This window comes from Rhizobium sp. L9 (genome assembly GCF_002531885.1).
Taxonomy (GTDB): Bacteria; Pseudomonadota; Alphaproteobacteria; order Rhizobiales; family Rhizobiaceae; genus Rhizobium.
Genome location: NZ_NWSZ01000028.1, coordinates 55680 through 96968, shown reverse-complemented (window position 1 = coordinate 96968; position 41289 = coordinate 55680). Strand labels below are relative to the sequence as shown.

At 61.6% G+C, this 41289-nt stretch carries 39 protein-coding genes (1 of these 39 cut by a window edge); 31 read left to right on the top strand and 8 right to left on the bottom strand.

Annotation, left to right across the window (positions count from 1 at the left end):
- Positions 1 to 237 precede the first annotated feature (237 nt).
- The 3 genes from kdgD to CO660_RS25870 form a co-directional block, all read right to left on the bottom strand.
- Complete coding sequence (gene kdgD, locus CO660_RS25880; protein ID WP_097601152.1) at positions 238 to 1164, bottom strand: 5-dehydro-4-deoxyglucarate dehydratase; 927 nt, start codon at positions 1162 to 1164, stop codon at positions 238 to 240.
- Positions 1165 to 1200: 36 nt separating this feature from the next.
- Entirely contained in the window at positions 1201 to 2175 is a 975-nt protein-coding gene (locus CO660_RS25875) for a mannonate dehydratase (RefSeq protein WP_085778121.1), read from the bottom strand.
- Positions 2176 to 2239: 64 nt separating this feature from the next.
- A complete protein-coding gene (locus CO660_RS25870; protein WP_097601151.1) occupies positions 2240 to 2950 on the bottom strand; it encodes a FadR/GntR family transcriptional regulator in 711 nt (236 codons plus the stop codon).
- Between the two features lie 132 nt (positions 2951 to 3082).
- Between CO660_RS25870 and CO660_RS25865 the strand changes: the two genes are divergently transcribed.
- Genes CO660_RS25865 through CO660_RS25845 form a run of 5 tightly spaced genes read left to right on the top strand, consistent with a single transcriptional unit; the run spans position 3083 to position 8213 of the window.
- Positions 3083 to 4678 carry an ABC transporter substrate-binding protein gene (locus CO660_RS25865; protein WP_097601150.1) on the top strand — a complete coding sequence of 532 codons (1596 nt, stop codon included), beginning with the start codon at positions 3083 to 3085 and terminating at the stop codon, positions 4676 to 4678.
- 20 nt (positions 4679 to 4698) lie between these two features.
- Positions 4699 to 5727 (top strand): ABC transporter permease, encoded by a 1029-nt coding sequence (locus CO660_RS25860; protein WP_097601149.1) that lies wholly within the window; start codon positions 4699 to 4701, stop codon positions 5725 to 5727.
- Between the two features lie 11 nt (positions 5728 to 5738).
- A complete protein-coding gene (locus CO660_RS25855) occupies positions 5739 to 6641 on the top strand; it encodes an ABC transporter permease (RefSeq protein ID WP_097601156.1) in 903 nt (300 codons plus the stop codon).
- Complete coding sequence (locus CO660_RS25850; protein ID WP_097601148.1) at positions 6628 to 7473, top strand: ABC transporter ATP-binding protein; 846 nt, start codon at positions 6628 to 6630, stop codon at positions 7471 to 7473. The genes CO660_RS25855 and CO660_RS25850 overlap by 14 nt, the downstream gene beginning before the upstream one ends.
- Positions 7470 to 8213, top strand: a complete 744-nt coding sequence (locus CO660_RS25845; protein ID WP_097601147.1) for an ABC transporter ATP-binding protein — start codon at positions 7470 to 7472, stop codon at positions 8211 to 8213. The genes CO660_RS25850 and CO660_RS25845 overlap by 4 nt, the downstream gene beginning before the upstream one ends.
- An 83-nt stretch (positions 8214 to 8296) precedes the next feature.
- Here CO660_RS25845 and CO660_RS25840 read toward each other — a convergent pair whose 3' ends face one another.
- Both CO660_RS25840 and CO660_RS25835 read right to left on the bottom strand, forming a co-directional pair.
- Positions 8297 to 8767 (bottom strand): NADPH-dependent FMN reductase, encoded by a 471-nt coding sequence (locus tag CO660_RS25840; protein ID WP_097601146.1) that lies wholly within the window; start codon positions 8765 to 8767, stop codon positions 8297 to 8299.
- Between the two features lie 13 nt (positions 8768 to 8780).
- On the bottom strand, positions 8781 to 9845 hold the full coding sequence (locus CO660_RS25835; RefSeq protein ID WP_097601145.1) for a LacI family DNA-binding transcriptional regulator: 1065 nt from the start codon (positions 9843 to 9845) through the stop codon (positions 8781 to 8783).
- A gap of 183 nt (positions 9846 to 10028) precedes the next feature.
- Between CO660_RS25835 and CO660_RS25830 the strand changes: the two genes are divergently transcribed.
- From CO660_RS25830 to CO660_RS25805, 6 genes are all read left to right on the top strand, one after another.
- Complete coding sequence (locus CO660_RS25830; protein ID WP_097601144.1) at positions 10029 to 12548, top strand: hypothetical protein; 2520 nt, start codon at positions 10029 to 10031, stop codon at positions 12546 to 12548.
- Positions 12549 to 12615: 67 nt separating this feature from the next.
- Entirely contained in the window at positions 12616 to 13875 is a 1260-nt protein-coding gene (locus tag CO660_RS25825) for an ABC transporter substrate-binding protein (RefSeq protein WP_097601155.1), read from the top strand.
- An 11-nt stretch (positions 13876 to 13886) separates the two neighbouring features.
- The gene (locus tag CO660_RS25820) at positions 13887 to 14924 is read left to right on the top strand and encodes a sugar ABC transporter permease (protein ID WP_097601143.1); all 1038 of its coding nucleotides are present in this window, start codon (positions 13887 to 13889) and stop codon (positions 14922 to 14924) included.
- Positions 14921 to 15970 carry a carbohydrate ABC transporter permease gene (locus CO660_RS25815; protein ID WP_097601142.1) on the top strand — a complete coding sequence of 350 codons (1050 nt, stop codon included), beginning with the start codon at positions 14921 to 14923 and terminating at the stop codon, positions 15968 to 15970. The genes CO660_RS25820 and CO660_RS25815 overlap by 4 nt, the downstream gene beginning before the upstream one ends.
- Positions 15971 to 15988: 18 nt before the next feature.
- Entirely contained in the window at positions 15989 to 17068 is a 1080-nt protein-coding gene (ugpC, locus tag CO660_RS25810) for a sn-glycerol-3-phosphate ABC transporter ATP-binding protein UgpC (protein WP_097601141.1), read from the top strand.
- A 129-nt stretch (positions 17069 to 17197) separates the two neighbouring features.
- Positions 17198 to 17782, top strand: a complete 585-nt coding sequence (locus tag CO660_RS25805; RefSeq protein WP_097601140.1) for a hypothetical protein — start codon at positions 17198 to 17200, stop codon at positions 17780 to 17782.
- A 63-nt stretch (positions 17783 to 17845) separates the two neighbouring features.
- Here CO660_RS25805 and CO660_RS25800 read toward each other — a convergent pair whose 3' ends face one another.
- Complete coding sequence (locus tag CO660_RS25800; RefSeq protein WP_004673791.1) at positions 17846 to 18028, bottom strand: hypothetical protein; 183 nt, start codon at positions 18026 to 18028, stop codon at positions 17846 to 17848.
- A gap of 376 nt (positions 18029 to 18404) precedes the next feature.
- Between CO660_RS25800 and CO660_RS25790 the strand changes: the two genes are divergently transcribed.
- The 6 genes from CO660_RS25790 (at position 18405) to CO660_RS25765 (ending at position 23166) form a co-directional block, all read left to right on the top strand.
- Entirely contained in the window at positions 18405 to 18614 is a 210-nt protein-coding gene (locus CO660_RS25790) for a hypothetical protein (RefSeq protein ID WP_085778133.1), read from the top strand.
- A 9-nt stretch (positions 18615 to 18623) separates the two neighbouring features.
- Entirely contained in the window at positions 18624 to 18998 is a 375-nt protein-coding gene (locus CO660_RS25785; RefSeq protein ID WP_085778134.1) for a GFA family protein, read from the top strand.
- Between the two features lie 211 nt (positions 18999 to 19209).
- On the top strand, positions 19210 to 20502 hold the full coding sequence (locus CO660_RS25780) for an efflux RND transporter periplasmic adaptor subunit (RefSeq protein ID WP_097601138.1): 1293 nt from the start codon (positions 19210 to 19212) through the stop codon (positions 20500 to 20502).
- 11 nt (positions 20503 to 20513) lie between these two features.
- Positions 20514 to 21230, top strand: coding sequence for an ABC transporter ATP-binding protein (locus CO660_RS25775; protein ID WP_097601137.1), 717 nt, complete (start codon positions 20514 to 20516; stop codon positions 21228 to 21230).
- On the top strand, positions 21220 to 22422 hold the full coding sequence (locus CO660_RS25770) for an ABC transporter permease (protein ID WP_097601136.1): 1203 nt from the start codon (positions 21220 to 21222) through the stop codon (positions 22420 to 22422). Before CO660_RS25775 ends, CO660_RS25770 begins: the two co-directional genes overlap by 11 nt.
- Before the next feature lie 129 nt (positions 22423 to 22551).
- Entirely contained in the window at positions 22552 to 23166 is a 615-nt protein-coding gene (locus CO660_RS25765; RefSeq protein ID WP_097601135.1) for a GntR family transcriptional regulator, read from the top strand.
- A 49-nt stretch (positions 23167 to 23215) separates the two neighbouring features.
- Here CO660_RS25765 and CO660_RS25760 read toward each other — a convergent pair whose 3' ends face one another.
- Positions 23216 to 24028 (bottom strand): ferredoxin--NADP reductase, encoded by an 813-nt coding sequence (locus CO660_RS25760; protein WP_064806129.1) that lies wholly within the window; start codon positions 24026 to 24028, stop codon positions 23216 to 23218.
- 344 nt (positions 24029 to 24372) lie between these two features.
- Between CO660_RS25760 and pcsA the strand changes: the two genes are divergently transcribed.
- From pcsA to CO660_RS25690, 14 genes are all read left to right on the top strand, one after another.
- Positions 24373 to 25101, top strand: a complete 729-nt coding sequence (gene pcsA, locus CO660_RS25755; protein WP_097601134.1) for a phosphatidylcholine synthase — start codon at positions 24373 to 24375, stop codon at positions 25099 to 25101.
- Positions 25102 to 25113: 12 nt separating this feature from the next.
- A complete protein-coding gene (locus tag CO660_RS25750) occupies positions 25114 to 26094 on the top strand; it encodes a quinone oxidoreductase (protein ID WP_097601133.1) in 981 nt (326 codons plus the stop codon).
- A 39-nt stretch (positions 26095 to 26133) separates the two neighbouring features.
- Positions 26134 to 27702: an ABC transporter ATP-binding protein gene (locus CO660_RS25745; protein WP_097601132.1), complete on the top strand. Its 1569-nt coding sequence runs from the start codon at positions 26134 to 26136 to the stop codon at positions 27700 to 27702.
- On the top strand, positions 27692 to 28777 hold the full coding sequence (locus CO660_RS25740; RefSeq protein ID WP_097601131.1) for an ABC transporter permease: 1086 nt from the start codon (positions 27692 to 27694) through the stop codon (positions 28775 to 28777). The genes CO660_RS25745 and CO660_RS25740 overlap by 11 nt, the downstream gene beginning before the upstream one ends.
- Positions 28774 to 29694, top strand: a complete 921-nt coding sequence (locus CO660_RS25735; protein ID WP_097601130.1) for an ABC transporter permease — start codon at positions 28774 to 28776, stop codon at positions 29692 to 29694. The genes CO660_RS25740 and CO660_RS25735 overlap by 4 nt, the downstream gene beginning before the upstream one ends.
- Positions 29695 to 29741: 47 nt before the next feature.
- Complete coding sequence (locus tag CO660_RS25730) at positions 29742 to 30818, top strand: BMP family ABC transporter substrate-binding protein (protein ID WP_097601129.1); 1077 nt, start codon at positions 29742 to 29744, stop codon at positions 30816 to 30818.
- Positions 30819 to 30961: 143 nt separating this feature from the next.
- Entirely contained in the window at positions 30962 to 31924 is a 963-nt protein-coding gene (gene ytfQ, locus CO660_RS25725; protein ID WP_097601128.1) for a galactofuranose ABC transporter, galactofuranose-binding protein YtfQ, read from the top strand.
- 119 nt (positions 31925 to 32043) lie between these two features.
- A complete protein-coding gene (gene ytfR, locus CO660_RS25720) occupies positions 32044 to 33567 on the top strand; it encodes a galactofuranose ABC transporter, ATP-binding protein YtfR (RefSeq protein WP_085778146.1) in 1524 nt (507 codons plus the stop codon).
- A complete protein-coding gene (locus CO660_RS25715; protein WP_085778147.1) occupies positions 33564 to 34568 on the top strand; it encodes an ABC transporter permease in 1005 nt (334 codons plus the stop codon). The genes ytfR and CO660_RS25715 overlap by 4 nt, the downstream gene beginning before the upstream one ends.
- A 5-nt stretch (positions 34569 to 34573) precedes the next feature.
- Complete coding sequence (yjfF, locus tag CO660_RS25710; RefSeq protein ID WP_085778148.1) at positions 34574 to 35542, top strand: galactofuranose ABC transporter, permease protein YjfF; 969 nt, start codon at positions 34574 to 34576, stop codon at positions 35540 to 35542.
- 14 nt (positions 35543 to 35556) lie between these two features.
- Positions 35557 to 36333 (top strand): FadR/GntR family transcriptional regulator, encoded by a 777-nt coding sequence (locus CO660_RS25705; RefSeq protein ID WP_097601127.1) that lies wholly within the window; start codon positions 35557 to 35559, stop codon positions 36331 to 36333.
- Positions 36334 to 36416: 83 nt separating this feature from the next.
- Positions 36417 to 37778, top strand: a complete 1362-nt coding sequence (gene glmU, locus CO660_RS25700) for a bifunctional UDP-N-acetylglucosamine diphosphorylase/glucosamine-1-phosphate N-acetyltransferase GlmU (RefSeq protein WP_097601126.1) — start codon at positions 36417 to 36419, stop codon at positions 37776 to 37778.
- Positions 37779 to 37887: 109 nt separating this feature from the next.
- Positions 37888 to 39714: a glutamine--fructose-6-phosphate transaminase (isomerizing) gene (glmS, locus tag CO660_RS25695; protein ID WP_097601125.1), complete on the top strand. Its 1827-nt coding sequence runs from the start codon at positions 37888 to 37890 to the stop codon at positions 39712 to 39714.
- Between the two features lie 134 nt (positions 39715 to 39848).
- Positions 39849 to 40556, top strand: coding sequence for a DUF502 domain-containing protein (locus tag CO660_RS25690; protein ID WP_085778152.1), 708 nt, complete (start codon positions 39849 to 39851; stop codon positions 40554 to 40556).
- A gap of 66 nt (positions 40557 to 40622) precedes the next feature.
- Here CO660_RS25690 and recG read toward each other — a convergent pair whose 3' ends face one another.
- Positions 40623 to 41289: the end of an ATP-dependent DNA helicase RecG gene (gene recG / locus CO660_RS25685; RefSeq protein ID WP_097601124.1), read on the bottom strand. The gene runs 1439 nt beyond the window's last position; 667 of the gene's 2106 nt are visible here — the last part of the coding sequence; its start codon lies beyond the right edge, outside the window; the stop codon is at positions 40623 to 40625.

Here is a 41289-nt window from a genome sequence, read left to right as displayed (position 1 = left end):
TCTCGCCAACACAATCCTCTTTCGCAAGACCGAATGGACGCCACAACACCGGAAAAATTGAACATGGTTGCTCCCCGCACGCGGGGAGAAGGGACAAGCCGTGACCTCTCCGTTCCACGCCACGTCTCGTGTGGCACGTCCCTCGCCCCGCGAGCGGGGAGAGGGTTAGGGTGAGGGGCAGCTATTCCCACGAACCGACAGCCGCCGAGCCACCCCGGCGGCCTATTTCGCGATGTATTATTCCGCCGCGATCCGTTCGACGCCGTTGGCCTCGACGATCTTCTCCAGCATCGCTAGTTCTTCCGGGGTGAGATCCGTCAGCGGCGGGCGAACCGGGCCGGGGTTTTGGCCGAGAACGCGGAGCCCGGCCTTGATGATCGAGACGGCATAGCCCTTCTTGCGGTTGCGCAGGGCGACGAAGGGGAAGAAGAAGCTCTTCAGGATCTCGTTGACGGTCGCCTGATCGCCGATGCGCAGGGCGCCGTAGAAGCGCTGGGCGAGCGCAGGCACGAAGTTGAAGACGGCGGAGGAATAGGTCGTCACGCCGGCGGCGAAATAGGCCTGGGCATAGACCTCGTGGGTCGGCATGCCGCCGACATAGACCAGACGATCGCCAAGCCGTGTGGTGATCTCGGTAACCTTGTCGACGTCGCCGACGCCGTCCTTGAAGCCGATCAGGTTCGGGCATTCCTCCGTCAGGCGGGCGATGCTATCGGCGGTCAGGATGGCATTGTCGCGGTTATAGACGATGACGCCGATGCCGACCGATTGGCAGACCGCCTTGACATGGGCGATCAGACCGGCCTGCTCGGCAAACATCAGATAGGGCGGCAGAAGCAGCAATCCGTCCGCGCCGGCCTTCTCGGCCGCCTGTGCGATCTCGATGGCGAGCGACGTACCGTACCCGGTTCCCGAGATGATCGGCGTATTGCCGGCCGAGGCCTTGGCGGCTTTGACGACCTCAGGGATCTCGCTCGGGTTAAGGGAGAAGAATTCGCCGGTGCCGCCGGCGGCGAAGAGGGCTGCGGCGTCGTAGCCGGCGAGCCATTCGACATGACGGCGGTATTTCGCTTCGTCGAACTTGAGTTCATCGTTGAAATGCGTCACCGGAAACGACAACAGGCCACTGCCGACGGCCTTCTTCAATTCAATCGGGTTCATCATGACGTCCTATTCCTTAGGTGTTGAAAATCGATTGTGTCAGGCGCTCTCGAGCACTTGCAGAAGTGCCGCGATGTAGCCGTAACAAAAGGCAAACGCGGTGGCGGACGGGTCCTTGCCGCTGACGGTCGGCACATGGTCTGGCATCAGCATGTATTTGTAGCCGACTTCCTTGTAGATCCTCGCCGAGCGGACCATGTCCATATCGCCCTCGTCGGGGAAGGTCTCCATGAAGGACAGCTTGCCGCCGCGAATATTGCGGAAATGGACGTTGAAGATCTTGTTGCGCTCTCCGAACCAGCGAATGATGTCGTCGATCTCCTCGCGCGGATTTTCGAGCATCTCGCCGACCGAGCCCTGGCAGAAATTGAGGCCGTGATAGGGGTTTTCGCGCATCTGCACAAATTTCTTCAGCCCTTCCACCGTGCCGAGCACGCGTGTGACGCCGCGATAGCCGGGCGGTGTATAGGGATCGTGCGGATGGCAGGCGAGCCGGACGCGATTGCTCTCGGCGACCGGCACGACGCGTTCGAGGAAATAATCGATCCGTTCCCAGTTTTCGTCTTCGGAGAGCACGCCTGCAAGGCCGGGCGCAGCCTGCTGGTCGGTCTTCTCCCAGCGGAAGCTCGCATTCATCGACCCGCCGCGTCCCGGTTCATCCGGCGTGCGGGGAATGCCGATCAGGTTGAGATTGTATTTGACCGCCGGAATGCCGGCCGCCGCGACATCCTCGATCATCTGGCAGACCGCATCGATCTGCCGGTCGCGCTCAGGCCCGGCAAGCAGGATGTCGGGATAGGAAGCCTTCTCGATCGGCTGCGAGGGCAGGGGCAGCTGGATCATGTCGAGGATCAGACCGAAGCTCTCGACCTTGTCGCGATGGCGTTCGATATCGGCAAGCGTCCAGCTGCTCGGCTGTCCCGGCGGATCGGCGCTGATATGCTTCACCCCCAATTGCGCGAAGATCCGATAATCGTCATCGTCGCGCGCCGCCACCTGTGTTCCAAGATACATCAGAGATCTCTCCAAAATCAACAATGTCATATGACATAATATGAATTTTCGAGAGTGTCGAGCCCTATTGCTGTTCGGCGAGCATCCGATAACGCCGTTGGCTCGCCATCAGATGCGCGCGCATCGCCTGGCGCGCGCGGTCGGGATCCTGATCGGCGATGGCCGACAGGATTTCCACATGCTCGGCGTAGACCTTCTGCAGATACTCGCGGTCATTGGCCTCCGGCAGCGTCGGAAACTGACCGCGGGGGATGGCGCGTGGGCCGAAATGACGCAGCACGTCGACATAGAATCGATTGTTGGTGGCGGCGGCGATCGCCATGTGAAAGGCATAATCGGCCTCGACCGTCTGCTGTCCGCTTTCGATCAGTTGCGCCATTTTTCGGTTGGCCTCGCGGATCGCCGCTTCCTGCTCGGCCGTGCGGCGATAGGCGGCGATCGCGGCCGCTTCACCCTCGGTGGCCATGCGAAACTCCAGCAATTCCAAGGTTTCCGGAATGCTCTTGATTTCCACCGGCGTCAGCGCCATGACCGTATGGACTTTCGGATCGGCGACGAACACGCCCTTGCCCTGGATCGGCCGGACGAAACCCGCAGCCCTCAAATCCGCGATAGCCTCGCGCACGACGGTGCGGCTGACGCCGAAGGTCGATTCGAGCTGTGGCTCGGTCGGCAGCTGGTCGCCGACGCGCAATTTCCCTGTCTCGATTTGCGCTCGCAGCTGATCGATAACCTGCTGCGCCAGTCTTTGCCGGCCCCGGCCAAGTGTCGTCATTCTCGTTTCCCCAGTTCCTTTGCCTGACGTCTTCCGCACGGGTCTTGCAATTCAAATCGGACTTCGATAAATCATAATACGACATACGGACGACATAATATGTCCTTTATAGTAATCCAGGGAGGAGTTACAATGAAGCATTTTTCGAAAGGCCTGTTCGTCGGCGCCGTCATCAGCGCGCTGACTATCGCCGCACCACTCTCGCATGCCGCAACGCCTAGGGATCAGCTGGTGATCGGGACATCGCTGGCACAGGTTCTGTCGCTCGATCCGCATCAGGCGACCGAAGGCAAGGCGGTCGAGATCATGTCGAACCTCTACGACCGGCTGGTGAACAGCACGCCGGATGGCAAGATCGTGCCGCAGCTGGCTGAAAGCTGGAAGGTGGACGACAAGGGCATCACCTTCACGCTGCGCCAGGCCAATTTCGCCTCCGGCAATCCGGTGACGGCGAAGGACGTCGTCTATTCAATTGGGCGGCTTCTGAAGCTCGACCAGGCTGCCGCCGCGAACCTCAAACGCGTCGGCTACGACAAGACCAATGTCGACAAGCTCGTCACGGCAGTCGACGACAAGACGGTGCGCATCGATTTTTCCGGCCAGGTGACCGCCGAAATGCTGCTCTACCGGCTGACGACCTCGACCACCAGCGTCGTCGACAGCGTAGAAGTCGAGAAGCACGTCGTCGACAATGATTATGGCAATGCCTGGATGCGGACGCATTCGGCTGGTTCCGGCCCATTCACCCTGAACCGCTGGTCTCCGAACGAACTTGTCATTCTCGACGCCAACAAGGATTATGTCACCGGCGCTCCGAAGATGAAGCGCGTCATCGTCCGCCATGTTCCGGAAAGCCAGGTCGAGCGGCTGATGCTCGAACGCGGTGACATCGATATCGCCAGCGCCATGACCGCCGCCGACCTCGCGACCTTCAAGGACAAGCAGGGCTTTACCATCCAGCGCATTCCGACAGGCGGCTTTTACGTGCTGTCGATGAATGCCGGCAACCAGTACCTGTCCAACCCGAAGGTGCGCGAGGCCATTGCCTATGGCATCGACTATAAGGGCATCGAGAAGACGATCATGGGTCCCTACGGGCGGGCGAGAAACGTTCCGGTCCCGGAGAATTTCGAATCTGCGATCCCGAACCCCGATTGGCATCTCGACGTCGAAAAGTCCAAGCAGTTGTTGGCCGAAGCAGGGTTCAAGGACGGCTTCTCGCTGACGCTGAAGACGATAGCGCAGACGCCGCGCATCGACCTTGCCACCGCCATCCAGGCATCGCTTGCCCAGGTCGGCATCAAGATCGACATCCAGCAGGGCAACGGCTCGGAAATCATCGCCGCCCACCGCGCCAGGGATTTCGATCTGCTGATCCCGCAGACCAGCGCCTATATGCCGAACGTGCTCGGCTCGATGGAACAGTTCTCCTCCAATCCCGACAATTCGAAGGAAGCCAACAATGCCGGCAATTTCGTTTGGCGCTCGGCCTGGGACATCCCGGAGCTCACGGCGCTGACGGCCAAGGCATCGATGGAGCCGGACGCCAAGAAGCGCGGCGAGCTCTATGTCGAGATGCAGAAGATGTTCGTGGAACAGAAGCCGGCGGTCCTGCCGATGTTCGAACGCTTCGAGCCGATCGTCCTGTCGAGCAAGGTGCAAGGATATGTGGGGCATCCGACCCAGCTGACGCGTCTCGAGAACGTCACGAAGTCTGAAGCCCAGTAATACTCCTGAGGCAGCCGATCATGAAGGAACTTTCTGTAGCCGAATTTGGCCGACGCCTGGCGCATTTGCTCGTCAGCCTGTTCATCCTCCTCTGTGTGACCTTCGTGATCGGCCGCGTCCTGCCTGCGGATCCCGTCGGCGCGATCGTCGGCGAACTCGCTGATCCCGCCGCCTATGCGGCGATGCGGACGCGGATGGGGCTCGATCTGCCGATCTATCAGCAGTTCTTCCTCTATCTGAACGGGCTCGCCCATGGTGATTTCGGCACGGCCGTGCTGACCGGCAATCCCGTCTCTTCGGACCTCGCCCAGGCCTTTCCGGCGACATTGGAACTGGCCACGCTTGCCGTGATCATCTCGACCTTCGTCGGTGTCCCGCTCGGCCTGGTCGCGGCGCTGTTTCGCGACAGTGTGATCGACAAGGTAGCGCGCGTGGTCGCCCTCGTCGGTCATTCGATCCCGGTCTTCTGGTTCGGCATCGTCGGCCTCGTCATCTTCTATGCCGGCCTGAACTGGGTCGGCGGGCCGGGCAGGGTCGATGTCTTCTACGAGGGGTTGGTCACCCCGCAGACAGGGCTGCTGCTGGTCGATAGCCTCCTTCAGGGTGAGACGGAAATCTTCTGGAATGCGCTCGGCCATATCATTCTGCCTGCCATCATCCTCGCCTACGCCGCGATGGCCTACATCACCCGCATGACCCGCAGCTTCACGCTCGAGCAGTTGAGCCAGGATTACGTCATTGCGGCCCGCGCCAAGGGTGTGAGCCCCTTCGGCACGATCTGGCGCCACGTCCTGCCGAACATCGCCGTCCAGCTGATAACCATCCTGGCTATTTCCTACGGCGGATTGCTCGAGGGCGCCGTCGTGACCGAAATCGTCTTTTCCTGGCCGGGCATCGGCCAATACATGACGAATGCGCTGATGATCGGCGACATGAACGCCATCGTGGCCGGCACCATCATTGTGGGATTCATTTTCATGCTGTTGAACTTTCTCGCCGACGTCGCCTACGCCATATTTGATCCGCGCATGCGGGAGGCGGCGCGATGAGCCCCAGCCCGATGAGCAATGTTATCGGCAGCGAGATCCGGATTCGTCCTCCAAGCGTTCCGAGCCGCATGGCGGCGTCGTTTGCGCGGGCCGGCCGCAAACTGGCCGCCGAGCCGCTTGGCCTTGCCGGTTTCGTCATCCTCGGCCTGCTTTGCCTGATAGCGATCTTCGCGCCGCTATTGGCGCCTTACGATCCGGTCATCCAATCGCTCGGTGACGCCCTGCAGCCGCCGAGCCTGGCGCATCCGGCCGGCACGGACGAGTTCGGTCGCGACATTCTGAGCCGCCTGATCTTCGGCACGCGGATCACCATCCAGACGGTGTTGTCGGTATCCCTGATCGTTGGGCCGATCGGACTGCTGATCGGCGTCGTCGCCGGATTCTTCGGCGGCAATACCGATGCGTTCCTGATGCGCACCACCGATATCGTGCTGTCCTTCCCCTCGCTGATTCTGGCGCTCGCCTTTGCCGCCGCGCTGGGCGCTGGCCTGGGTACGGCGATCATCGCCATCTCGCTCACCGCCTGGCCGCCGATCGCAAGGCTTGCTCGCGCCGAGGCGCTTGTTGTCAGAAATGCCGATTACGTGGTCGCCGCCCGCCTTTACGGCGCTTCGCCGATGCGCATCCTGCTTCTCTATATCGCGCCCATGTGCATTCCATCGGTGATCGTTCGCCTGACGCTCAACATGGCGGGCATCATTCTGACGGCGGCGTCGCTCGGCTTTCTCGGTCTTGGCGCCCAGCCGCCGGCGCCGGAATGGGGCGCAATGATTTCCAACGGCCGCAAGTTCATGCTCGATTACTGGTGGGTCGCGGTCATGCCCGGTATCGCCATCCTGCTGACGAGCCTTGCCTTCAACATCGCCGGAGATGCTCTGCGCGACATTCTGGATCCCCGCCATGCAAGATCGTGACCTCCAGCCGGTTCTTTCCGTCAAGGCGCTGAATGTCCGGTTCGGCCGAGGCGCCGTGCCCGCCGTCTCAAATGTCAGTTTCGACGTCGGCCGCGAACGAGTCGGGATCGTCGGAGAATCCGGTTCTGGCAAATCGACGACAGGGCGGGCGATCATGCGTCTTTTGCCGCCTGCGGCGATCGTTTCTGCCGAGCGAATGGATCTCGCCGGCAGTCCGCTGTTGGGAAAAAGCGAGCGCCAGATGGGCGCGCTGCGCGGCAAGGATATCGCGCTGATCATGCAGGATCCGCGCTATTCATTGAATCCGGTGCTGTCGATCGGCAAGCAGATCGCCGAGGCCGCCCGCCTTCATCTCGGCCTCAGCGGCAAGCCGGCGCAGGATGCGGCTCGCGCCATGCTCGAGCGGGTGCGCATCACCGATCCCGACCGGGTCATGGCGCTTTATCCCCACCAGATCTCGGGCGGCATGGGCCAGCGTGTGATGATCGCCATGATGCTGCTGGCGCGGCCGAAGCTCGTGATCGCCGACGAGCCGACCTCGGCTCTCGATGTCAGGGTGCGAAAGGACGTGCTGCTGCTGCTCGATGAGCTGGTGCGCGAAAACAATTCGGGCCTGCTGCTGATCAGTCACGACATCCGCATGGTCGCGGCGTTCTGCGAGCGCATCATAGTCATGTATGCCGGAAGGATCGTCGAAACGCTGACCAGCCTTGAAGAGGCCCGTCATCCCTATACGCGCGGGCTGATAGCAGCGCTGCCCGATCCGAAGAATCCGGTTCGCCGGCTTGCCGTTCTCGACCGGGCGAAACTCGATCTGGAGGCGGCGCAATGATCAATGTCCGCGACCTCGATGTTGTCTTCACGTCGGGCAAATCAAGCAACCATGTCGTCAAGGGCATTAGTTTTCAGGTGGGCCATGGCGAGACGCTCGGTATTGTCGGCGAATCCGGCTGCGGCAAATCGACGGTGCTGCGCTGCCTCGCCGGCATGGAGGCCGGTTGGACCGGTCAGATCGAGCTGCGCGGCAGGCCGATCGGCAAGAAGCGCTCCCGCGAGGAACTGACCTCAGCCCAGATGGTGTTTCAGGATCCTTACGGATCCTTGCATCCGCGCCACCGCATCGGCACCGCGCTCGCCGAGCCGCTGCGCGCCATGCGCCATGCCGACATCTGGACGAAGGTCGAGAGGGCGTTGATCCAGGTGGGCCTGCCGGCAAGCTTCGCCAATCGGTTTCCGCACGAACTTTCCGGCGGCCAGCGGCAGCGAGTGGCGATCGCCCGGGCGCTGATCCTGTCGCCGCCTATCCTGCTCCTCGACGAGCCGACATCGGCGCTCGACGTCTCCGTCCAGGCCGAAATCCTCAACCTGCTTGCCGACCAGCGCGAGGAGAAGGGACTGACCTATCTGCTCGTCAGTCACGACCTCGCAGTGATCGCCCATATGTGCGACCGGGTGATGATCATGAAGAACGGCGGTTTCGTCGACGAACTCACAAAGGCGGATCTGCAGGCCGGCACGACGCATGATGCGTATGCGCAGGAGCTTTTCGAGGCGAGTTTCATGGAGACTTGATGGGGTCGTTGCGCAGGCGAGCCTCAGGCTGGAGCGCAATAGCGTGCGAAGGCCTCGAGGAAAAGACGCATCTCCTCCTGATGCTAGGGCGCGGAAAGATGCTCGGCAATTTCTTGCGGGGAAAGCTTCATCAGATGGAAGCGAAGGAAGAGCTGCCCGTTGAAGCGCTCGCTCAGCGTAGCGAGAACGGTGCGAAGCTGCTGCAGCATCTCATCGCCGCGATGCGACGCGTGCGCAAGCACGATCGGTTTGCCGATCACTTCGTTGCGGGAGACGAGCCAGTCGATGGCGTTCTTCAGCCCGCCGGGGACTGACCTGATATATTCTGGACTCGCCAGGATCAGTCCATCCGCCTCCGCGATGGCATTTGCAAGAGCCGCCACTTCGGAAGGAGGCTCGGGAAGCTCGAGATCGGGCGAGAAGACCGGGAGCTCGCCAACACGATCATAGACCGAGAGCGTATGCGCCGGCCCGGCAGCCGATCGGAGAGCATATAGCATGGCCGTATTGGTCGAGGCTCTGCGCGCGCTTCCGGATATCGCCAGGAATTTCATGACCGGCCTATCCTCATGCGCTTGGCTTGATGTGATCCGCGGCAGCCGGATGGCGGACGGCTGCGACGCTGCCTCTTTCGACGACATGGCAGGCAAGCTCGACACGGCGGCGCGGCAGGGCAAGGCCGAGCATCATGTCGCGCAAGAGGTCGAGCGCGGTGGCGCCGAGTTCACGCATCGGGATGTGCACTGTCGACAGCGGCGGATTGAGAAAGGCCGATTGCGGCAGGTCGTCTATGCCCATGACGGAGACATCCTGCGGCACGGCATAACCCATCGCCTGCAATCCGCGCACGGCGCCGTTGGCGAGACTGTCGCCCGCCGTCAGAACGGCGGTGAAGCAAAGGCCCTTGTCGCCGACGAGACGGGTGATCGCCTCGGCGCCGAGTTCCGGCAACCAGTCGTCAACCTCGAGCACCAGGTCGGCATCGGCTGTCAGCCCATGATGCTGCAGCGCGTCGCGCCAGCCCTCCAGGCGCCGCTCGATCGTCCGCCGTCCCGGCCGCAGCATGAACAGGATGTGTTGATGCCCGGCCTCGATCAACCGCTCGGCGGCAATGAAGGCGGCCGATCGGTTGCAGGGCGTCACACTCGAAAGCCGCATATAGGGATCGTCGCTGTTGACGAGTACGACGGGCTTCCCGAGATCGGCGGCGGCCGCCAGCATATCCTCCTCGTCGACGGTCAGAATCAGCATGCCGCCGAAACTTGCATCATTGCGCATCTCGGCGATGACGCGGGTTTCATCGGCCTTGTCGGCGACCGGGCGCATCGCCATTTCGATGCCGAGGGCGGACGCGCGCGCGTTCAATCCCTCCAGCACGTGTAGCGTGAACTGATTGCGGACATAATCGATCATCGCCGCGCCGGAGGCGACGAGCATGACCTTCTTGCCGGCGACACTCGCCGGCAGCGCATAACTGACAGCGCTCGCCGTTTGCAGCACCAGCTTGCGGATCTCGGGCCTGACGCCCTTTTCTCCGGCGAGCGCGCGCGACACCGTGCTGATCGAGACGCCGCAGCGTGCGGCGATGTCGTCTAGGCGTGTGCGCCTGCCTTTTTTCTGCTCCGCAGCCATCACATCTCCCCGGTCTCTCTTGAAGTATGCAAAAATCTTTCAGATTGCGCAAACGGAATGGCTATGCACAATTAACGTGTCAGCGACAGGCGGCAGAGCAGGGAGGCTTTGAAGATGCGGTTTGACGGCAAGTCCATGCGTCGGCGTTTTGCCCGGTGCGTCAAGGTTCAAGCGGGCTGAAGCATGGCCGCCGAAGAATCCTATCTCCGCCGCAAGACCGCGAAAAAAAGCCCGATCGTCTACTGGCAGCTCGGCTCGCTCTCGCAGGCGCGCTACGACGTCGCCGACCGGCCGATGCAAGGCAACATGGATCCGTTTTTCTTCGTCACCAAGACGAAGAATTTCATTCCGCATGAATATCCTTGCCGCACCGAATTCAAGGCATGTTTCGCCGGGCGGCGGCCGCAGCTGGCTGCCGAATTCGAGGCCGTCCGCTGGTGGCTTCCCTTTTCATCGCCGCGCGTCGATCTCTCCGGCTTCTGGTTTCGTCCGACGCGCATCGGCTGCTGGGCGCGCACCTTCCTCGATACGCAGTCGGCGGGACCGGCCACGCTGCGCCTGTCGACCTGCGGCGGCGCCATCCTCTTCGTCAACGGTCGCGAGCAGGGTTTTATGGCGCCTTACCAGCGCAATCTGGAAGCTCAGCAGACATTTGAAGTGGAGTTGACGGCTGGGCTCAACGAGGTCCGCATCTATTTCGACGATCTCGCCGAACGCGACACCCGCTTCTATTTCCAGCTGGATTATCTCGATGGGCCGGAGGTCGAAACATCAGTGCCTGTTCCCATCGCCGCCGGTGACGCGGACGGGCTGGAGGCAATCCTCGAAGGCATGCGCTTCGACCGCACCGCCTATCTCGGCGAGGACGTGACCATCCTGTTTCCCGCGCCGCTGCCGGTGGCGCTGAGCTGTCATGTCGAGATCGAAGGCGACTTCATGTCGGTCGAGCGCTTCGATCATGATTTCGCGCTGCAAGCGGGGGCGATGAAGCTAGAACTCGGCACCTCGGCCGATATGCCCGCCGATTTCCGCCATTTCCGCATCACGTTCAAAACAGGCAAACTTTCGCTCGGCCGCACGCTCGGCGTCGAGATCTGCCATCCCCAGCGCCAGGGGCTGGCGCCCGCCGCGCTCGAGGATCGCGTCGCCGAGGCACTTGCCGAGGTCGCCGCCCATTCCGAGCCGGATACGGTCTGCGCCTTCGCGCGCCTTGCTTTGGGGCAGGGCGGCGAGGAGACCGAGGCGATGATCTCGGCGATGCTGCCTGTTATCGAGGATTGTCATGACTGCGCCGATTTCGTTCTGGTGCCGCTGCTCTTTGCCTATACGCGCTGGAGCGATCTGCTGTCGCAGGATCTGCGGCAGAGGATCGAGCGTGCCGTTCTCAATTACCGCTACTGGATGGACGAGCCCGGCAACGACGTGCAATGGTATTTTTCGGAGAACCACGCGCTGCTCTTCCACACCGCCGCCTATCTCGGCGGCAAGCTGTTCCCCGATGCCGTCTTCATCCGTTCCGGCCGCACCGGCGCGGAGCAGATGAGGGTCGGCGAAGAGCGCGTCCGCGCCTGGCTCGATCATTTCGAGCGCTGGGAAATGGCTGAGTGGAATTCCGTTCCCTATTTCCCGATCGACCTCAAAGGGCTGACGGCGCTTGCTGCCTGCGCCCCGGATGAAGCGATCCGCGCCCGGGCGAGCGCCAGCATCGTCCGCCTGATGGAAATTGTCGCCCGTTCGGCCCATCATGGCATGCTGACCGGCAGCCAGGGCCGCTCCTACGAACACACGCTGCGCCCGGGCCGCTCGGTCGAGCTGTCGGCCATTGCTCGGCTGCTCTGGGGCCGCGGCTGGTACGGCCGTCGCGTCCACGCACTGCCGCAGCTGGCCGTCTGCATCCGCGATCACGGCCTGCGTTTTCCCGATGAGCTCGCGGCGATCGCGGCGCACCAGTCCGACGACGCGCAGGAATGGACCTTTTCCCAGGGCGAGAACCGCTTCGCCGCCCTCTATCACTACAAGACGCGCGACACCGCACTCGGCACCATCGCCCATTACCGCCCCGGCGCCTGGGGCTATCAGGAGACCGTGTTGCATTTGCGTTTGGGCGAGCGGCCGGAAGCGCAGATCTGGATCAACCATCCCGGCGAAACCATCCAGTTCGGCTACGGTCGGCCCAGTTTCTGGGGCGGCTGCGGAACGCTGCCGCGCGTCCATCAATATCGTGACCTCGCCATTCTCGATTTCGAAATCCACGACGGCCAGCCGGACTTCACCCATGCCTGGTTCCCGCTCGAAGCCTTCGACGACACCTTTGTCAGCGGCAGGCTGGCGCTTGCCCGTTCCGGCAACGGTCTGGCGATGCTGATCGGCAACGGCGTGCTCGAACCGGTGAAACACGGCCCGACGACGGATGTCGAGCTGCGCCTGGCCGGCCGCGCCGGCCGCTGGATCGTCCGCCTTTCCGATCTCGGGCGCGAAGACGGCCTCGACGGCATGCGGGCGCGCTTCGCCACGCTTACAGCCCGCCGCGAAAACGAGGGTGCACTGATCATCGTCGATCCGGATTATGGTCAGGTTGCCTTCGAAGAGGACGGCACCGTGCGGGCCGAAGGCCGTATTCTCAAGCCGTCAGACTGGTCAGTGCGGGGAGACGCGGTACATCTGGAGATAGCGGGCAGGCAGCAGCGGCGCGCTGCTTCGTAAATGACATGTCCGGACAGGTGGAGGACCTGGCCGGATGCAGAAGTTCATCGGTCAAGAGGAGGAGACTATGACCAGAATGAAATCGATCGGCGCGGCCTTTGCTGCGGTTCTCTTGAGTTCCGTTGCCGCCCATGCCGGCGATGTGCGCATCATGTGGTATTCCGACGGCGGCGAAGGCGAGGTGATCAAGGATCTGCTGGCGCGCTTCTCCAAGGCCAATCCCGATGTCAACGTCATCCTCGATGAAGTCTCCTATGACGTCGTTAAGGAACAGCTGCCGGTGCAGCTGGAAGCCGGGAAGGGGCCCGATATCGCCCGCGTCACCAACCTGAAGGCGCAGGCGCAGCACTGGCTCGATCTCCGCCCGCTCCTCGCCGATGCGAAATATTGGGAAGAGAATTTCGGCGCCCAGGCTGACTGGATGCGCCCCGACGGTTCGAACGCCATCACCGGCTTCATGACGCAGCTGACGCTCACCGGCGGCTTTGTCAACAAGACGCTGTTCGAGCAGGCCGGCGTCGAAATTCCCGGCCCGAAGGCCACCTGGGACGACTGGGCTGCGGCGGCTAAAAAGGTCGCTGATAGTCAGAAGGTCTTCGCCATGGCGATTGACCGCTCCGGTCACCGCGTCTCCGGCCCGAACATCTCCTACGGCGCCAACTATATCGCCGCCGACGGCAAGCCGGCGCCCATTGATCAGGGCGCCAAGGAATTCCTCAGCCGCTTCGTCAAATGGAATGAGGACGGCACCGTCAACAAGGACGTGTGGGTCAGTGCTGCCGGCAGCACCTATCGCGCTGCCGCCGACGACTTCATCAATGGCGGTCTCGCCTATTATTATTCCGGCAGCTGGCAGCTTTCCGGCTTCGCGCAGAAGATCGGCGACAGTTTCGATTGGGTCATGGCCGGAAGCCCCTGCGGCACGGTGGCCTGCAGCGGCATGCAGGGCGGCGCCGGTCTGGTCGCGGTCAAATACACAAAGAACCCGAAGGACGTCGCCAAGGTGATGGACTACCTAGCAAGCGCCGACGTGCAGAAGGAATTCGCCGAGCGCAGCCTGTTCATCCCGGCGCATAAGGGCGTGGCCGCCGGCCAGGTGGACTTCAAGACCGACAATCCGCATGTGAAGGCGGCGCTGAAGGCCTTCGTTGAATCGGCCGGCCAGACGGCCCCGGCTGCGCTGAAGCTGCCGGGCTGGAAGTGGTCGGACGCCTATTACAGCGCCATCGTTGCCCGCATCAGCCAGGTGATCGCCGGCGAAATGAAGCTCGACGATGCCTATGCCCGTATCGACGAGGACATCAAGGCCAAGGTTGGCGGCAACTGACGGAAGAGCGGATGGCGGAGAAGACGGTTTCTTCCGAACCACCGGCGAAAGCCGGTCTGCGGCAGGCGCTCCTTGCGCCTGTCGGGCTCGCCATGGGGATGATCGATATCCCGATGCGCGCCTGGCAGAAGCTGACGGGGCTGAACGGCATGGCGGGCGTCTTCCTGGCGCCTAACATGCTGATCTTTTCCGTCTTCGTGCTCCTGCCGCTGGTCATCAACTTCATCTATTCCACGACGGGCGGCGGCGCCATTTTCCTGCCGAACAGGACCTATGTCGGCGCTGAGCAGTACCGCATCCTCTTCGATTGCCGCTCCTATCTCGACCCCTCGACTTGTGCTGCCGACACCTTCTGGGCGGCCGTGCGCAACACCGCCGTCTTCGTCGTCTTCCAGGTGTCGGCAATGCTGGTCGCGGCACTCGCAACGGCGTTGATCCTCAACCGCGAACTTTCCAATCGCGGCTTCTGGCGCGCCGTCTTCTTCTTTCCGGTGCTGCTGTCGCCCGTGGTCGTCGGCCTGATCTGGAAGTGGATCCTTCAGCGCGAGGGCCTGTTGAACTATGCGCTGAGTCCTTTAGGCTTCGAATCCTTCTCCTGGCTCAGCGATCGTTTCTGGGCCTTCTTCTTCGCCGTCTTTGTTTCGGTCTGGGCACATATGGGCTTTTATGCGCTGATCCTGCTCGCCGGCCTGCAGGCAATCCCGAGGGATCTCTATGAGGCGGCGGCAATGGACAAAGCGAGCCCCACCCGCATCTTCCGGCGCATCACCCTGCCGCTGCTGATGCCGAACCTCATCGTCGTTCTGGTCCTGGCGCTGATCCGCGCCGTGCAGATCTTCGACGAGGTTTTCGTGCTCACCGGCGGCGGGCCGGGCACCAGCACCATGTACATCACCCAGTTCATTTACGAGACCGGCTTTGCGAGTTCGCTGCGCAATCCGGGGCTCGCCTCGGCCGCCTCGATCCTGATGGGCATCGTGCTCGTCATCCTGACGCTGGTTCAGCTCGCCGCAAGCAGCCGCAACGAGAAGAAGGGCAAACGTCTATGAGCGCCGTCACCACCTTCCTGCTTCGCCGCCGCGGCCGCGGGTGGCACTGGACCGACGTCGTCACCTGGATCTGGCTGATTTCAGGCGTCATCCTGATGTTCGGCCCGGCCATCTGGCTGGTCTTCTCCTCGTTCAAGACGCCAGCTGCCCTTGCCGAGTTCCCGCCGTCCGTCCTGCCCTATGTCACCGAGCAGGCCGTTGTGCCGGGCTATGACAAGCCTTTGCCGCTCTATAATGTGACGATGCCGGATGGCAGCACTCATGTGCTCGCCGAAGTCCGCCGCATCGGCATCATGGGCCAGATGATCGATCCGAAACAGCCGGGCGAAATCGTCAAGGTCAACATCAAGGACCGTACGCCGGTGCGTGAGGTCGAATTCGCGACCAACAACTACACCGAGCCTTTCCAGCGCTTCGACTTCTTCCTGTTCCTGCGCAACTCGGTCTTCGTAACGGTGGTGGCGACGGCCATCACCCTGTTGGTCAATTCGATGGCCGCCTTTGCGCTGTCGAAATACCAGTTTCCCGGCCGCACCGCCGTCATGCTGATGATCCTGGCAACGCTGATGGTGCCGCTCTCGGTGATCGTCGTGCCGCTCTATTCCGTCATCGGCAGCTTGAACCTCTTCGACAGCCTCTGGGGCGTCATCCTGCCGACCGTCGCTACGCCGACGGGCGTCTTCCTGCTCCGCCAATACATGCTGACGATCCCGGATGAACTGATCGATGCGGCACGCATGGACAAGGCCAGCGAATGGCAGATCTACTGGCGCATCATCCTGCCGCTGTCGGCGCCGGCGCTGGCGGTGCTGGCGATCTTCTCGGTGGTCTGGCGCTGGAACGACTTCCTCTGGCCGCTGATCGTGCTGTCGCGCAAGGAACTCTACACGCTGCAGGTCGGCCTCAACGTCTATGCCGGCGAGCTCAATGTGCAATGGCACTATATCCTCGCCATGACCGTCGTCTCGATGATCCCGGTTGTGCTGATCTTCGTCTTCCTGCAGCGCTTTATCACGACTGGTATCGCCGGCTCGGGGCTGAAATAATATGAAACAGGAGAGTGCATGAGCGGACTCGAGCTCAGGAACATCGTCAAGAATTTCGGCGCCGTCGAGGTCATCCGCGATGTCTCGCTTGAGGTCAATGACGGCGAGTTCGTCGCTTTCGTCGGCCCGTCCGGGTGTGGAAAATCGACGTTGCTGCGCCTGATCGCCGGACTCGACAAGCCCACAGGCGGCAGTATCGCCATCGACGGCAAGGACGTCACTGCGATCGGTGCGGCCGACCGCGGCCTTGCCATGGTCTTCCAGTCCTATGCTCTTTATCCGCATATGAGCGTGCGCGAAAACCTTGCCTTCGGCTTGGAGAACACCAAGGTGGCGAAGGCCGAGATCGAAGCCCGCATCGCTGATGCCGCCCGCATGCTGGAGATCGAGCCGTTTCTGCAGCGGCGTCCGGGCCAGCTCTCCGGCGGCCAGCGTCAGCGCGTCGCGATCGGCCGCGCCATCGTCCGCCGGCCGGATGCCTTCCTGCTCGATGAGCCACTCTCCAATCTTGACGCCGAGCTCCGGGTGAGCATGCGCGCCGAACTCGCCGCGCTCCACGCTCGCCTGAAGGCGACGATGATCTACGTCACCCATGATCAGGTCGAGGCGATGACGCTCGCAAACCGCATCGTCGTGCTGAGAGCCGGCAGGATCGAGCAGGTGGGAACACCCCTGGAACTCTACAACAAACCCGCCAACCGCTTCGTCGCCGGCTTCATCGGCGCGCCGCACATGAATTTCCTGGAAGCCTCGATCGTCGGTCACGAGGGTGCTTTCGTGCAAGTCGAAACCGTTGGCGGCCACCGTCTTTCCGTCATTGCCAAAGAGGTGCGTCCGGCAGGCGAGAGGGTCAGCATCGGCATACGGCCACAACACATCAGTCTCGCCGATGCAGCCGCCGCAGGCAGGCTGGACACGCGGATCACCCTTGTCGAGGAACTGGGATCTGAAACCGTCGTCCATACCGAAGCCGCCGGCAAGAAGCTGATCGCCGTCTTTGCTGGCCAGCAGCAGATGAAATCCGGCGACAGCCTGCCGCTCCATCTCGATCCCGAAGTTCTGCACCTCTTCGGTGAGGACGGCCGGCGTCTGTCTTGAGATCCAAGGATCGTCCGAGCGGCGCGGATGTGCATTCGCTATAAGATTCCAATCATCCTTGACGATGGAACCGTTTTGATAGCAATTCGACTTTAAGTTTCATTTTTCTTACCTTTTGCCGGATCGCTAATGACTACACTGAAAAGCGCCAATGGGAAGGAGGGCGAGGCGGACAAAGAAATGCGCCGCCAGCTGTGGGAACTTCTCTCTGCGATGTTGGTCACATTTCTTATTGCAGTATTGGTGTATGGCTTCTCTTGGGTGCATGCTGAAGGGGCGTGCTATCTGGCATCTAACAGCATATATATGGGAATCTGGCCACCGAATCTTCGGGATGCCAATGTCCTCTTAGAGGCAAGCTACCCGGTACCAGATAGCTGCATACTGCTTTCCACGCGCTCCATGATCAGCGCTATCATGTTGATCTATCTTTTCTACCTATTTGTCAGTCAGACATGGGTTAAGGATGCCAGCTATATCCCCAAGCTTATTCCAATATCTGTCTTTTTAACCTTGGGGTATCTTTACATAGCCACAAAGGCAATCTCCACCGAACCGGCCAGCCTATATTCCACTAGTACACACTCCGGTGTTGTCGTGAATCTTATTAAAAGTTACATCGAGATATGCGGACTATATCTTGGTTTTGCGTTATTCGTTCAACGGATGTTTGCATTGCTTCGTCTTAAACACAACGCGGGTAGGGCGGGGTGACCGCATCCGAAAAAGCCCGCGCCGGAATGGAGGGCGCGGGCCGAGTTTCATGTCATGACAGCTTTAGTGGCTGTTCTTGTGGCTTTGTTGACCAGCCTTTACATGCTGCTCATGGCTGCCGCCGCGGGTTCCGCTGGACTGCGCGTCGCGGCCGCCTGAAGAGGCGCTGCGGGTATTGGAGTCATTCTTGTGACTCTGCTGCCCAGCCTTGACGTGCTGTTCATGGGTTCCACCTTGGTTTGCCATTTGGTTTCTCCTTGGTTTTGAACTGAGGCCACGTCGACCTCGTGTTGACAACCTCGCTCCGACGCATGCGTTCCGCATTTTAACATTTCGTGATCTCGCCGGAAAATGAGGATGAGGAAGCGGACCGGGCGGGTAGGGAACTCGCCTGCCAGTTCGTTGGCCATCGGGAGAAAGCGGAAAAATCCTGATGTTCTCCAGCGCGCCGCCGCCGCGTGGCGCGGCCCGCAGCCTCGCTTCGAAAACCGTCTCTCGGCAAAAAGGTTCCAGGAAAATCAGCCGCATCCGCTTCGGTTGATGGCCCTGCCGAGGCCGCTCGAGTCTTTTCAAATAGATGGGCCGCTCTAACTTACAGGGAAGCTGATGAAAGGAGAAAACCATGACCGACGCACCGAAAACGGCGACCCCGGCGCGAAGAGTGTTGCGTGGCCGCCCCTACAGCATGAGCGAATTTGCCAGAAAATACCGGTTGGACGACAAGGAGGCCAAGCGCCTCTATGACAAATTTGGCCCCTCAGCCACGGAACTCGATCTGCTGATGGCGGCAAAGCGCCGTCCGCCGGGCCTCCCCACCAAACTCGACTCTTGACGGTCGTCAATGAGGATCAGAACGGGAAGCTGCCTTTGCGGAGCGGTCGCCTACCGAGTGGAAGGCGAGCCGCTTCGCGTCGGCCTCTGCCACTGCGCTGATTGCCGCAAATCGAGTGGTTCCGCCTTCGTGTTCTTTGCGCTTTGGCCCCGACCGGCATTTTCCCATAGCGGCGAGATTGCCACATTCGCCGGCCGCAGCTTTTGCCCCGCCTGCGGCAGCAGGCTCTTCTGCCTTCAGGAGGCCACGGTGGAAATCCGCCTCGGCTCTCTCGACGGTCCGCCGACGGATCTTGAGCCGAACCATGAAGTGTGGATCAAGCGGCGCGAAGCCTGGCTGCATCCGCTGCCGGGTGCCGGGCAATTTACCGAGGATCCCGATTAACGGTGGGCAATTTCTGCCTGTCGGGAGTGCGAAACGCTGGGGATTTTGGCGCTATAGGCTCCGCGGTACTGAAACTTGAGTTTTCTTACCAATATTTCATTTCACCTGTCCGCAATTCCGTGCCAGTTCGGCGGCAACGCTAATTCCCGGTTCATCTGCGGTTTGACTATTTCATTGCAGCCGATGCGGCCACTGACTGATCGAGGATGACATGAACAAAATCGTAAGCGGCGAAGAAACCGGAGCAAAGGCCGGCGGGACGCCCGACCTCGCTGCGGTACTTGCCGCGTCGGCAAGGCAGAACAAGCGGGGCCGCTGGCGCGGGCGTTTGCTGGTTCTGCTGATCATCCTCGTTGCCGCCGCAGCTGCCGCCTATTTCTATGTCGGCCGGGGGCAAAGCGAGGTGAGCTACACGACGCAGCCGGCAAAGCGCGGCGACCTGACGGTGCTTGTCACCGCCACCGGTTCGGTGCAGCCGACCGAGCAAGTTGACATCTCGAGCGAACTTTCCGGCACCGTCCGTGACGTCAACGTCGACTATAACAGCACGATCAAGGCGGGCGACGTGCTGGCGCTGCTCGATACCAACAAGCTCGAGGCGGACGTGAAGAGCTCGCGCGCCAAAGTCAATTCGGCCAAGGCGAACGTCGCCAAGGCCAATGCCGATCTCGAATCGGCGAGCACCTCGCTCGAGCGGCTGAAGAGCCTGGTCAGGAGCAATGTCTCCACACAGCAGAGCCTCGACGACGCCACCTACAAATATGATTCCGCCGTCGCTGCGAAACAGATCAACGAAGCCGAGGTGCTGGCCGCGGAGGCCGATCTGCAGCTTGCCGAGGTCAATCTCGCCAAGGCAAAAATCGTCTCGCCGATCGACGGCGTGATCCTCACCCGTTCCGTCAATCCGGGCGCCACCGTCGCCGCCTCGCTTTCGGCGCCCATTCTCTTCACCATCGCCGGCGATCTGAAGAAGATGGAGCTGCAGGTCGATGTCGACGAGGCCGACGTCGGCAAGATCGCCGTCGGCCAGAAGGCGAAGTTTACCGTCGACGCCTATCCCGACCGGTCGTTCCCTGCCGAGATCGAGCAGATCCGCTTCGCCTCCGAAGTGGTCAACAATGTGGTGACCTATAAGGCGGTCCTCTCGGTCGATAATGCCGATCTGCTGCTCCGCCCCGGGATGACGGCGACCGCCGATATCACCGTCGAGGCCGTCAAGGACACGCTGATGGTGCCGAATGCGGCGCTGCGTTATGCCCCGCCGCAGGCGGAACGGCGCGGGCGCGGTATTCTCGCAATTTTCGGGCCACCACGCCGGCGCGGCGGCGATTCCGGCCAGGCGCTGACGGGGGCGCAGCGCCGCGTCTGGGTGCTGCGCAATGGCCGCGCCGCGCCCGTCGTCATCCAGGCCGGGTCGTCCGATGGCCAGTTTACCCAGGTGGTATCGGGCGAACTCAAGGAAGATGACGCCCTGGTGACCGACGCCACGGTGCGGACGAACTAGGCGGAGAGACGATGACAATGCCGCCGCTCATCGAGTTCAGGAAGGTCTCGAAAATCTACGGCGAGGGTGAGGCGGCGATCCGCGCGCTCGACCATGTAGATCTTGCGATCGATGCCCATGAATTCGTCGCGATCATGGGGCCGTCAGGCTCCGGAAAGTCGACGGCGATGAACATTCTCGGCTGTCTCGACGTGCCGACATCGGGCGATTACGTCTTCCAGGGCATCCCGACCAGCGGCTTCGACCGCAGCCAGCTGACGCTGTTGCGCCGCCACATGTTGGGCTTCGTCTTCCAGGGCTTCAACCTTCTGTCGCGCACCTCGGCGGCCGAGAATGTCGAACTGCCGCTGATCTATCGCGGCATGGCGGTGCGCGAGCGGCGCGAACGGGCGCGCGAGGCGCTTGCGCTGGTCGGCCTGTCCGGCCGCGAACATCACAACACGCAGGAGCTGTCAGGCGGCCAGCAACAGCGCGTCGCCATCGCCCGCGCCATCGTCACCGAGCCGGCGCTGCTGCTCGCCGACGAGCCGACCGGCAATCTCGATACGAAGACCAGCGTCGAAATCATGGATCTGATGACGCGATTGAATCGCGAGCAGGGCATCACCATCGTCATGGTCACACACGAGCCCGATATCGCCGCCTACGCCGGGCGGCTGCTGCGCTTCGTCGACGGCAAGCTGGAGACGGAGCTGGAGCATCGGAGGAGGGCGGATCATGTTCTTTGAGACGCTGAAGCTCGCGCTGCGCGCCATCAGCCGCAACATGCTGCGCTCGTTTCTCACCGTGCTCGGCGTCGTCATCGGCGTTGCCGCGGTCATCGCGCTGGTGACGATCGGCAACGGCACGACCGCGCAGGTCTCGACTGAACTGTCGCGGCTCGGCACCAACATGCTGTTCGTCCGTCCCGGCCAGTTCGGCCCCGGCCGGGCGAGTTCCGAGGCCAAACGTTTCAGCGTCAAGGATGTCGCCGCCATCCGCGACCAAATCGGCGGCTTGAGAGCGGTGGCGCCGCTCAACCAGTCGACGGCAACGGTGATTTTTGGCGGCCAAAACCATTCGACCAGCGTCTCCGGCACCACCAACGATTATTTCGTCGCGCAGGACTGGAACCTGGCGCTCGGCCGCAATTTCACGCCCGCCGAGGAGCGCGGCCAGTCCCGCTGCATTATCGGCGAGACGGTCCGCTCGCAGCTCTTCGGCGCCGCCGATCCGCTCGGCCAGCAGATCCGCGTCGGCAAGGTTTCGTGCCCGGTCATCGGGGTGCTCGCCAAGCGCGGTCAGTCCGGCATGGGCACCGATCAGGACGACGTGGTCATCATGCCGGTCAAGGTGTTCCAGCGGCGCATCAGCGGCAACAGCAACGTGCCGCAGATCATCATCTCGGCGCGCGACGGCGTCTCCACGGCCAAGGTGCAGGCCGATGTCGAAAATCTGCTGCGCGAGCGCCGCAAAATCATTCCCGGCCGGCAGGACGATTTCAACGTCAACGACATGACGCAGATCGCCGAGGCGATGACCGGCACGACGACGCTCCTGACCGGCCTGCTCGGCGCCGTCGCCGCGATCAGCCTGCTCGTCGGCGGCATCGGCATCATGAACATCATGCTGGTCTCCGTCACCGAACGAACTCGGGAAATCGGCATTCGCCTGGCGATCGGCGCCCTCGAAAACCAGGTGCTCACTCAGTTCCTGGTCGAGGCGGTGGCGCTCTCGCTCTTCGGCGGCATCACCGGCATCGTGCTCGGCCTGAGCCTCGGTCTGGTGGCGGTCACCCTCCTGAAAGTCCCCTTCGTCTTCAGCCCGATGATGGTCGCCGTCGCCTTCCTCTTCTCCGCCGCGATCGGCATGATCTTCGGCTATTTCCCGGCGAGACGGGCAGCGCAGCTCAATCCGATCGAGGCGTTGCGGCACGAGTGAAGGGCCGACGCGCGGTTCGGTCATAAGGACCTGCGAATTGGGATTTTACTTCTTGTCTGGCATCCCCTTGTCTTCGAATCTTCGCCGTGCCAGGATGTGATATATCAGGTGGGCTACGGAATTATCGGCATGCTGACGTCACAAAGCCACCTTGCCTATCTCGCGCTCGAGCATCTGATCGTCACGCTGGTGCTGAAACCCGGTGCGCTCGTCACCGAAAAGCAGCTGATCGATATGGCGGGCCACGGACGCACGCCGGTGCGCGAGGCGATTCAGAAACTCGCCTGGCAGGGGCTGATCCTGGTGAAGCCACGTGTCGGATTGCAGGTTGCCGAGATCGCGCCGGAGGATCATGGCAATGTCATGCAGGTGCGCCGCGAGCTGGAGCCTATTGCTGCGGCATTGGTCGCCGAACATGCGGGCGGCGAACAGCGCGATCGCCTCGGCGACTGCGCTCGCGCCATGGAGGAATGCGCCGCCACGGGCGATCTCGCCGGCTTCTTCGCCGCCGACAAGGCTTTCGACGAGATCCTCGAGGATGCCTGTCCCAATCGCTTCATAACGGCCGCGCTCGGCCCGGTGCAGACCCATTCGCGTCGCCTCTGGTATTCCACCGCAAGCCCTGAGGGAATGAACCGCGCCATCGCGCTGCATGTCGGCGTCATTCGGGCCATTCAGCGGGGCAGACCGGATGAGGCGCATGCGGCAATGGCGGCACTGATCGACTATCTCGCCCGCAAATAAAAACGGCCCCGTTTCCGGAGCCGCTTCAAATCTGCTTATCGCAAAAAGGTCACCCGACGAAGGCCCGTTCGATGACGAATTCGGCGGGCTTGCTGTTGGCGCCCTCATTGAGGCCGGCCTTCTCCAGCAGTTCCTTGGTATCCTTCAGCATGGCCGAGGAGCCGCAGATCATGCCGCGGTCGATTGCCGGATCGAGCGGCGGCACGCCGAGATCGGTAAACAGCTTGCCCGAAGAGATCAGGTCGGTGATGCGGCCGCGATATTCGAAATCCTCGCGCGTAACAGTCGCATAATGACGGAGCTTGTCGCCAACCACTTCCTTCAGCAGTTCGTCATTCTGGATCTCATGCACGAGGTCGAAACCGTATTTCAGCTCGGCGACATCGCGCGTCGTATGGGTGAGGATCACTTCCTCGAACTTTTCATAGGTCTCGGGATCGCGGATCAGGCTGGCGAAAGGCGCAACGCCGGTTCCCGTCGAAAACATGTAGAGGCGGCGGCCAGGCGTCAGCGCATCGAGCACCAGCGTGCCCGTCGGCTTCTTGCGCATCAGCACCTGGTCGCCGGGTTTGATCGCCTGCAGATGCGAGGTGAGCGGACCGTCCGGCACCTTGATGGAGAAGAATTCAAGTTCTTCGGCCCAGGCGGGGCTGGCGATCGAATAGGCGCGGAAGACCGGCTTGCCCTCGACCATCAGGCCGATCATCGCGAATTCGCCGGAACGGAAACGGAAGCCCTGCGGCCGAGTCATCGTGAAGCGGAAGAGCCGGTCGGTGTAATGCGTCACGCTGAGCACCGTCTCGGCATAGACGCCGGCGGGGATGGACGATGCGAAGTCTTCGGTCTTTGCAGGCGCGTTCATTGCGGTAGAGGATCCCGTTTCGTCGGATGAACTTATCGGATGCGAGGCAGATATTACATATCCGGCCGGAATTAAAGGCATTCCATTCCACGCAGCGCTCATGAAAGGAAATATGCGTGTCCGTGTCAGGATTCAATGGTTGGCGGGGAATGTCATATTTCCCGCTGGCGAAGCCGGCCAAAGGATGCATATTAGAGCGGCGCGCCGCAATTGGATGCTGATTTCGGCAAAAGCGGTGCGACAACAAAGACCTACGCCGTCGAGCCCGATTCAGGAACAGGGTCAGGTGATGATGGCGATAAAACACGCTTGCCAGGGCGAGCGCGACAGGCGGTCGGGGGGTTATGAAGATTTTCAATTACAAGCGTGTTCCTTACGCGGAAATGCGCGCCTTTTCCGTTCATATCCTGACGGCTTCCGGCTCCTTCCTCGCCTTCCTCGGCGTGGTCGCCGCCGCCGAGCACCGCTTCATCGACATGTTCTGGTGGCTGGGTCTGGCTCTACTGGTCGATGGCATCGATGGGCCGATTGCCCGCAAGGTGCGTGTCAAGGAGGTGCTGCCGAACTGGTCGGGCGATACGCTCGACAATATTATCGATTACGTTACCTATGTGCTCCTGCCGGCCTTCGCGCTCTACCAGAGCGGCATGATCGGCGAGCCCTGGTCCTTCGCCGCCGCCGGCATGATCGTCGTCTCCAGTGCCATCTATTACGCAGACATGGGCATGAAGACCGACGAGTATTTCTTCTCCGGCTTTCCCGTCGTCTGGAACATGATCGTCTTCACCCTGTTCGTCATCGATGCCAGCGCGACGACGGCGCTCGTCGTCGTCACCATATCGGTGGTGCTGACCTTCCTGCCGATCAATTTCCTCCATCCGGTCAGAGTGAAAAGACTGCGCCCGCTCAATCTCGGCGTCTTCCTGCTATGGTCGGCGCTCGGCGTCTATTCGCTGCTGATGCATTTCGAAACGCCGCAATGGGCGCTCGTTCTCTTCATTGTGACCGGGCTCTATCTTTACGTCATCGGCGCGGTGCTGCAATTCTTCCCCGCCCTTGGACGCGAAGCTTGAAGGACAGCCAAGATGACGAAAACGCAGGCGGTTTCATTTTCGAAGACGGGCGGACCTGATGTCTTCGACTTTGTCGAAGTCGATCTTCCCCAGCCCGCGGCCGGGGAGGTGCAGATCCGGCAGGCGGCGATCGGCCTCAACTTCATCGATGTCTACTTCCGCAACGGCTCCTATAAGGTACCGCACCTTCCCTTTGTCACCGGCAAGGAGGGCGCCGGCACCGTCACGGCAGTGGGCCCCGATGTTACCGATTTCAGACCGGGCGACCGGGTCGCCTATGCCAGCGCCGACGGCGCCTATAGCGCCGAGCGCAATATTGAGGCACGCCATCTGGTGCATGTGCCTGACGGCATCGAGCTCGAAACGGCAGCGGCGATGATGCTGAAGGGCATGACCGCCGAATATCTCCTGAACCGCACCTTCAAGGTCGGCCCTCAGACCGCCCTTCTGTTCCATGCCGCAGCCGGCGGAGTCGGTCTGATCGCGGGCCAGTGGGCGAAGGCGCTCGGCGCCACGGTCATCGGCACGGCTGGATCCAAGGAGAAGGTCGAGCTGGCACTCGCGCACGGCTACGACCATGTGATCAACTACAAGAGCGAGGATTTCGTAGGCCGCGTCCGCGAGATAACAGGCGGCAAGGGTGTCGATGTCGTCTATGATTCGATCGGCCGCGATACATTTCCACAGTCGCTCGATTGCCTGAAACCGCGCGGCCTTTTTGCGTCCTTCGGCCAATCTTCCGGGCCGATCGAGAATTTCACCCTCGCCATGCTGGCCCAGAAAGGGTCGCTCTTTGCGACGCGCCCGACGCTCTTCACCTATATCGCCACGCGTCAGGAATTGGACGATAGTGCAAAGGCGCTATTTGATGTTGTGCAAAGCAACAAAGTGCGTATCAATGTCAACCAAACCTATCCGCTGCGTGAGGTTGGGCAGGCTCACGCGGATCTGGAAGCAAGAAAAACGACAGGAACGACGCTGCTGATTCCATGAGATCCGAACGGACCGGTTGGCAGAAGAAATGAGGGGAACGTGTCTGCATTGAATGTGCCGGATCCCGGTGCGTTGTTATCCGTCCAGAAGCTGACGAAGTTCTTCGGTGGCTTTGCCGCCTGCAATGACATCGATCTCGACATAGCGCCGGGCGAAATTCATGCGCTTCTCGGCGAAAATGGCGCAGGCAAGTCCACCTTGGTCAAGATGCTGTTCGGTGTTCTCGAGCCGACGCACGGGCAGATCCTTTGGGAAGGCAGTCCCGTCGTCATCGCCTCGCCGGGAGAAGCCCGCAAGCACGGCATCGGCATGGTCTTCCAGCATTTCTCGTTGTTCGAGGCCCTCACGGTGGCCGAAAACATCGCGCTGTCGCTCGATGACGCCATCCCGATCGACCGTATCGCCGAGGAGGCGAGGGCGCTGTCGGTCACCTACGGCCTGCCGCTCGATCCACATGCCCATGTCGCCGATCTCTCGGTCGGAGAGCGCCAGCGCATCGAGATCGTCCGGGCGCTGCTGCAGAACCCGAAGCTCATCATTCTCGACGAACCGACCTCGGTGCTGACGCCGCAGGAGGCCGACAGGCTGTTCGAGACGCTGTTCAAGCTGCGCGCCGAAGGCCGTTCGGTTCTCTATATCAGCCACCGTCTGGAGGAGGTGCAGCGCATCTGCGATCGCGCCACAGTGCTGCGCCATGGCCGGGTGACCGGCGCCTGCGATCCCAGGCAGGAAACGCCGGCCTCGCTCGCCCGCATGATGGTCGGCAGCGAGGTGGCGACGGTCACCCATCCCGAGCGCAGCGACAGGGGCGAGGTGCAGCTTGCCGTTTCGAACCTGTCGGTTTCCCCGCGCACGCCCTTTGCCATGCCGCTGCGCGACGTCTCCATGACGGTGCGTGCGGGCGAAATCCTTGCAATTGCCGGGGTCGCTGGCAACGGCCAGAGCGAGTTGTTCGACGCGCTGTCGGGCGAGTATCCGGTTGCCTCAGCCGAAGCGATCATCATCCGCAAGAAGCCGGTGGGCACTCAGGGCATTACCGCGCGTCGCCTGCTTGGCGCCGGTTTCGTGCCGGAGGAGCGGCACGGGCACGCTGCCGTTTCCGCCATGAAGCTGTCCGACAATCTGGTGCTGGCCCGCAGTCAGTCGGATCGCAAAGCCTTTCTGGGCGTGCTCGGCATCATCAGGCAGGGCGCGGTAAAATCTGCGGCGCGGCGCATTTCCGAAGCGATGGATGTCCGCAAGAGTGGTGACGATCCCGCCGCCGGCTCGCTCTCCGGCGGCAATCTGCAGAAATTCATCGTCGGCCGTGAGCTCGACCGCCAGCCGGCCGTCCTCGTCGTCAACCAGCCGACCTGGGGCGTCGATGCGGGGGCGGCAAGCCGCATCCGCCAGGCGCTCGTCGATCTTGCAAAAGCCGGCTCCGCCGTTGTCGTCATCAGCCAGGACCTCGACGAAATCTTCGAAGTGGCAACCGATATCGCCGTCATCTCCGAGGGGCGCCTTTCCCGGCCCTATCCGGCCGGCGAACTGACCCGCGAAAAGATCGGCCTGCTGATGGGCGGCCTGCATGAAGGCAGTTCGGCCGCGGAGACTGCCCATGCGCATTGAACTGGAAAAACGTCCCGACGTCTCGAAGCTCTTCGCTTTCGTCTCGCCGCTCCTGGCGCTTGCCCTGACGCTCGCCTTCGGCGCCATGATGTTCGCCATACTCGGCAAGGATCCGGTCGAGGCGCTGGACGCCTTTTTCGTCGAGCCGCTGCTCGAGGTCTGGTCGCTGCACGAGCTGGCGATCAAGGCAGCACCGCTGATCCTGATCGCCGTCGGCCTTGCCGTCAGTTACCGCTCGAACAATTGGAACATCGGCGCCGAAGGGCAGTTCACCATCGGCGCCATCACCGGGTCCTATCTGCCGATCGTCTTCTACGACTGGCATTCGCCTCTCATCCTGCCGTTGATGCTGCTGCTCGGCGCGCTCGGCGGCGCGCTTTTTGCCGCCATTCCGGCGCTGTTGAAGGCGCATTTCAACACGAATGAGATCCTGACGTCGCTGATGCTGGTCTATGTCGCCCAGCTTTTCCTCGACTGGCTGGTCCGGGGCGCCTGGCGCGATCCGAAGGGATTCAACTTTCCTGTTTCGCGCGATTTTGCGCCGGAGGCGGTGCTGCCGGCGATCTGGGAAGAATCGGGCCGCGCTCATTGGGCCTTCATCTTCGCCATCATCGCGGCGATCGGCGTCTGGTTCATGCTGCGCTTTACGCTGAAAGGTTTCGAGGTCGTCGTCCTCGGCCAATCGGAAAGGGCAGGGCGTTTCGCCGGCTTCTCCGCGAAGAAGATGATCTGGTTCAGTTTTCTCTTCTCAGGCGCGCTTGCCGGCCTTGCCGGCATCAGCGAGGTTTCCGGTTCGATCGGCCATCTTCAGCCGGCGATCTCACCGGGCTATGGCTTCACCGCCATTATCGTCGCCTTCCTCGGCCGCCTCAACCCGCTTGGCATTGTCGCATCGGGTCTAGTGCTGGCGCTGACCTATCTCGGCGGCGAGGCCGCACAGCTTTCGATCGGCATTTCCGACAAGGTCACCCGTGTTTTCCAGGGGCTGCTGCTCTTTTTCGTGCTCTCCTGCGATACGCTGATCTATTACAAAATCCGCATTATCTGGTCGCGGATCAGGGGCGGGGCGGCATGAGCATATTCGAAGCCATTCTGCTGACTGTTATCACCGCCTCGACGCCGCTCGTCATTGCGGCCCTCGGCGAACTCGTGACGGAGCGCGCCGGCGTTCTCAATCTCGGCGTCGAAGGCATGATGATCATCGGCGCCGTCGGCGCCTTTGCCGCCGCCCAGCTTAGCGGATCGGCCTATGTCGGCATTGTCGGCGGCATCGTCAGCGGCGGGCTGTTTTCACTGCTCTTCGCCTTCCTGACGCTGACGCTCGTTACGAATCAGGTGGCGACAGGTCTTGCCCTGACGATCCTCGGCCTTGGTGCTTCCGGCATGTTCGGCGAAGCCTTCGTCGGCGCGCCCGGTATCCGGCTTTTGCCGATCGAAATCCCGGTGCTCTCGGCCATTCCTTATGTCGGAACCGTCCTCTTCAAGCAGGATCTGATCTTCTACCTGTCGATCCTGCTCGTTGTCGGCGTCAACTGGTTCCTGTTCAGGAGCCGCACCGGCCTGAAGTTGCGCGCCATCGGCGACAATCACGCCTCCGCGCATGCGCTCGGCATCGACGTGATCCGCACGCGTTATCTCGCCGTGATGTTCGGCGGCGCGTGTGCCGGCCTTGCAGGGGCACAGCTGTCGCTGATCTATACGCCGCAATGGACCGAGAACATGTCGGCAGGGCGGGGCTGGATCGCGCTGGCGCTTGTCGTCTTCTCCTCATGGCGGCCTTGGCGGCTGCTGGCTGGCGGCTATCTCTTCGGGGCGGTGACGATCCTGCAATTGCACGCGCAGGCCTTCGGCATCGGCATTCCGTCGCAGTTCCTGTCGATGCTGCCCTACGCGGCGACAGTTGTCGTCCTCATCATCATCTCGCATAATCGGCGCACGACGTTGATCAATACGCCGGCCTCGCTTGGCAAGGCCTTCGTGCCTGACCGGTGAGCAAAACAAAAAGACGGGTTTCGAACTTCCAACCAACAGGGATCAAAATGAAAAAACTTGCACTTGCTCTCGCAGCGACAGCTGCCCTCGTCCTGAGCGTCGGTTCGGCCGCCGAGGCTGCCGACAAGACCAAGGTCTGCTTCGTCTACGTCGGCACCCGCACCGACGGCGGCTGGACTCAGGCCCATGAAAACGGCCGTCTGCAGGTCGAGAAGGAATTCGCCGACAAGGTCGAAACATCTTACCTCGAAAGCGTTCCGGAAGGTCCGGATGCTGAACGCGCCATAGAGCGCATGGCCCGCTCCGGCTGCTCGCTGATCTTCACCACATCCTTCGGCTACATGGACGCGACTGTCGCCGTCGCCAAGAAGTTCCCGAAAGTGAAATTCGAGCATGCGACCGGCTTCAAGACCGCAGATAATGTCGCGACCTACAATTCGCGCTTCTATGAAGGCCGCTATATCGCCGGAATTATCGCCGGCAAGCTGTCGAAAACCGGCACGGCAGGCTATATCGCCTCGTTCCCCATCCCCGAAGTGGTGATGGGCATCAACGCCTTCGAAACCGGCGCCAAGTCGGTCAATCCCAACTTCAAGATGAAGGTGATCTGGGTCAATACCTGGTTCGACCCGGGCAAGGAAGCCGATGCCGCCAAGGCGCTGCTCGACCAGGGCGTCGACATTCTCACCCAACACACGGACACGACCGCTCCGATGCAGGTAGCCGAGCAACGCGGCGTCAAGGCCTTCGGTCAGGCGTCCGACATGATCAAGGCTGGCCCGAACGTACAGCTCACCGCGATCATCGACACCTGGGGCAACTATTACGTCAAGCGCGTCGAGGCGCTTCTCGACGGCACGTGGAAGTCGGAGCAGAGCTGGGATGGCCTCAAGGACGGCATCCTGACAATGGCGCCCTACACGAACATGCCAGATGACGTGAAGAAGCTCGCCGAGGAAACCGAAGCCAAGATCAAGTCGGGCGAATTGCATCCCTTCACCGGCCCGATCAACAAGCAGGATGGCACGCCATGGCTGAAGGCTGGCGAGAAGGCCGATGACGGCACGTTGCTCGGCATGAACTTCTATGTCGAAGGCGTGGACGACAAGCTGCCGGCGCAATAATTCCCCCGGCTTTCTGCAACTTCCAAGGGCGTCCTAGCGGGCGCCCTTTTTTCTGCTGGAACGCTAAAAAAAGTGATTGCCAAAAGTAATACTATATGATTTTTTGACCCTGCGCCGCGAAGGAGCGGCATTGGGAGGATATCATGAAATTGAAGACTGCACTTTTGAGTGCCACGGTTCTGGCTGCTTGCATGTTCGGTTCGGCTTCGGCTGGCGGCTTGAAGGTCGGCTTCTCGCAGATCGGCTCGGAATCGGGCTGGCGTGCGGCTGAAACCACTGTCACCAAAGAACAGGCCAAGAAGCGCGGCATCGATCTGAAGTTTGCCGACGCGCAGCAGAAGCAGGAAAATCAGATCAAGGCATTGCGCTCGTTCATTGCTCAGGGCGTTGATGCCATTCTGATCGCTCCGGTTGTTGAAACCGGCTGGGACGACGTTCTGAAGGAAGCCAAGGAAGCCAAGATCCCGGTCATCCTTCTCGACCGCACCATCAAGGCTCCGGACGATCTGTACCTGACGGCCGTGACCTCGGACCTCGTTCATGAAGGCAAGGTCGCAGGCGACTTCCTAGTGAAGACCGTCGGCGATAAGAAGTGCAATGTCGTCGAACTGCAGGGCACCACCGGTTCCTCGCCGGCGATCGCCCGCAAGAAGGGCTTCGAAGAAGCTCTTGCCGGCCACGACAACCTCAAGATCGTTCGCAGCCAGACCGGTGACTTCACCCGCACCAAGGGCAAGGAAGTCATGGAAAGCTTCCTGAAGGCCGAAAATGGCGGCAAGGACATCTGCGCGCTCTATGCCCACAACGACGACATGGCCGTCGGCGCCATCCAGGCGATCAAGGAAGCCGGCCTGAAGCCCGGCAAGGATATCCTTGTCGTCTCTATCGACGCCGTGCCGGATATTTTCAAGGCGATGTCGGAAGGCGAGTCCAACGCCACCGTCGAGCTGACGCCGAACATGGCTGGTCCTGCCTTCGACGCGCTCGAAGCCTATCTGAAAGACAAGAAGGCTCCGCCGAAGTGGATCCAGACCGAGTCCAAGCTCTACACGCCGGCCGACAATCCGATGAAGGTCTACGAAGAGAAGAAGGGTCAGGGCTACTGATTTGAACCTGCAACCGCACTGGCCCACAATGGGCCGGTGCGGAACTGCCGGTGCCGGATCGGGCGGCAGCCCGGTCTTGGCGCGGGCGCACGGCGCAATATCAGGACACAGCAGCCCTCATGGTTCACAATAACGAGAATATTCTCGCAGCCTCGGCTATATCCAAGTTTTTTCCCGGCGCCGTCGCCCTTGATAAGGTTGATTTCACGTTGCGCCGCGGGGAGGTTCATGCGCTTCTCGGCGAGAACGGCGCCGGAAAATCGACGCTGATCAAGTGCATCACCGGCGCCTATCATCGCGACGGCGGCAGCCTGATGCTCGACGGCCAGGAAATCAATCCGGCCAATACGCTCGCTGCCCAGAAACTCGGTATCGGGACCGTTTATCAGGAGGTCAACCTCCTCGCCAATCTAAGCGTCGCTGAAAACCTCTTTCTCGGACGCCAGCCGAGGCGTTTCGGCATGACCGACGTGCGTGCGATGAACCGCAAGGCGCGCGAACTGCTCGCCGGTTACGGCATCGATATTGACGTCACCGCCGAACTCGCCCGTTTCTCCGTCGCCGTCCAGCAGGTGGTTGCCATCGCCCGTGCCGTCGATCTCTCCGGCAAGGTGCTGATATTGGACGAGCCGACGGCAAGCCTGGACAACCAGGAAGTGGCGCTGCTCTTTCGCATCATTGAGGACCTGAAGAAGCGTGGCCTCGGCATTGTCTTCATCACCCATTTCCTCGAGCAGGTCTATGCGATCAGCGATCGCATCACCGTGCTGCGCAACGGCAAGCTTGTCGGCACCCGTGACGCCGCCGAGTTGCCGCGCCAGGGTCTGATCGCCATGATGCTCGGCCGCGAGCTTGCCCAGGCCGAAGAGGCGGTCGGGGAACGCAGCATCGCGGCGGGCGAGGTCCGGTACCGCTTTTCCGGCTACGGCAAACGCGGCAAGGTCAAGCCCTTCGATCTCGATGTGCGCGCCGGCGAGGTGGTCGGCGTGGCGGGACTGCTTGGTTCCGGGCGCACCGAAACCGCCGAGCTGCTCTTCGGCGTCGAACATGCCGATAGCGGCAGTGCGACGATCGACGGCCAGCCCGTCACCCTTTCCAGCCCGCGCGCCGCAATCGAAAAAGGTTTCGGCTTCTGCCCGGAGGACCGCAAGACCGATGGCATCGTCGGCGACCTTTCGATCAGGGAAAATATCGCACTGGCGCTGCAGGCTCGCCGCGGCTGGACCCGGCCGCTGTCGCGCGCCGAGCAGAACGCGCTCGCCGACCGCTATATCAAAGCGCTCGATATCCGCACCACCGACCGTGAAAAACCGATCCGGCTGCTCTCCGGCGGTAATCAGCAGAAGGCGATCCTCGCCCGCTGGCTGGCAACCAATCCCAAGTTTCTCATCCTCGACGAGCCAACCCGCGGCATCGATGTCGGCGCCCATGCGGAGATCATCCGGCTCATCGAACAGCTCTGCGCCGAAGGCATGTCATTGATTGTAATTTCCTCGGAACTTGAAGAGCTTGTCGCCTATAGTTCACGTGTCATCGTACTTCGCGACAGGCAGCATATCGCCGAATTGACGGGCGAGCGCATCACCGCAGCCGGTATCGTCGATGCCATCGCCGCCGCCGAGCACAAGAAGGAGGATGCATGAAATCCTCTCGCAACGGGCTGGCCTATCGCCTGGCGCCACAACTGATCGCACTCGTAGTTATTCTTCTGTTGAATTTCATAACGTCGCCGCAGTTTTTTAATGTCGTTGTTCAAAATGGACGTCTCTATGGCAGCCTGATCGACGTGCTCAATCGCGGCGCGCCGGTGGCCTTGTTGGCAATCGGCATGACGCTGGTGATTGCTACCAAGGGCATCGACCTGTCGGTCGGCGCGGTCATCGCCATCTGCGGCGCCGTTGCAGCTTCGTCAATTGTGTCCGGAAATTCAGTGACCTACACGATTTTGCTGACATTGGCGATCGGGCTTGCCTGCGGCGTCTGGAACGGTTTTCTGGTGGCGATACTCAACATCCAGCCGATCATTGCCACGCTGGTGCTGATGGTTGCCGGCCGCGGCATTGCCCAGCTCATCACCGAGGGCGCGATCCTGACGTTCAACGATGACGGCCTGATCTTCTTCGGCAGCGGCTCCATGGCGCTCCTGCCGATGCCCGTTGTCATCTGGCTGCTCGTCGGTCTTCTCGTCATCCTGCTCGTTCGCCGCACGGCGCTCGGCATGCTGCTCGAGGCTGTCGGCATCAACCGCCGCGCCAGCACGCTTTCCGGCATTCAAACACCGGTGTTGCTGATGGCGGTCTATATGCTGAGCGGGCTTTGCGCCTCGATCGCGGGTATCATCGTCGCGGCCGACATCAAGGGCGCCGACGCCAACAATGCAGGTCTCTGGCTGGAGCTTGATGCCATCCTCGCTGTCGTCGTCGGCGGCAACTCGCTGCTCGGCGGAAGATTCAGCATTGTCGGCTCGCTGATCGGCGCAATGATCATCCAGGCGGTCAACACCGGCATCCTGTCCTCCGGATTTCCGCCGGAGTTCAACCTGATCATCAAGGCGGTCATTATCATTGTGATCCTCGTCATTCAGTCTCCGGCGGTGCAATCGCTCGCCATCTTCGCCAGCCGCCGGCAGGGCGGAAGGGAGTAGCCGAAATGAACTCCAAATATCTGCCGCTGCTTGCGACCATCGTCATCTTCGTGCTCGCTTATGCCGGCTGCACGCTGCAATACCCGAACATGCTGTCGACGCGCGTCATCGGCAATCTTCTGACCGACAATGCCTTCCTCGGCATTGCCGCCGTCGGTATGACCTTCGTCATCATCTCCGGCGGCATCGATCTGTCGATCGGTTCGGTCATCGCCTTCACCGGCGTGTTCCTCGCGGTGATCCTGCAGAACACCTCGATCCATCCGCTGCTTGCCTTTGCGCTGGTCCTCGTCATCACCACCGCCTTCGGCGCCATCATGGGCGCCATCATCCACTATCTCGAAATGCCGGCCTTCATCGTCACGCTTGCCGGCATGTTCCTGGCGCGCGGTATCGCCTTCGTGCTCTCGATCGACAGTATTCCGATCAACCACGACTATTATTCCACGCTGACGAGCCTCTATTGGCGGCTGCCCGGCGGTGGCCGGCTGACGCTGATCGGCGCAGTCATGCTTCTGGTCTTTGCCGCCGGCATCTTCATCGCCCACCGCACCCGCTTCGGCACCAACGTCTATGCACTCGGCGGCGGGCCGCAGACGGCGCGGTTGATGGGCGTGCCGGTCGGCCGCACGACGATCCAGATCTACGCACTGTCGGGTTTTCTCGCTGGTCTATCCGGAATCGTTTTTTCGCTGTACACCTCTGCAGGATATTCTCTTGCGGCAGTCGGCGTCGAACTTGACGCCATCGCTGCGGTGGTCATTGGGGGGACGCTGCTGACCGGAGGAGCGGGCTTCGTGGCGGGAACCTTGATCGGGATTCTGATCCAGGGACTCATTCAGACCTACATCACCTTCGACGGCACGCTGTCGAGCTGGTGGACGAAGATTCTGATTGGCCTGCTGCTATTTGCATTTATTCTGATGCAGAAGGCGATCCTGTTCCTTTCCAGCCTGAACAAGAGGTATGCCTGAGGGGGGCGGGTCCTTTGCGCAACAAATTCATCGAGGCACGCAAGACAGGGCGCCGAACCCGGACGAGCCATGCACAGGTGGTCGACGAGCTCGGCAAGGCAATCGTCGCCGGCACCTATCCGGTCGGCTCGATCCTGCCCGGCGATACCGAACTGGCTCAACGCTTCAAGGTGTCGCGCACCGTCTTGCGTGAAACGATGAAGACGCTCGCAGCCAAGGGCATGGTTGTCGCCAAGGCGCGGGTTGGCACGCGCGTGACCGAGAAAACCCTCTGGAACATGTTCGACAGCGAAATCATCGCCTGGCACTTCGATAATGGCGTGACGGAAGAATTCCTGCTGCATCTTTACGATATCCGCCTTGCCGTCGAACCCTTCGCCGCAGGTCTCGTCGCCGAGCGCGCCAGCACCGAGGAAATCGAGACGCTTCGCGAACTGGCGCAGGAAATGGCGGCCAGCGGGCATACGGCCGACAGCTTGGCGCTCGCCGACCTGCGCTTTCACCTGGCGATAGCCGAAGCCTCGCACAATCCTTTCATGCGCACCCTCGGCAGCCTCATCGAAGCGGCCCTGGTCGGCATGTTCCGCATCAGCACGCCGCCCTCCGAAAACGGGTTCGCCAATATCGCCGATACCCACATGCGCATCGTCGATGCCATCGTTTCGGGCGACAGTGCCGCGGCTCGGCGTGCGATGGAGGTCGTGATCGTGGATGGCCGCGATCACGTGCACGAGGCCTTCGCGGCCCACGGCTCTCCTGTTGTCCTGGGGCCGATTTCACCCGCAATCTAACCCTGAAATGGATTTCCGATTTCAGGAATTATGCAGTATGAGGCAGAAAAGCCGCCTCATAACGCGGATTCGCGGAGCAGATCATGGAACGTACTTGTCTTGCCGTCATCCTTGCCGCCGGTGACAGCACGCGGATGAAATCTTCGAAATCGAAAGTGCTGCATCCGGTCGCCGGCCGTCCGATGATCGCCCATGTGGTCGAGGCGGTCGCCTCCGCCGGCATTTCCTCCGTCGCCCTCGTCGTCGGCCGCAATGCCGAGGAGGTGGCAAAGGCCGCAAGCATAGACGGTGTCGGCATCGAAGCCTGTCTGCAGAAGGAGCGCCTCGGCACTGGCCATGCGGTGCTGGCGGCGCGCGAGGCCATCGCCAGAGGCTATGACGACATCCTCGTTACCTATGGCGACGTGCCGCTCCAGACCGACGGGCCGCTCAAGGCCGCCCGCCAGGGACTCGCCGACGGCAGCGACATCGTCGTCATCGGTTTTCATACCGACCGGCCGACCGGCTATGGCCGCCTGCTCGTCAAGGACGGCGAACTCATCGCCATCCGCGAGGAGAAGGACGCGACCGACGCCGAGCGGGCTGTGACCTGGTGCAACAGCGGATTGATGGCGATCAACGGTCGCAAGGGGCTCGATCTTCTCTCGCGCATCGGCAATGCCAATGCCAAGGGCGAATTCTATCTGACCGATCTCGTCGAGATCGCCCGTTCGCTCGGTGGCCGCGTCACCGCCGTCGACGCCCCCGAAATCGAGATGACCGGCTGCAACAACCGCGCCGAACTCGCCGTCATCGAACGCTTTTGGCAGGAGCGTCGCCGCCGCGAGATGATGCTCGCAGGCGTTACGATGATCGCGCCGGAAACGGTGTTCCTCTCCTACGACACCGTCATCGCCCAAGACGCGCTGATTGAGCCGAACGTGGTCTTCGGACCCGGAGCCGTGATCGACAGCGGCGCCATCATCCACTCCTTCTCGCATATCGAGGGCGCCCATGTCAGCGAAGGCGCGACCGTCGGCCCCTTTGCGCGGCTGCGGCCGGGTGCCGATCTCGCCAACGGTTCGAAGGTCGGCAATTTCTGCGAGGTCAAGAACGGCCGGATCGGCGAGGGCGCCAAGGTCAACCATCTGACTTATATCGGCGATGCCGTGGTCGGTGCCGGCAGCAACATCGGTGCGGGCACGATCACCTGCAATTATGACGGGGTCAACAAGAGCGAAACGGTGATCGGGCAAAACGCCTTCGTCGGCTCCAATTCCTCGCTGGTCGCGCCGGTGACGATCGGTGACGGCGCCTATATCGCCTCCGGCAGCGTCATCACCGCCAACGTGCCGGCCGATGCGCTGGCGCTCGGACGCGCCCGCCAGGAGATCAAGCCCGGCCGCGCGACGCTGTTGCGCGAGCGTGCGCTTGCCATAAAGGCGGCGAAGAAGGCCAAGGTTTAAGCCCGCTTTGCGTAACCGGCGGAAATTCAAAGTGACCGCGGAGCCGATTGAGAAATAAGCGGAAATCTTTAGGACTGGCCTCAATATTGAAGCCTTATGGGGATATTGCATGTGCGGAATTGTGGGGATCGTCGGAACTCAGCCTGTCGCCGGGCGCCTGGTCGACGCGCTGAAGCGCCTGGAATACCGCGGTTATGATTCTGCCGGTGTCGCCACCATCCACGAGGGCGTGATGGATCGCCGCCGCGCCGAGGGCAAGCTCTTCAATCTGGAAAAGCGCCTCGACGCCGAACCGTTGCCTGGTGCGGTCGGTATTGCCCATACGCGCTGGGCAACACACGGTGTGCCCAACGAGACCAATGCCCATCCGCATTTCGTTGAAGGCGTGGCCGTCGTTCATAACGGCATCATCGAAAATTTCTCCGAGCTTCGCGATGAACTGACCGAAGCGGGTGCGGTCTTCGACACTCAGACCGATACCGAAGTCGTTGCCCAGCTGATGGCGAAATATCTGCGCGAGGGGCTCGAGCCGCGCGCCGCCATGTTGAAGATGCTGAACCGGGTGACCGGCGCCTATGCGCTGGCCGTCATGCTCAAGGCCGATCCCGGCACGATCATGGCCGCCCGCTCAGGCCCGCCGCTTGCCGTCGGTTACGGCCGTGGCGAGATGTTCCTGGGGTCGGATGCGATTGCGCTTTCGCCCTTCACCAACGAGATCACCTATCTGGCCGACGGCGATTGCGCCCTCATCACGCGCGACGGCGTCGCCGTGCTCGATTTTGCCGGAAAGCCGGTCACACGAGCCCGCCAGATCTCGCAGGCGACCGCCTATGTCGTCGACAAGGGCAATCACCGCCATTTCATGGAAAAGGAAATCTACGAGCAGCCGGAGGTGATCTCCCACGCGCTCAGCCACTATGTGGATTTCGCCGAGAACACGATCGGCGCCAATGCCGCCGCGATCGATTTCAAGGCGGCAAGCAGCCTTGCGATTTCGGCCTGCGGCACCGCCTACCTCGCAGGCCTTGTCGGCAAATACTGGTTCGAGCGTTATGCCCGCCTGCCTGTTGAGATCGACGTCGCCTCCGAATTCCGCTACCGCGAAATGCCGCTCTCGCCATCGCAGGCCGCACTCTTCATCTCGCAGTCGGGCGAGACCGCCGATACGCTGGCATCGCTGCGTTATTGCCGCGACAACGGCTTGAAGATCGGCGCTGTCGTCAATGTGCGCGAATCGACGATCGCCCGCGAATCCGACGCCGTCTTCCCGATCATGGCCGGTCCCGAAATCGGCGTCGCCTCGACCAAGGCCTTCACCTGCCAGCTCGCCGTGCTGGCGTCGCTGGCGATCGGCGCCGGCAAGGCGCGCGGCACGGTGAGTGCTGAGGATGAGAGGGCGCTGGTGCGCCATCTCGCCGAGATGCCGCGCATCATGAGCAGGGTGCTGAATCTTATCCAGCCGCAGATGGAAAGCCTGTCGCGCGAACTGTCGAAATGCAGGGACGTGCTCTATCTCGGCCGCGGCACCAGCTTCCCGCTCGCCATGGAAGGCGCGCTGAAGCTCAAGGAAATTTCCTATATCCACGCCGAAGGCTATGCCGCCGGTGAGTTGAAGCACGGGCCGATAGCGCTGATCGACGAGAACATGCCGGTCATCGTCATTGCCCCTTACGACCGCTTCTTCGAAAAGACCGTTTCGAACATGCAGGAGGTCGCAGCCCGCGGCGGCCGCATCATTTTCATCACCGACGACGCGGGTGCGGCCGCCTCGAAACTGCCGACCATGGCAACGATTACCCTGCCTGTCGTCGACGAAATCATCGCGCCTATGATCTTTTCGCTGCCGATCCAGCTGCTCGCCTATCACACTGCCGTTTTCATGGGCACCGACGTCGATCAGCCGCGCAACCTGGCGAAATCTGTAACAGTGGAATAAGCCTGCAAGGCCGCTGTCTTCGCTGCGAAACATATTGTGCGCACCCTCGAATTCTGGCAATTTTGGTGTGCGGACAAGGGGGAAAGGCCGGCGTTCCGGCCTGTCCACGACTGAGATGGAGCTCATCAGGAGAGATGACCGACAACACCCCCAGAATGCCGGTCGCGACCCGGCTGAGGAATAATTTTCTCGCAGGCCTGATCATCTGCGCGCCGATCGCGATTACCATCTGGCTGACCTGGACCTTCATCCACTGGTCGGACAGCTGGGTCAGGCCCTATATTCCGGCGCGCTGGAATCCGGAAAGCTATCTCAATTTCGCCATTCCCGGTTTCGGCCTGCTGACGGCCGTCGTGCTGATCACCGTTGTCGGTTTTCTCGGCAAGAACCTGATCGGCCAGAGCATCGTCGGTTTCGGCGAATCGGTCGTCCAGCGCATGCCGCTGGTGCGCACGATCTATAGAAGCGTGAAGCAGATTTTCGAAACGGTGCTGAAGGAGCAGTCTAACTCCTTTAAGAAAGTCGGCCTCATCGAATATCCCAGTCCCGGCCTCTGGGCTCTGGTTTTCGTGGCCACCGATGCCAAGGGCGAGATCGCTTCGAAGTTCAACGCCATGGGCCAGGATATGGTCGCGGTCTTCCTGCCGCCGACTCCGGTGCCGACCGCCGGTTTCCTCGTCTTCGTGCCGCGCGAGAAGATCGTGTTGCTCGACATGTCGCCGGAAGACGCGGCTAAATTCCTGATCTCAGGCGGGCTCGTGGCTCCTGAAATCCCTCAGTCCGAGCCGAAGCCGAAGCATTTGCCGCGGCCGAAGCCGGTGGCGGTTTCCAAGGCTGATTGATGCATGTCGCCCAAAAGTGTTTAGCGGTTTTGCGATAACGCCATGCATGGCGCGTAGTGGCGCGCTTCATCCTGCTCTCAGAAACCGGATCGCCTCATCTCGGCGGAAGAGATAGAGCAGGGTGCGGATCGCCTGTCCTCTTTCGCTGGTCAGTTCCGGATCGCGCTCAATGAGGTAGGCCGCATCCTTACGAGCAATCTCAAGCAGATCGGCATGCGCCTCGAGGCTGGCAATGCGAAAACCCGGCGTGCCGGATTGCCTTGTGCCGAGCAATTCGCCTTCGCCGCGCAGCTTCAGATCCTCTTCGGCGATGCGAAAACCGTCCTCCGTCTCCCGCATGATCGAAAGCCGGGAATGGCCGGTTTCGCCGAGCGGCCCCTTATAGAGCAGGATGCAGGTCGAAGCCTCATCGCCGCGCCCGACGCGGCCGCGCAGCTGATGCAGTTGCGCCAGGCCGAAGCGTTCGGCATGTTCGATCACCATGATCGTCGCATCCGGCACGTCGACGCCGACCTCGACGACTGTTGTGGCGACGAGAAGGCGGGTCTCGCCGTTCTTGAAGGCCATCATCGCCGCATCCTTCTCCGCGCCGCTCATGCGACCGTGGATGAGGCCGATATCGGGACCGAGCGCGGAGACGAGCGTCGCATGCCGCTCCTCCGCCGACATCAGGTCTAGTTCTTCGGACTCCTCGACCAGCGGGCAGATCCAGTAGGCCTTCTTGCCTTCAGCG

Excerpts from the sequence above, each read along its gene's own strand:
- kdgD (WP_097601152.1), bottom strand. The coding sequence starts at position 1,164 with ATGATGAACCCGATTGAATTGAAGAAGGCCGTCGGCAGTGGCCTGTTG.
- CO660_RS25875 (WP_085778121.1), bottom strand. The coding sequence starts at position 2,175 with ATGTATCTTGGAACACAGGTGGCGGCGCGCGACGATGACGATTATCGG.
- CO660_RS25870 (WP_097601151.1), bottom strand. The coding sequence starts at position 2,950 with ATGACGACACTTGGCCGGGGCCGGCAAAGACTGGCGCAGCAGGTTATC.
- CO660_RS25865 (WP_097601150.1), top strand. The coding sequence starts at position 3,083 with ATGAAGCATTTTTCGAAAGGCCTGTTCGTCGGCGCCGTCATCAGCGCG.
- CO660_RS25860 (WP_097601149.1), top strand. The coding sequence starts at position 4,699 with ATGAAGGAACTTTCTGTAGCCGAATTTGGCCGACGCCTGGCGCATTTG.
- CO660_RS25855 (WP_097601156.1), top strand. The coding sequence starts at position 5,739 with ATGAGCAATGTTATCGGCAGCGAGATCCGGATTCGTCCTCCAAGCGTT.
- CO660_RS25850 (WP_097601148.1), top strand. The coding sequence starts at position 6,628 with ATGCAAGATCGTGACCTCCAGCCGGTTCTTTCCGTCAAGGCGCTGAAT.
- CO660_RS25845 (WP_097601147.1), top strand. The coding sequence starts at position 7,470 with ATGATCAATGTCCGCGACCTCGATGTTGTCTTCACGTCGGGCAAATCA.
- CO660_RS25840 (WP_097601146.1), bottom strand. The coding sequence starts at position 8,767 with ATGAAATTCCTGGCGATATCCGGAAGCGCGCGCAGAGCCTCGACCAAT.
- CO660_RS25835 (WP_097601145.1), bottom strand. The coding sequence starts at position 9,845 with ATGGCTGCGGAGCAGAAAAAAGGCAGGCGCACACGCCTAGACGACATC.
- CO660_RS25830 (WP_097601144.1), top strand. The coding sequence starts at position 10,029 with ATGGCCGCCGAAGAATCCTATCTCCGCCGCAAGACCGCGAAAAAAAGC.
- CO660_RS25825 (WP_097601155.1), top strand. The coding sequence starts at position 12,616 with ATGACCAGAATGAAATCGATCGGCGCGGCCTTTGCTGCGGTTCTCTTG.
- CO660_RS25820 (WP_097601143.1), top strand. The coding sequence starts at position 13,887 with ATGGCGGAGAAGACGGTTTCTTCCGAACCACCGGCGAAAGCCGGTCTG.
- CO660_RS25815 (WP_097601142.1), top strand. The coding sequence starts at position 14,921 with ATGAGCGCCGTCACCACCTTCCTGCTTCGCCGCCGCGGCCGCGGGTGG.
- ugpC (WP_097601141.1), top strand. The coding sequence starts at position 15,989 with ATGAGCGGACTCGAGCTCAGGAACATCGTCAAGAATTTCGGCGCCGTC.
- CO660_RS25805 (WP_097601140.1), top strand. The coding sequence starts at position 17,198 with ATGACTACACTGAAAAGCGCCAATGGGAAGGAGGGCGAGGCGGACAAA.
- CO660_RS25800 (WP_004673791.1), bottom strand. The coding sequence starts at position 18,028 with ATGGCAAACCAAGGTGGAACCCATGAACAGCACGTCAAGGCTGGGCAG.
- CO660_RS25790 (WP_085778133.1), top strand. The coding sequence starts at position 18,405 with ATGACCGACGCACCGAAAACGGCGACCCCGGCGCGAAGAGTGTTGCGT.
- CO660_RS25785 (WP_085778134.1), top strand. The coding sequence starts at position 18,624 with ATGAGGATCAGAACGGGAAGCTGCCTTTGCGGAGCGGTCGCCTACCGA.
- CO660_RS25780 (WP_097601138.1), top strand. The coding sequence starts at position 19,210 with ATGAACAAAATCGTAAGCGGCGAAGAAACCGGAGCAAAGGCCGGCGGG.
- CO660_RS25775 (WP_097601137.1), top strand. The coding sequence starts at position 20,514 with ATGACAATGCCGCCGCTCATCGAGTTCAGGAAGGTCTCGAAAATCTAC.
- CO660_RS25770 (WP_097601136.1), top strand. The coding sequence starts at position 21,220 with ATGTTCTTTGAGACGCTGAAGCTCGCGCTGCGCGCCATCAGCCGCAAC.
- CO660_RS25765 (WP_097601135.1), top strand. The coding sequence starts at position 22,552 with ATGCTGACGTCACAAAGCCACCTTGCCTATCTCGCGCTCGAGCATCTG.
- CO660_RS25760 (WP_064806129.1), bottom strand. The coding sequence starts at position 24,028 with ATGAACGCGCCTGCAAAGACCGAAGACTTCGCATCGTCCATCCCCGCC.
- pcsA (WP_097601134.1), top strand. The coding sequence starts at position 24,373 with ATGAAGATTTTCAATTACAAGCGTGTTCCTTACGCGGAAATGCGCGCC.
- CO660_RS25750 (WP_097601133.1), top strand. The coding sequence starts at position 25,114 with ATGACGAAAACGCAGGCGGTTTCATTTTCGAAGACGGGCGGACCTGAT.
- CO660_RS25740 (WP_097601131.1), top strand. The coding sequence starts at position 27,692 with ATGCGCATTGAACTGGAAAAACGTCCCGACGTCTCGAAGCTCTTCGCT.
- CO660_RS25735 (WP_097601130.1), top strand. The coding sequence starts at position 28,774 with ATGAGCATATTCGAAGCCATTCTGCTGACTGTTATCACCGCCTCGACG.
- CO660_RS25730 (WP_097601129.1), top strand. The coding sequence starts at position 29,742 with ATGAAAAAACTTGCACTTGCTCTCGCAGCGACAGCTGCCCTCGTCCTG.
- ytfQ (WP_097601128.1), top strand. The coding sequence starts at position 30,962 with ATGAAATTGAAGACTGCACTTTTGAGTGCCACGGTTCTGGCTGCTTGC.
- ytfR (WP_085778146.1), top strand. The coding sequence starts at position 32,044 with ATGGTTCACAATAACGAGAATATTCTCGCAGCCTCGGCTATATCCAAG.
- CO660_RS25715 (WP_085778147.1), top strand. The coding sequence starts at position 33,564 with ATGAAATCCTCTCGCAACGGGCTGGCCTATCGCCTGGCGCCACAACTG.
- yjfF (WP_085778148.1), top strand. The coding sequence starts at position 34,574 with ATGAACTCCAAATATCTGCCGCTGCTTGCGACCATCGTCATCTTCGTG.
- glmU (WP_097601126.1), top strand. The coding sequence starts at position 36,417 with ATGGAACGTACTTGTCTTGCCGTCATCCTTGCCGCCGGTGACAGCACG.
- glmS (WP_097601125.1), top strand. The coding sequence starts at position 37,888 with ATGTGCGGAATTGTGGGGATCGTCGGAACTCAGCCTGTCGCCGGGCGC.
- CO660_RS25690 (WP_085778152.1), top strand. The coding sequence starts at position 39,849 with ATGACCGACAACACCCCCAGAATGCCGGTCGCGACCCGGCTGAGGAAT.